General features: G+C 73.2%; 50 protein-coding genes. 34 read left to right on the plus strand and 16 right to left on the minus strand.

The annotated features are described in order from the left end of the window. Window positions 1-319: 319 nt before the first annotated feature. Window positions 320-1,264 carry a lipid kinase gene (locus tag NH339_RS04730; protein WP_253023035.1) on the minus strand — a complete coding sequence of 315 codons (945 nt, stop codon included), beginning with the start codon at window positions 1,262-1,264 and terminating at the stop codon, window positions 320-322. A gap of 40 nt (window positions 1,265-1,304) precedes the next feature. Beyond that, on the minus strand, window positions 1,305-2,486 hold the full coding sequence (locus NH339_RS04735; RefSeq protein ID WP_253023037.1) for a macrolide family glycosyltransferase: 1,182 nt from the start codon (window positions 2,484-2,486) through the stop codon (window positions 1,305-1,307). Window positions 2,487-2,543: 57 nt separating this feature from the next. On the opposite strand from NH339_RS04735, the gene NH339_RS18770 reads away from it, so the two are divergent. The 6 genes from NH339_RS18770 to NH339_RS04765 all read left to right on the plus strand — a co-directional run bounded on the left by NH339_RS18770 (window position 2,544) and on the right by NH339_RS04765 (window position 6,026). After that, complete coding sequence (locus tag NH339_RS18770; RefSeq protein WP_253023039.1) at window positions 2,544-3,131, plus strand: TetR/AcrR family transcriptional regulator; 588 nt, start codon at window positions 2,544-2,546, stop codon at window positions 3,129-3,131. A 61-nt stretch (window positions 3,132-3,192) separates the two neighbouring features. After that, window positions 3,193-3,447 carry a GlsB/YeaQ/YmgE family stress response membrane protein gene (locus NH339_RS04745; RefSeq protein WP_253023041.1) on the plus strand — a complete coding sequence of 85 codons (255 nt, stop codon included), beginning with the start codon at window positions 3,193-3,195 and terminating at the stop codon, window positions 3,445-3,447. A gap of 86 nt (window positions 3,448-3,533) precedes the next feature. Then, entirely contained in the window at window positions 3,534-4,049 is a 516-nt protein-coding gene (locus tag NH339_RS04750) for a DUF1697 domain-containing protein (protein ID WP_253023043.1), read from the plus strand. A gap of 9 nt (window positions 4,050-4,058) precedes the next feature. After that, the gene (locus NH339_RS04755) at window positions 4,059-4,931 is read left to right on the plus strand and encodes a PhzF family phenazine biosynthesis protein (protein ID WP_253023045.1); all 873 of its coding nucleotides are present in this window, start codon (window positions 4,059-4,061) and stop codon (window positions 4,929-4,931) included. Between the two features lie 9 nt (window positions 4,932-4,940). Then, window positions 4,941-5,552, plus strand: coding sequence for a Pr6Pr family membrane protein (locus tag NH339_RS04760; protein WP_253023047.1), 612 nt, complete (start codon window positions 4,941-4,943; stop codon window positions 5,550-5,552). 39 nt (window positions 5,553-5,591) lie between these two features. Then, window positions 5,592-6,026: a GNAT family N-acetyltransferase gene (locus tag NH339_RS04765; RefSeq protein WP_253023050.1), complete on the plus strand. Its 435-nt coding sequence runs from the start codon at window positions 5,592-5,594 to the stop codon at window positions 6,024-6,026. Window positions 6,027-6,044: 18 nt separating this feature from the next. On the opposite strand, the gene NH339_RS04770 is transcribed toward NH339_RS04765, so the two are convergent. After that, window positions 6,045-6,641, minus strand: a complete 597-nt coding sequence (locus tag NH339_RS04770) for a TetR/AcrR family transcriptional regulator (RefSeq protein ID WP_253023052.1) — start codon at window positions 6,639-6,641, stop codon at window positions 6,045-6,047. A gap of 106 nt (window positions 6,642-6,747) precedes the next feature. On the opposite strand from NH339_RS04770, the gene NH339_RS04775 reads away from it, so the two are divergent. Together NH339_RS04775 and NH339_RS04780 are read left to right on the plus strand one after the other, a co-directional pair. Further along, window positions 6,748-7,581: a Sir2 family NAD-dependent protein deacetylase gene (locus NH339_RS04775; RefSeq protein WP_253023054.1), complete on the plus strand. Its 834-nt coding sequence runs from the start codon at window positions 6,748-6,750 to the stop codon at window positions 7,579-7,581. A 20-nt stretch (window positions 7,582-7,601) separates the two neighbouring features. Next, entirely contained in the window at window positions 7,602-8,234 is a 633-nt protein-coding gene (locus NH339_RS04780; protein ID WP_253023056.1) for a DUF4389 domain-containing protein, read from the plus strand. Here the strand turns inward: NH339_RS04780 and NH339_RS04785 are convergent. The 8 genes from NH339_RS04785 to NH339_RS04820 form a co-directional block, all read right to left on the minus strand. Then, the gene (locus tag NH339_RS04785) at window positions 8,221-9,231 is read right to left on the minus strand and encodes a class I mannose-6-phosphate isomerase (RefSeq protein ID WP_253023058.1); all 1,011 of its coding nucleotides are present in this window, start codon (window positions 9,229-9,231) and stop codon (window positions 8,221-8,223) included. The genes NH339_RS04780 and NH339_RS04785 overlap by 14 nt on opposite strands. A gap of 4 nt (window positions 9,232-9,235) precedes the next feature. Further along, window positions 9,236-10,492 (minus strand): phosphoglycerate dehydrogenase, encoded by a 1,257-nt coding sequence (gene serA, locus NH339_RS04790; RefSeq protein WP_253023060.1) that lies wholly within the window; start codon window positions 10,490-10,492, stop codon window positions 9,236-9,238. Between the two features lie 163 nt (window positions 10,493-10,655). Then, the gene (locus NH339_RS04795; RefSeq protein WP_253023062.1) at window positions 10,656-10,991 is read right to left on the minus strand and encodes a hypothetical protein; all 336 of its coding nucleotides are present in this window, start codon (window positions 10,989-10,991) and stop codon (window positions 10,656-10,658) included. Between the two features lie 2 nt (window positions 10,992-10,993). After that, window positions 10,994-11,422 (minus strand): PaaI family thioesterase, encoded by a 429-nt coding sequence (locus tag NH339_RS04800; RefSeq protein ID WP_253023064.1) that lies wholly within the window; start codon window positions 11,420-11,422, stop codon window positions 10,994-10,996. 22 nt (window positions 11,423-11,444) lie between these two features. Further along, window positions 11,445-12,296, minus strand: coding sequence for a tetratricopeptide repeat protein (locus NH339_RS04805; protein ID WP_253023066.1), 852 nt, complete (start codon window positions 12,294-12,296; stop codon window positions 11,445-11,447). A gap of 1 nt (window position 12,297) precedes the next feature. After that, window positions 12,298-13,536, minus strand: a complete 1,239-nt coding sequence (locus tag NH339_RS04810; protein WP_253023068.1) for an AAA family ATPase — start codon at window positions 13,534-13,536, stop codon at window positions 12,298-12,300. Then, on the minus strand, window positions 13,533-14,402 hold the full coding sequence (locus NH339_RS04815) for a tetratricopeptide repeat protein (RefSeq protein WP_253023070.1): 870 nt from the start codon (window positions 14,400-14,402) through the stop codon (window positions 13,533-13,535). The genes NH339_RS04810 and NH339_RS04815 overlap by 4 nt, the downstream gene beginning before the upstream one ends. Further along, entirely contained in the window at window positions 14,399-14,845 is a 447-nt protein-coding gene (locus NH339_RS04820; protein WP_253023072.1) for a hypothetical protein, read from the minus strand. The genes NH339_RS04815 and NH339_RS04820 overlap by 4 nt, the downstream gene beginning before the upstream one ends. Window positions 14,846-14,940: 95 nt before the next feature. Here NH339_RS04820 and NH339_RS04825 point away from each other — a divergent pair, with 95 nt between their 5' ends. The 11 genes from NH339_RS04825 to NH339_RS04875 all read left to right on the plus strand — a co-directional run bounded on the left by NH339_RS04825 (window position 14,941) and on the right by NH339_RS04875 (window position 24,232). Then, entirely contained in the window at window positions 14,941-15,486 is a 546-nt protein-coding gene (locus NH339_RS04825; protein WP_253023074.1) for a DUF305 domain-containing protein, read from the plus strand. Next, on the plus strand, window positions 15,483-15,791 hold the full coding sequence (locus NH339_RS04830) for a metal-sensitive transcriptional regulator (RefSeq protein ID WP_253023076.1): 309 nt from the start codon (window positions 15,483-15,485) through the stop codon (window positions 15,789-15,791). The genes NH339_RS04825 and NH339_RS04830 overlap by 4 nt, the downstream gene beginning before the upstream one ends. A 43-nt stretch (window positions 15,792-15,834) precedes the next feature. Further along, window positions 15,835-16,038 (plus strand): heavy-metal-associated domain-containing protein, encoded by a 204-nt coding sequence (locus NH339_RS04835; RefSeq protein ID WP_253023078.1) that lies wholly within the window; start codon window positions 15,835-15,837, stop codon window positions 16,036-16,038. Between the two features lie 10 nt (window positions 16,039-16,048). Beyond that, window positions 16,049-18,265, plus strand: a complete 2,217-nt coding sequence (locus tag NH339_RS04840) for a heavy metal translocating P-type ATPase (protein ID WP_308207031.1) — start codon at window positions 16,049-16,051, stop codon at window positions 18,263-18,265. 62 nt (window positions 18,266-18,327) lie between these two features. Beyond that, window positions 18,328-18,846, plus strand: coding sequence for a hypothetical protein (locus NH339_RS04845; RefSeq protein WP_253023085.1), 519 nt, complete (start codon window positions 18,328-18,330; stop codon window positions 18,844-18,846). A 34-nt stretch (window positions 18,847-18,880) separates the two neighbouring features. Beyond that, the gene (locus NH339_RS04850; protein WP_253023087.1) at window positions 18,881-19,435 is read left to right on the plus strand and encodes a copper resistance CopC family protein; all 555 of its coding nucleotides are present in this window, start codon (window positions 18,881-18,883) and stop codon (window positions 19,433-19,435) included. Then, window positions 19,432-19,986, plus strand: coding sequence for a copper chaperone PCu(A)C (locus NH339_RS04855; RefSeq protein WP_253023088.1), 555 nt, complete (start codon window positions 19,432-19,434; stop codon window positions 19,984-19,986). The genes NH339_RS04850 and NH339_RS04855 overlap by 4 nt, the downstream gene beginning before the upstream one ends. Continuing rightward, window positions 19,979-21,175 carry a Dyp-type peroxidase gene (locus NH339_RS04860; protein ID WP_253023089.1) on the plus strand — a complete coding sequence of 399 codons (1,197 nt, stop codon included), beginning with the start codon at window positions 19,979-19,981 and terminating at the stop codon, window positions 21,173-21,175. The genes NH339_RS04855 and NH339_RS04860 overlap by 8 nt, the downstream gene beginning before the upstream one ends. 24 nt (window positions 21,176-21,199) lie before the next feature. Further along, window positions 21,200-22,633, plus strand: coding sequence for a PepSY domain-containing protein (locus NH339_RS04865; protein WP_253023090.1), 1,434 nt, complete (start codon window positions 21,200-21,202; stop codon window positions 22,631-22,633). A 154-nt stretch (window positions 22,634-22,787) separates the two neighbouring features. Then, window positions 22,788-23,282 (plus strand): Dps family protein, encoded by a 495-nt coding sequence (locus tag NH339_RS04870; RefSeq protein ID WP_253023091.1) that lies wholly within the window; start codon window positions 22,788-22,790, stop codon window positions 23,280-23,282. 602 nt (window positions 23,283-23,884) lie between these two features. Then, on the plus strand, window positions 23,885-24,232 hold the full coding sequence (locus tag NH339_RS04875) for a hypothetical protein (RefSeq protein ID WP_067861036.1): 348 nt from the start codon (window positions 23,885-23,887) through the stop codon (window positions 24,230-24,232). A gap of 22 nt (window positions 24,233-24,254) precedes the next feature. Here NH339_RS04875 and NH339_RS04880 read toward each other — a convergent pair whose 3' ends face one another. Further along, a complete protein-coding gene (locus NH339_RS04880; protein ID WP_253023092.1) occupies window positions 24,255-24,737 on the minus strand; it encodes a GNAT family N-acetyltransferase in 483 nt (160 codons plus the stop codon). A gap of 80 nt (window positions 24,738-24,817) precedes the next feature. On the opposite strand from NH339_RS04880, the gene NH339_RS04885 reads away from it, so the two are divergent. The 9 genes from NH339_RS04885 to NH339_RS04930 are packed head-to-tail and all read left to right on the plus strand — an operon-like array spanning window position 24,818 to window position 42,626. After that, a complete protein-coding gene (locus NH339_RS04885; protein WP_253023093.1) occupies window positions 24,818-25,501 on the plus strand; it encodes a 4'-phosphopantetheinyl transferase superfamily protein in 684 nt (227 codons plus the stop codon). A 37-nt stretch (window positions 25,502-25,538) separates the two neighbouring features. Beyond that, entirely contained in the window at window positions 25,539-26,348 is an 810-nt protein-coding gene (locus NH339_RS04890; protein WP_253023094.1) for a phytanoyl-CoA dioxygenase family protein, read from the plus strand. Window positions 26,349-26,370: 22 nt separating this feature from the next. Beyond that, window positions 26,371-29,568: an amino acid adenylation domain-containing protein gene (locus NH339_RS18670; protein ID WP_305883268.1), complete on the plus strand. Its 3,198-nt coding sequence runs from the start codon at window positions 26,371-26,373 to the stop codon at window positions 29,566-29,568. A 1-nt stretch (window position 29,569) separates the two neighbouring features. Next, the gene (locus NH339_RS04905; RefSeq protein ID WP_253023096.1) at window positions 29,570-29,758 is read left to right on the plus strand and encodes an MbtH family NRPS accessory protein; all 189 of its coding nucleotides are present in this window, start codon (window positions 29,570-29,572) and stop codon (window positions 29,756-29,758) included. Between the two features lie 19 nt (window positions 29,759-29,777). Then, window positions 29,778-35,426, plus strand: coding sequence for a non-ribosomal peptide synthetase (locus NH339_RS04910; RefSeq protein ID WP_253023098.1), 5,649 nt, complete (start codon window positions 29,778-29,780; stop codon window positions 35,424-35,426). Then, a complete protein-coding gene (locus NH339_RS04915) occupies window positions 35,423-36,277 on the plus strand; it encodes a class I SAM-dependent methyltransferase (RefSeq protein WP_253023100.1) in 855 nt (284 codons plus the stop codon). The genes NH339_RS04910 and NH339_RS04915 overlap by 4 nt, the downstream gene beginning before the upstream one ends. After that, window positions 36,277-36,900: a phosphopantetheine-binding protein gene (locus tag NH339_RS04920; protein WP_253023102.1), complete on the plus strand. Its 624-nt coding sequence runs from the start codon at window positions 36,277-36,279 to the stop codon at window positions 36,898-36,900. The genes NH339_RS04915 and NH339_RS04920 overlap by 1 nt, the downstream gene beginning before the upstream one ends. A gap of 3 nt (window positions 36,901-36,903) precedes the next feature. Beyond that, window positions 36,904-41,430: a non-ribosomal peptide synthetase gene (locus NH339_RS04925; RefSeq protein WP_253023103.1), complete on the plus strand. Its 4,527-nt coding sequence runs from the start codon at window positions 36,904-36,906 to the stop codon at window positions 41,428-41,430. Further along, on the plus strand, window positions 41,427-42,626 hold the full coding sequence (locus NH339_RS04930) for an MFS transporter (protein WP_253023104.1): 1,200 nt from the start codon (window positions 41,427-41,429) through the stop codon (window positions 42,624-42,626). Before NH339_RS04925 ends, NH339_RS04930 begins: the two co-directional genes overlap by 4 nt. 23 nt (window positions 42,627-42,649) lie before the next feature. On the opposite strand, the gene NH339_RS04935 is transcribed toward NH339_RS04930, so the two are convergent. Both NH339_RS04935 and NH339_RS04940 read right to left on the minus strand, forming a co-directional pair. Continuing rightward, on the minus strand, window positions 42,650-42,874 hold the full coding sequence (locus NH339_RS04935; RefSeq protein ID WP_253023105.1) for a phosphopantetheine-binding protein: 225 nt from the start codon (window positions 42,872-42,874) through the stop codon (window positions 42,650-42,652). A gap of 45 nt (window positions 42,875-42,919) precedes the next feature. Then, window positions 42,920-43,918, minus strand: a complete 999-nt coding sequence (locus NH339_RS04940; protein WP_253023110.1) for an LD-carboxypeptidase — start codon at window positions 43,916-43,918, stop codon at window positions 42,920-42,922. Window positions 43,919-44,048: 130 nt separating this feature from the next. Here NH339_RS04940 and NH339_RS04945 point away from each other — a divergent pair, with 130 nt between their 5' ends. Both NH339_RS04945 and NH339_RS04950 read left to right on the plus strand, forming a co-directional pair. Continuing rightward, complete coding sequence (locus NH339_RS04945; RefSeq protein WP_253023121.1) at window positions 44,049-44,993, plus strand: TauD/TfdA family dioxygenase; 945 nt, start codon at window positions 44,049-44,051, stop codon at window positions 44,991-44,993. A gap of 67 nt (window positions 44,994-45,060) precedes the next feature. Further along, window positions 45,061-45,897 carry an SDR family oxidoreductase gene (locus tag NH339_RS04950; RefSeq protein WP_253023123.1) on the plus strand — a complete coding sequence of 279 codons (837 nt, stop codon included), beginning with the start codon at window positions 45,061-45,063 and terminating at the stop codon, window positions 45,895-45,897. 4 nt (window positions 45,898-45,901) lie between these two features. On the opposite strand, the gene NH339_RS04955 is transcribed toward NH339_RS04950, so the two are convergent. Further along, on the minus strand, window positions 45,902-46,879 hold the full coding sequence (locus NH339_RS04955; protein ID WP_253023125.1) for an NAD-dependent epimerase/dehydratase family protein: 978 nt from the start codon (window positions 46,877-46,879) through the stop codon (window positions 45,902-45,904). 73 nt (window positions 46,880-46,952) lie between these two features. On the opposite strand from NH339_RS04955, the gene NH339_RS04960 reads away from it, so the two are divergent. The 3 genes from NH339_RS04960 to NH339_RS04970 are packed head-to-tail and all read left to right on the plus strand — an operon-like array spanning window position 46,953 to window position 50,070. Then, window positions 46,953-47,255 carry a YbaY family lipoprotein gene (locus NH339_RS04960; RefSeq protein ID WP_253023127.1) on the plus strand — a complete coding sequence of 101 codons (303 nt, stop codon included), beginning with the start codon at window positions 46,953-46,955 and terminating at the stop codon, window positions 47,253-47,255. Then, on the plus strand, window positions 47,255-49,216 hold the full coding sequence (locus NH339_RS04965) for an ABC transporter ATP-binding protein (RefSeq protein WP_253023130.1): 1,962 nt from the start codon (window positions 47,255-47,257) through the stop codon (window positions 49,214-49,216). Before NH339_RS04960 ends, NH339_RS04965 begins: the two co-directional genes overlap by 1 nt. A gap of 53 nt (window positions 49,217-49,269) precedes the next feature. Next, the gene (locus NH339_RS04970) at window positions 49,270-50,070 is read left to right on the plus strand and encodes an alpha/beta fold hydrolase (protein WP_253023132.1); all 801 of its coding nucleotides are present in this window, start codon (window positions 49,270-49,272) and stop codon (window positions 50,068-50,070) included. Between the two features lie 15 nt (window positions 50,071-50,085). On the opposite strand, the gene NH339_RS04975 is transcribed toward NH339_RS04970, so the two are convergent. Further along, a complete protein-coding gene (locus NH339_RS04975; RefSeq protein ID WP_253023134.1) occupies window positions 50,086-51,540 on the minus strand; it encodes an NAD-dependent succinate-semialdehyde dehydrogenase in 1,455 nt (484 codons plus the stop codon). 110 nt (window positions 51,541-51,650) lie between these two features. On the opposite strand from NH339_RS04975, the gene NH339_RS04980 reads away from it, so the two are divergent. Beyond that, window positions 51,651-51,891: hypothetical protein (locus NH339_RS04980; RefSeq protein ID WP_253023136.1), on the plus strand; the 241-nt coding region annotated here is incomplete at its 3' end.

The raw sequence follows: 51,891 nt of genomic DNA on the forward strand, positions 1-51,891 counted from the left end.
GTCGCTGCGTATCGAGACCACCCGGCAACGGATCAGCGCGAACCGGCTCCCAGCGACAGCCCAGAGTGGTCTCGATACACCTCCCCTCGCTGGCGCTCGTGGAGGCACTCGACCAGCGGTGGATACTGCTGGTCGAGTAGCAGCGACGGCGAGCGCCAGCGAGCTCGTCGCTGCGTATCGAGACCACCCGGCAACGGATCAGCGCGAACCGGCTCCCAGCGACAGCCCAGAGTGGTCTCGATACACCTCCCCTCGCTGGCGCTCGTGGAGGCACTCGACCAGCGGTGGATACTCCTGGTCGAGTAGCGGCGACGGCGGGTCAGGCGGCGGCGTCGAGGCGGGCGGCGCGGCTGCCGCGGGGGACGGCGACGCGCAGGACGTTGCGCTCGACCGTGACCTCGGCGGGGGTGGTGGCGGCGATCTCGCCGTCGAGGTTCACCGGCAGCGGCACGTCGGTGACTACCCGCACCCTGCGGGTCGTGAGGTGGTGCACCCGCTCGTGCTCGACGAACCGGCCGCTCTTGAGCAGCCGCGCGATCGACACGTGGTCGGCGAGCCGGCCGCGCTCGATGGCGTAGACGTCGAGCAGGTGGTCGTCGAGCGACGCGTTCGGCGCGACGGTGTTGCCGCCGCCGTAGTGCCGACCGTTGCCGACCGCCAGCTGGAGGAGGTCGGTCAGCTCGACCGGGTCGTGGTCGCCGTCGGGGAACTCCAGGCGGGCCGCGAAGCCACGGTGCTGGCGGAACGCGCCGAGCGTGGCCACCGGGTACGCGACGGGTCCCAGACGACGCTTCAGGCCCGGGGTGAGCCGCTCGGTGACGGCGACCGACAGACCGATGGACGCGACGTTGACGAACGCGCGCCCGTCGACGCGCCCGAGGTCGACGTCGACCACCTCGCCGTCGAGCACCGACGCGACCGCGGCGCCGACGTCGGCGGGGATCTCGAGGGTGCGGGCGAAGTCGTTGGCCGTGCCGAGCGGCAGCACCGCGAGCACCGTCGACGTCCCCGCGACGCGAGCCGCGGCCGCCGAGACGGTGCCGTCACCGCCGCCGACCACGAGCAGCTGCGGCGCGTCGGCCGCGACGCGGTCGAGCGTCTCCACCAGCTCGGCGCCGGAGTGGACGGCGTGGGTGCGCACGACGGCGCGGTCACCGACGAGCCGCGTCGCACGCTCCAGCGCCGTCGCCCCCTGCCGGGCCCCCGTGTTCACCACGAGGTCGACGACGGCGTCCGGGCGGGCGAGGAGCGTGCTGAGATCCATGACCTCCACGCTAGGCGCCGTCGATGAGCAGACGATGAGGTCAGGATGTGGATCCTCTCAGGATCTCCTCGACGATCTCCACGGCACGCGCGGCGCCTCCCGCCCGGTCCAGCTGCGCGGCGACCTCGCGCGACCGTGCGCGCACCGCCTCCGACGTGACCGTCGCGTAGGCGTCACGCAGCGCGTCGACGGTGGCGTCGGCGGTGTCCAGCCGGACGGCCACGCCGAGGGACACGAGCGCGTCGGCGTTCTCGAACTGGTCCACGGCCTGCGGCACGGCGATCATCGGCGTCCCCGTCACGAGGCCCTCGCTGGACCCGCCCATGCCGGCGTGGGTGACGAACACGTCGGCGACCTCGAGCATCTCGCGCTGGGCCACCCACGGGTGGACCTCGACGTGAGCGGGAAGGGGCGTCCCACCGGACACCTCCTCGACCGTGACGTCGCGACCCACCTGGAGCACGAGCCGCGTGTCGGGCAGGTCGGCGAACGCGGCGAGGCAGGCGCGGTAGAACGCCGGCTGGCGGGTGAAGGCGCTGCCCAGGGAGACCAGGACCAGCCGACGGTCGTCCGACGGCGACCACAGCGTCGGGTCGGCGCGCCGGACGGCCGGACCGACGAACGTGTACACGTCACGGTCGACCCGATCGGCGTACGGCTGCAGGGCCTCCGGCACGACCACGACGCTGCGCGCCGGGTGCGCCACCCACAGGAGCGGGTCCGCGTCGACGCCGTGGTCGGCCAGCATCCGTGCGGCGTCGGCCAGGTACGCCTGACCCCGCCGGTCGGCGCGGACGCCGTCCAGGAACTCTGCCATGTCGTCCTCGTAGCCCTGCCAGGCGACGTAGGTGGGCGACAGCTGCAGCTCCGGCACGCCACGCTCGACCGCCAGGAGACGTGCGGGGACGCCGGCGATGTCGTGCAGCACGAGGTCGGCCGGGTCGCGGTCGAGCAGGCTCTCGACGGCGGGCAGCATCGCCTCGTACTCGCGCTGGAAGAGGGCCAGGTGGTCGACGGCGTCGGCCTGGTCGTCGAAGGCGTGGTCGGCCAGGACGGAGGGGTAGGGCACGCAGGTCGCGCCGAGCGCCTCGACCTGCGCGGCCCAGGACGCTTCCTGGACGTAGCTCACCCGGTGCCCCCGCTCGACGAGGCGGCGCACCACCTCGGCGTGCGGGTTGACGTGGCCGGGCGCGGGGATGCTCGCCATCACGACGTGGGCCATGGCCGGCTCCTCTCAAACTGAACGATACGTTTCGTTTCATCACGGTAGCATGGTCCCGTGCCTGCCTCGCCCTCGCGCCGGTCCGACCGCGCCCGTACCGCCGTCCTCGACGCGGCACTCGCCCTCGTCGTCGAGGTGCCGTACGCCCGGCTCACCATGGAGGCCATCGCCGGTCGCGCGGGGGTCAGCAAGGCCACGCTCTACCGGTGGTGGACGTCGAAGGGCGAGGTCGTCGTCGAGGCGCTGGCCGAGCAGAACCGGCAGCAGTCGGCCTACGCGCTGCCCGACACCGGCGACCTGCGCACCGACCTCGGCGCGGTCCTGCGCGCCATCGTCGACGAGCTCGCCGACCCGACCTACGACGCGCTGCTGCGGGCCCTCAGCGTCGAGACGCTCCTCGACCCGCGCCTGCGCGACCAGGTGCTCGAGACCATCTTCCGGCCACAGCTGGCGACGTTCGCCGACCGGTTCGCGGTCGCGCGCGAGGCAGGCCAGATCGGTGACGTCGACCCGCTCGAGGCGATGGAGCTGTTCGTCGCGCCCGTCTTCCACCGCTGGCAGCAGGGCACCGCGCCCCTCACGCACGCCTACGCCGACCGCGTGGCGGCCCGCGCTGTCAAGGCGCTCGACATGCGAAGTTCCTGAGAATCCCTAGCGTGGAGGTACCGGGCGCGATCCGTCCGGTACCCAACCGAAAGGAACTGTCATGGGACTCATCTGGCTCCTCATCGTCGGCCTCGTCGCCGGCCTCCTCGCCCGCGCGATCGTCCCCGGCAACGACTCGATGGGCATCCTTGCCACCATCCTGCTCGGTGTCGTCGGCTCGTTCGTCGGCGGATTCATCGGTGCGCTCTTCTCGAGCAGCAACGTGCTGGACTTCAACACCAGCGGCTTCATCCTGTCGATCGTCGGCGCCATCGTGGCGCTGCTGGTCTACCGTCAGGTCCGCGCGCGCGCCTGACCAGTGACCCCGAGACCCCGCACCGGACGCCGGTGCGGGGTCTCGCAGCGTCCCGCCCTGTCGGCGGTCGCTGCCATCCTGAGGACATGAGGGTCCACCTGCTCCGCGCGGTCAACGTCGGCGGTGCCACCCTGCCGATGGCCGACCTGCGCGCACTCGCCACCGACCTGGGCGCGAGCGACGTCCGCACGCACATCGCCTCCGGCAACCTGCTGTGCACGCCACCCACCGAGCCCGCCGTCTTCGACCGCGCCCTCGAGCAGGCGATCGAGGCGCGCTTCGGGTTCTTCCGCGAGGTCGTGTCACGCTCGCCCGACGAGCTGCGCGCCGCCCTGGCCGACCACCCCTTCGAGGTGGACAAGCCCCAGCTCTCGCACGTCTACTTCCTGCTCGACGAGCCGACGCCCGACGCCGTCCGCGCGTTCGAGGCGGAGGACTGGCGCGGCGACGACGTCCGGGTGCTGGGTCGCGACCTGCACGTGCGCTACCGCGACGGGGTGGCCGGCTCCCGGATCACGCCGGCGCGCGTGCAGCGACTCCTCGGGCACCACGGCACCGGACGCAACCTCACCACGGTGCAGAAGCTGATCGACCTCGCCTAGGGTCGGAGCATGCTGCCGTTCCACCAGGTCGACGTCTTCTCCGACACGCTCGGCCTGGGCAACCCGGTCGCCGTCGTCCACGCGGCCGACGACCTCGACGACGCCACGATGGCCGCCTTCGCCCGGTGGACGAACCTCAGCGAGACCACGTTCCTGCTCCGCCCGACCGACCCGGCGGCCGACTACCGCGTCCGCATCTTCACGCCCGGTCGGGAGCTGCCGTTCGCCGGCCACCCGACGCTCGGCACGGCACGCGCCTGGCTCGAGACCGGCGGCGCGCCTCGCTCGGACGACGCGCTGGTGCAGGAGTGCGGGGTGGGGCTCGTGCGCGTCCGACGCGACGGCGATCGGCTGGCGTTCGCCGCCCCCGATCGTGCTCGCTCAGGACCGGTCGACCCCGCCGAGGTGGCCGCCGTCGTCGCCACGCTCGGCCTGGGGCCGTCCGACGTCGTCAGCGCCCACTGGTGCGACAACGGCCCGGGCTGGATGGGCCTCCTGCTGCGCGACGCCGACCTCGTGCTCGGGGTCGACGGTGCGCGCGCCCACCTGCTCGGCGCGTCCGGCGCGCACGACAAGGTCGGGCTGGCCGGGCTGCACGCCGACGGCTCCGACGTCCAGCTCGAGGTGCGCGCGTTCTTCCCCGGCGGCGTCGGCGAGGACCCCGTGACCGGCAGCCTCAACGCCGCGCTCGCCCAGTGGCTCGTGGCCGACGGTGTCCTGCCCGAGCACTACGTCGCCGCCCAGGGCACCGCCCTCGGCCGCCGCGGCCGGGTGCACGTCGACGTCGTCGACGGCACCGTCTGGGTCGGCGGGCACACCGTCGTCGGCGTGACCGGCACGGTCGCGCTGGGGCAGCCCAGCGACCGACCCTCACGCGACTAGCGTGGTCCCGTGACCCGCACCTGGCACGCCCTGACCGCCGTCGTCGGACTCGTCGCGCTCGTCGGGCAGACGATCGTGTCGGCTCGACGAGGCGACGACCTCGTCAACCTGTTCAGCTACTTCACCATCGAGTCGAACATCCTCGTCGTCGTCACGTGCACCCTCCTCGCGCTGCGACCGGACCGGGGTGGGCGGGCCTTCGGGATGCTGCGGCTCGCCAGCCTCACCGGCATCACCGTGACCGGCGTCGTCTACGCCACCGTCCTGGCGGGCAACGTCGACCTCTCCGGTGCCGAGTGGTGGTTCGACAAGGCCTTCCACTACGTCGTGCCGCTGCTGACGGTGATCGGCTTCGTCGCGCTGCGGCCCCGGACCCACCTCGCGTGGTCGGCGCTCGGCGGGCTCGCGTTCCCGGTCGTCTGGCTGGCCTACACGCTCACGCGCGCCGAGGTCGTCCGGCCGACGTTCACCCTGACCCCGACGACCACCGGTCCCGTGCCCTACGGCTTCCTCGACGCCGGCGAGCTGGGCGCCGGGACCGTCGCGGTCACGTGCGTCGTGCTCACCCTCGTGTTCGTCGCCCTCGGCTCGGCCGCCGTCGCGTGGAGCCGACGCGGCTGAGGGTCGATGCCGGGGCCTCGACCGTCGTAGCCTGGGCCCATGTGGTGCAGGCAGGTCGGCGTCGACGACGCACCAGACGTGGCCGTGCTCCTCGGCGAGCTGGGCTACCCCACCACCGTCGGACGCGTCACCGAGCGCCTGCGGAAGCGACCGAGCACGGACGACGCCGCGTGGGTCGCGGTCACCCGACCCGGTGGAGAAGTGATCGGATTCGCTGCCGCCCACACCTTCTGGCCCTACGAGCTCGACCATCCCGTGGCCGAGCTGACGGCGCTGGTCGTCAGCGCCCAGCATCGTCGCGCGGGCGCCGGAGGTGCGTTGGTCGACGTCGTCGAGCAGTGGGCCGACGCACGGGGCTGCGTGCGTCTGACGGTGGCGTCGGCCCTCGACCGTCACGGCGCCCACGCGTTCTACGCGGGGCGCGGCTACGCACAGCTGGCGAAGAAGCTGGAGAAGTCCCTCCCGTCGACCTGATCGGGCGGCCGCGACGCCCTACGCTCGACGCGGCGGGGCGGCGAGCTCGCGCAGCGCGTGCTTCCACGCCTCCACCACCGAGGAGGTGCCGGAGCGCGACCGCAGGATGCCGGCGAGGTGGGCACCGGTCAGCAGGTTGATCGTGAACTGCACCAGGATCGGTCCGCGGGGGTGGGACGGTCCGACCAGCCGGACGACGCTGCGGTGCACCGTCTCGTAGATGCGCTCCTGCATCGGCAGCAGCGCCTCCCGGAGGTCGTCGTCGGTGCGCGCCGCGACCCACAGCTCGAGCAGCACCGCGAAGGCGGGCGAGCGGAGCTCCGTCCACACGAGGTCGACGACGTCGTTCCACCCCGCCGGCGCCGACGCGTCGTCCGCCGCGGCCGACAGCTTGAGCCGCCGGTCGACGACGTCCTCGAGCACCCCTGCCATCAGCAGGTCACGGGTCGGGAAGTGGTGCAGCAACGTGCCCCGGGCGACCCCAGCACGCTGCTGGACGTCGCCCACGGTCGCTGCACCGTAGCCACCCTCGAGCAGGCTCGCGTACGCCGCCTCGAGGAGGCGTTCACGCATCGCCACGGACCGCTGCTGCTGGGGCCTGCGGGCGGTCGGCATGGCGGCGACCCTACCCGTCATCCCCGGACCTGGCAGGAAACTCCGGTTTTCCCTCCGGACGGACGTTCGACCTGAACACCGCGGTGCCCCGACCTACGCTGGACGGGTGAACGGCTCGAGGACGCCCGGCAGCGCCGACGTCGACCGGCTCGCGCACCTCCTCGACGGGCGACGGTCGCTCGTGCTCACGGGCGCCGGCGTCTCGACCGACTCCGGCATCCCCGACTATCGCGGCCCCGACCGGCTCGTCGTGCCGACGCCCATGACGATCCAGCAGCTGCGGTCGAGTCCCGAGGCGGTGCAGCGCTACTGGGCCCGCGCGCACCTCGGCTGGTCGCGCATGGGCCATGCCGAGCCCAACGCCACGCACCACGCGCTCGTGCAGTGGCAGCGCGACGACCGCCTCGTCGGGCTCATCACCCAGAACGTCGACGGCCTGCACGAGCGCGCCGGCCACCGCGACGTCGTCGACCTGCACGGCCGGGTCGACCGGGTGGTCTGCATGGACTGCGGCGACCGCACCCCACGCGAGGCGGTGCAGGCGCGGCACGACCGGCTCAACCCGGGCTGGAGCGCCCAGACCGTCGTGCACGGACCGGACGGCGACGTGCAGCTCGACGACACGAGCGACTTCGTGGTCGCGCCCTGCCTGGTGTGCGGCGGACGGCTGCGCCCCGACGTCGTGTTCTTCGGCGACTCCGTGCCGAAGCCCCTCGTGGAGCACTGCTTCGAGCTGGTGGCGCGCGCCGACGTCCTGGTCGTGCTGGGCTCGAGCCTGCAGGTCATGAGCGGTCTGCGGTTCGTCCGCCGGGCCGCCGCGCTCGGCACCCCGGTGGTGATCGTCAACCGCGGCAGCACGCGGGGCGACCAGCTGGCGGACCTGAAGCTGGATGCTGGATGTGCTGAGACGCTCGGCGCTCTCGCGGTACCTTTCGCCTGACCTCAGGAAAGGCAACGCCCATGACCACCCTGCCCCCTCAGCCTGCAGCCGCGGCCGGGCCCCCGGCCCCCGCCTACCCGGCGACCCTCACCTACGACCTGCCCGACCGCGTGGCGCGCTGGCGTCCACTCGTGCACTGGCTGCTGCTCCTCCCGCACTTCGTGGTCCTCGTCGTGCTCACCGTTCCCCTGTACTTCGTCCTGATCGCCTCGTGGTTCTGCGGTGTGGTCCTGGGCAAGGTGCCGCGGGCGTTGCTCAACTACTCGGCCATGTACCTGCGCTACAACGCGAGCCTGACCGCCTTCTACTACTTCCTGCACGGCACCTACCCGCCGTTCGCCTTCGCGGCGGACACGACGGACCCGGGCCGCGACCCGCACGTGCGCTTCGACGTCGAGCCGCAGGTCGAGGGACGGAGCCGGCTGACGATCTTCTTCCGCGCGATCATGGTGATCCCGCACTTCTTCGTGCTGTACTTCCTCGGCATCGCGGCGGCAGTGCTGACCTTCATCGGCTTCTTCGCCGTCCTCTTCACCGCCCACTGGCCGAGTGGACTGCGCGACTTCGTCGTGGGGTACCTGCGGTGGGGCCAGCGGGTCGGCGCGTACTACCTGCTGCTGACCGACGAGTACCCGCCGTTCAGCCTCGACTGACGCCGGGGCGGGCGACGAGCACGCGCGCGTCGCCCGCCACCGTCCAGTCGCCCGTCGCGGCAGGGACGGCGAGCACGTCGCCGCGCCGCAGCGACGTCGAGCCGTGGTCCACGACCAGCTCCCCGGTGCCGTCGAGCACCACGAGCGCCGCGAAGCCGGCGTCGAGCTCCGCGCCCTCGGTGGCGAGGTCGAGGCGGAAGAACGGGTCCGCCTCGGTGGGCAGCAGCGACGTGAGCGGACGGGTCGGCCCGTCGAGGTCCGTCCAGGTGGCGACGGACGAGAGCCGGTCGGCGGTCATCGCCTCGTGCCCCAGCGCCTGCATGGCGAGGTCGAACCCGAGGCCGAGGTGCGACTCGTCGCGCGTCGACGTCGTGACCGACCACTCCAGCAGGATCGAGAAGTCGGTCGGCTCCTGCGCCTCGGCCACGAAGACCCCCGCACCGATCGCGTGCGGCGTGCCGGCCGGCACCAGGAACGCGTCGCCTCGTCGCACCGGCAGCCGGTGCATGCGCTCGAGCATCCAGGCGCCGTCCTGCTCGTCGCGCGCCCGGACCACGTCGGCCGGGTCGACGTCGCGGTCCCAGCCGAGGTGCACCGCCGCTCCCGGCTCGGCGTCGAGGACCAGCCAGGCCTCCGTCTTGCCGTAGGGGCAATCGAGGTGCCGCGCGGCGAACGCACGGTCGGGGTGCACGTGCACGGGCAGCCGCTGACCCGCGTCGAGCAGCTTGAGCAGCAGACCCGTGTCACCGGGCCAGGCGCCCGCGGTGCCGGTCCAGCCGACCGGGTCGGCCGCCACGAGGTCGCGCAGCACGGTGCCGTCCTCGGTCGAGGACAGCCCGAGCGTGGCGTGGCCGTCGCGCGACACCGTCGCCGCGATCCACTCCTCGGGCTGGCGCGGCGACGTCGTGACCACGCCGCGCAGGTCCGCGATCCGCCGACCACCTCGGTAGAAGTGGTCGATCAGGTTGGGTCGAAGGCGGACCGGCGCGGCGGGCACGAGGTCAGCTCAGCAGCCTCAGCCGGACCGTCTCGGGCAGTTCGGCCAGCTCGGTGAGCACCTCCGACGGCACGGCGTCGGCGACGTCGGTGACCACGTAGCCCAGCGGGCCGCGCGTCGACAGCGACTGCGCCTCGATGTTGACGTCGTGCTCGCCCAGGAGACCGTTGATCCGCGCGAGCACGCCGGGAGCGTTCTCGTGCACGAGCGCCAGGCGGCAGCGCGTGTCGTCGGCCGGGAGGTTCATCTCCGGGAAGTTGACGCTCAGCGACGTGCTGCCGAACGCGGCGTAGGAGCGCAGCTTCGAGGCGACGAAGCGGCCGATGTCCTGCTGGGCCTCCTCCGTCGAGCCGCCGACGTGCGGCGTGAGGATCACGTTGGGGATGCCGCGCAGCTCGGACTCGAACGGGTCGCCCTGACGCTTCGGCTCCACCGGGAACACGTCGAGCGCGGCGCCGGCGATGTGCCCCGACTCCAGGTGAGCGCGCAGGGCGCTCGTGTCGACCGCGATGCCGCGGCTGAGGTTGAGGAACAGGGCGCGCGGCTTCATGAGGCGCATCTGCTCGTCGCCGAACAGGCCGGCGTTGCCCGGTCGGCCGTCGACGTGCAGCGTCACGACGTCGGCCTCGGCGAGCAGCTCCTCCAGCGTCGAGCAGCGCTTCGCGTTGCCGAGGGCGAGCTTGTCGTCGATGTCGAAGAAGATCACCTTGAAGCCGAGCGCCTCGGCCACGACCGACAGCTGGCTGCCGATGTTGCCGTAGCCGACGATGCCGAGCGTGCGACCGCGCACCTCGTGGCTGCCGGCCGCCGACTTGTTCCAGACGCCGCGGTGCATGTCGGTCGACTTCTCGTGCAGACGCCGGGCCAGGGAGATGATCTCGGCGATCGCGAGCTCCACGACCGAACGCGTGTTGGAGTAGGGCGCGTTGAAGACGGCGATGCCCCGCTGCGTCGTGGCCTCGAGGTCGATCTGGTTCGTGCCGATGCAGAACGCGCCGATGGCGATCAGGTCAGGGGCGGCGTCGAGCACCCGCGGCGTGATGTAGGTGGTGGAGCGGATGCCCAGCAGGTGCACGCCCTGGATGGCCTCGATCAGCTCGTCCTCGCCGAGCGCGCCGGCGTTGGTCTGCACGTCGTAGCCCTTGCCGCGCAGGAAGTCGCGGCCGTCGGCGTGGATGTTCTCGAGCAGCAGCACCTTCACGTCGGCGTCGTCGAGCGTCGTGGGCGTCTGGGTGGCGAGTGCGTTCACGGTCATCATCATGGGGGATTCCTCCGGTCAGCGTGGTGGGGGCTGACGCGGGGCCCAGGCGAACGGTCCCTTGTCGGGTGGTGCAGTCGATGCGGTGCCGGGCTCCCTGGTGGATGTCCACCTCAACGCCAGTCGCGCCGACGACCCCAGACTACCGGGTCGTGGACGGCCCCGTTCAGACGACGACCACGGCGAGACGGTCGTCGACCGCGAACTCCTCGTTCACGATCCAGCTGATCTCGAGCGTCACACGGTCGAGGTCCTGGAGGTCGCGCTGCCACCAGCGGCGCCGCCTCCAGGGCAGGCCCAGGGCCGTGCGGTCGCTGAGCCGCAGGGCCCAGGGCGGCTCCAGCGCGTGTCCCAGGTACGACGTGATCAGGATGCTGCGGGTGCTCTCGTCCCACCGTCCCTCGGGCGGCGCCTGCATGCTCCACCGTGCTGGGTCGAGGAACCGCTCGGTCAGCGCGCGCCCGACGGCGTCGGCCTCGGCCGGGGACGGCGCGCGGCGCACGGTCAGCCGGTCGTCGTCCCCGTGAAGGCGGCGAGCGCCTCCGGCGGGACGGGCTGGTCGAGGTTGGCCAGGCGCACCTGGCCCTGCGCGACGAGCCGGCCGTCGGCGCCGACGGAGTCGAGGTGCCACAGCTGCTGGGTGCGGCCGCGGTGGATCGGGGTCGCGGTCACGGTGATCGTGTCGCCCAGCTTCGCCTGCCGGATGAAGTCGGTCGAGTTGTTGGTGCCGACCACGACACCCTTCTCGCCGAGCCAGATCTGCGCGGCCACGCTGGCAGTCGACTCGTGGACGGCGCAGTAGATTCCGCCGTGCGGGATGCCGAAGGGCTGCAGGTGCTTCTCGGTGATCGTGAAGCGCACGACCACCTTGTCTGCCGTCAGCTCGACGTGCTCCACGCCGAGCACGCCGTCGAGTCCGGGGAGGTCGCTCATGGGGCGAGCCTAGACCTCGGCATCAGTCGAGGACCCAGACGGCGACCGCGTGGGCCACGGCCAGCCACCCGACCAGCAGCAGGGTCACCGCCAGCATCGCCCCGCCGACCACCGCGTCGCCGACGACGAAGACCCGCGCCGACACCCACAGCAGGACGAAGCAGCCCGCTGCGGCCCAGCCCGGGTGCACGCGCAACGCCGGGAGCAGCAGACGCCCGGGGTAGCGGTCCAGCACGCCCGCCTGGCGGGCCCGGGCGACGGTGGACCGGTCACCGAAGTCGTCGAGCGCGGCACGACGCAGGTGGCCGACTCCGGCCACGTCGCCGGACCGTGCCGTCAGCTCGCCGAGCATTGCTCGGGCCTGCGGGTCGGCAGGGTCGACCTCGAGTGCCTCCAGGACGTGACGCCGGGCGTCCTCGCGACGTCCGAACTCCAGGTGCCAGTGCGCACGCAGCCGGGCGACGCGCGCCGACCCCGGCTCGAGCGCGGCGAGCGCCTCGACCGCCCGCTGCGACTCCTCGCGGAGCCGGCGGGCGACGAGGTTGGCCGCGAGCTGCGCGCGCACGTCGACGTCCTCCGGGGCGTCGGCCACCGTCGAGGCGAGCACCTCGGCCGCCTCCTTCAGACGCCCGGAGCCGGTGAGCGCGTGCGCGAGCACGCGGCGCAGCTCGACCGAGCCGGGATCGTCCGCGAGACCCGACCGCGCGGCAGCCTCGGCGTCGGCCCAGCGCTCGAGCCCGGAGAGCGCCCACGCCCGCAGCAGTCGCACCTGCGGGTCGGTCGGGTCGGCACCGTCGAGGACCTCCAGGCAGCGGTCGGGACGGTCGGTCTGCAACCAGTGCCAGGCGAGGGCCAGGGTGCGCTCGTCGTCCACGTCAACGACCCGTGAGCCGCCGCCGCACGGCACGCTGGCCGAGGTAGGACTCGACGTCCGCCCACTGACCACTCGCGTTGGAGAACTCGACGTAGTCACGCGCCCGCGCCAGCCAGTCCAGCGCCGACGGGGTGACCTGCGCCAACGCCGACGTCAGGTGCTGCTGGCCGACGGGGATCTCCTCGCCGGTGTCGAGCACCGTCTCGATCACCTCGTCCAGGGCACGCTCGACGGTGGCGCGCAGATCGGCACCGGTGAACAGCTCGCTGGCTCGCGCGAGCGCGCGCAGGTCCACGCCCGAGGTCTCGACACCCCGCAGCCTGACGTCGAGGATCGCCTCGCGCGCCGCCTCGTCGGGCGGCGGCACGAAGACGCGACGGTCGAAGCGGCCGGGCCGCAGCAGCGCGCTGTCCACGTCCCAGGGGGCGTTGCTCGCCGCCAGCACGAGCAGACCCTCGGTCGAGCGTCCGACGCCGTCGAGCTCCTGCAGGAGGGCGTTGGTGAGCCGGCGGCCCATCTCACCCTGCGCCCGCTGACGCGCGTAGCCGATGGCGTCGATCTCGTCGATGAACACGACCGCCGGCCGCAGGTCGCGCGCCTGGGAGAAGATCTCGGAGACGTTCAGCTCGGCCTGGCCCTGGAAGGGCGAGACGACGTCGTCGATGCCGACCGAGAAGAACGGCAGGCCGCACTCCCCGGCGATCGCCCGGGCGAGCAGAGTCTTCCCGCACCCCGGAGGCCCGTAGAGGAGCACACCGCCGCCGGCGCTGCGGTTGTACTTCGCGTACAGCTCGGGCCGGACGAACGGCAGGATGATCATCCGGTGCAGCAGCTTCTTCACGTCGTCCATGCCACCGACCTCGGCGAAGGTCAGGTTGACGTCCTCGGCCAGGCTCGGCGCCGTGTCGGGACCGGCGTCCAGCGCGACGCCCCGCCGCGCGATCGCCTGCTGCAACGAGGCCTCCAGCTCGGCCAGGCCCTCGACCAGTCCACCCCCGCGTGCCACCTCCAGCGCGCCACGGGCCACGTCGAGCCGGTCGACGTCGAGGGCGCGCCGGGTGAGCACGAGGGCGTCCTCGGGTCCGAGGTCGCCGGCGGCCATGAGGCCGGCCTGCAGCGTGACCGCCTCGTCGATCCGACCGGCGTCGACGAGCAGGTCGGCGAGGAGCCCCACCAGCGCGACGTTGGTCGGGTCGGCGGCGACGGCGGCCTGCAGCGCGTCGATCCTCGGATCGGTCATCGGTTCCTCCTGCTGGCGGCACGACTGACGAGCACGGCGACCCAGAACCATGCGACGAAGACCAGGAAGGCCGCGAGGAGCACCGCGCCGGCCGCCTGGGTGGGACGGTAGCCGAGGAGGAGAGCCGCGGCGAGGACGACACCGAGCTGGGCCGGCACGACCGCCGCGTCGGGGAGACGTCGGACGAGCCGCAGCGGCCAGGCGAACCAGCGCGCCTCGCGGCCGACCTCCCGCGCTCCGCTCGCGAGCTCGCGGTCGTCCAGGTTGCTGAGCGCGGCACTGCGCAGACGGGGTGCCGCCTGCCTGCTGAGACCCCGCTCGTGCTCCAGCGCGCCCAGCAGCCACAAGGCATCCGCACGTGTGGGGTCCTGGGCGAGCACCTGGCGGACCACCTCGACGGCGTCCGCGTCGCGCCGCCGGGCCATCAGCAGGCGGGCCCTGGCCATCTCGACGTCGGGCGAGCCCGGTGCCTCCGCGGCGGCTCGCGTGAGCACCCGCTCGGCCTCGTCGGGATGTCCGTGGCGCAGCAGCAGCGACGCGTAGCCGGTCAGCAGGACGACGTGGCGAGGCTGCGCCTCGAGGCACGAGAGGAGGAGCCGTTCTGCCTGCGCGACGTCGCCCAGCTGCTCGACGGCGACGGCGCGCTGGAAGCGCAGCTCGAGGTCGTCGGGGGCGAGGGCCAGACCACGCGCCGTGACGTCGACGCACTCCTGCCACCGCTCGAGCTGACGTAGCGCCATCGCCTGCAGGGCGAACCCGTGCGGGTCGGGCTCCGCACCCGCCCGCGCGAGCTCCTCGAGGCACCGCTCGGGGCGCCCGACCTCGAGCCAGTGCTCGGCGCGCGCCAGCGCGGACTCGCTCGTCACAGCGTGTCCCGGATGCCCGGGACGGAGAGACCGATCACCACCGTCGCCAGGAGGCCGGCGATCGTCGCCGCGACGCCGACTCCCCAGAACGACGCCACGTCGTCGCCGCGCGCCTGCCAGGCGCGGAAGGGTCGCAGCAGGAGCGGCAGCTGGCCGGCGAAGGCGGCCAGCCCGCCCGCGCGGAACGACACGGCGTTGCTGAGCGTCGTCCCGAGCGCGAGCGCGACACCGATCGCCACCCCGACGACCCCGATCCCGACGATGGCGGCCTGGACGGCAGGCGACACCCGCAGCCGGCGCGCGATCGCCAGCATGCCGAGCGTCGTGCCGACGCTGCCGCCGATGATGGCGGGGAACACCCCGGAGAACACGTTGTAGGACGGTTCGACCGGCTGGTGGTCCTGCAGGACTGGGCGGAACGGACCGTCGACGGCGTCGGGCATGCGCACATTCCACCACGCCGGTCGCTCGGGTCCGGGACGTTTCCCTCAAACGGCTACGACTTGAAACCCGTACCCCCTAGGGGTATACAGAAGACATGAACCGACGCCTCCTCGCCATCGTCTTGGCCGTCTCGGCCCTTCTGCTGGCCGGCTGCGGCTCGCCCAACACCAGCGACGAGGGCCACGACGGCGCCGACGTCACCTTCGCGCAGCAGATGATCCCGCACCACGAGCAGGCCGTGGAGATGAGCGACCTCGCGCTCGACCCCGCCCGCGGAGCCTCCGCCGACGTCACCGACCTCGCCACCCGTATCCGCGCCGCCCAGAAGCCGGAGATCGAGGAGCTGACCGGCTTCCTCGAGGGCTGGGGCGAGGACGTGCCCAGCGGGCACGGCGAGCACGCAGGCCACTCGATGACCGGGATGATGAGCGAGGACCAGATGGATCGGCTCGCCGACTCCGACGGCGCGACCTTCGACCGGCTCTGGCTCGAGATGATGGTCGAGCACCACGAGGGCGCCGTCGAGATGGCCCGGACCGAGATCGCCGACGGCCAGGACTCCCGCGCGAAGGCGCTCGCGCGCGCCATCATCGACGCGCAGACCGCCGAGATCACCCAGATGAAGGGGCTCCTCGGATGAGCGCCACGCCCGAGCACCCCGAGGCGCCGGGCTACTCCGACGACAAGAAGGCGGTCCTCGCGCGACTGCGCCGCATCGAGGGCCAGGTCCGCGGCCTCACCCGGATGGTCGAGGACGACACCTACTGCATCGACGTGCTCACCCAGGTGAGCGCGACCACCAAGGCGCTCGAGGCGGTGGCGCTCAAGCTGCTCGACGAGCACCTCGCCCACTGCGTCGTCAACGCGGCGCGCGCGGGCGGGCCGGAGGCCGACGCGAAGGTCAAGGAGGCCTCCGACGCCATCGCCCGACTCGTCCGCTCCTGAATTGACCCGAACCCACCCGACCCCGTCCCGAGAGGGGACCAGCATGACCACCACCTACGACGTCACCGGCATGACCTGCGCCCACTGCGTCGCCGCCGTCACCGAGGAGCTCACGGCCCTCGACGGCGTCACCGACGTCAGCGTCGACCTCGTCGCCGGCGGCACCTCCCACGTCACCGTCACCGGCGACCCCTCGTCCGACGCGGTCCGCGAGGCCGTCGCCGAGGCGGGGTACGCCCTGGCCTGAGGAGGCCACCGTGAGCACCCACGACACCGACCACGACACCGACCAGGTCATCGGCCAGGAGACCGTCCGGCTCGACGTGCACGGCATGAGCTGCACCGCCTGCGCAGCACGCATCGAGAAGCGGCTCAACCGGCTCGACGGCGTGGAGGCGAGCGTCAACTACGCCACCGAGAAGGCGACCGTGCGCGTGCCCGAGGGCACCGACCACCAGGTGCTGCTCGACACCGTCGCCGCCACCGGCTACTCCGCGACGCTGCCGCACCAGCACCACGGCGGTGGTCACGACCACACGGGCGGTCCTCACGGTGACGGTCTCCACGGGGCGGCGTCCATGCGTCGACGCGCGCTCGTCTCCGGCGTGCTCAGCCTCCCGGTCCTCGTCCTGTCGATGGTGCCGGCGACCCAGCTCCCCGGCTGGCAGTGGCTGGCCCTCGCCCTGGCAACCCCCGTCGTCACCTGGGGCGCCTGGCCGTTCCACCGCGCCGCCGCCACGAACCTGCGCCACCGCGCCGCCACGATGGACACCCTCGTCTCGGTCGGCGTCGGCGCGGCGTACCTCTGGTCGCTGTGGGCCCTCCTCCTGGGCGGCGCCGGCGAGATCGGCATGCGCATGCAGTGGTCGTTCACCGGCGGTGGGGCACACGAGATCTACCTCGAGGTCGCGACCGTCGTGACCACGTTCGTGCTGCTCGGCCACTACCTCGAGGCCAACGCGAAGCGTCAGTCGAGCGCCGCGCTCCGAGCGCTGCTCGACCTCGGCGCCAAGGACGTCGCCGTGCTGCGCGACGGGCGGGAGACGCGCGTGCCGGTCGACGACGTGCGCGTCGGCGACCACTTCGTCGTCCGGCCGGGCGAGACGATCGCCACCGACGGCGAGGTCGTCGAGGGGGCCTCGGCCGTCGACGAGTCGATGCTGACGGGCGAGTCCGTGCCCGTGGAGGTCGACGAGGGTCGCGCGGTCACCGGCGCGACCGTGAACGTGGGCGGACGGCTCGTCGTCCGCGCGACGGCCGTGGGCGCCGACACCCGGCTCGCGCAGATGGCGCGGCTGGTCGAGGAGGCCCAGGAGGGCAAGGCGGAGGTGCAGCGGCTCGCCGACCGCGTCGCCGCCTGGTTCGTGCCCGCCGTGATCGCCCTGGCCGTGGTCACGTTCCTCGGCTGGGCCCTGCTCGGGGGCACCGTGACGCAGGCGTTCGTCGCGTCCGTGGCCGTGCTCATCATCGCCTGCCCCTGCGCACTCGGGCTCGCGACGCCGACCGCCCTCATGGTCGGCACCGGCCGCGGTGCGCAGCTCGGCGTCCTCATCAAGGGTCCCCAGGTGCTGGAGTCGACCCGCCGCGTCGACACCGTCGTCCTCGACAAGACCGGCACCGTCACCACGGGCGAGATGCGCGTCGTCGACGTGCGTCCCGCGCCCGGCGTCGAGGTCGGACGCCTGCGTGCCCTCGCGGCCGGCGTCGAGCACGCGTCGGAGCACCCGGTGGCCCGCGCCGTCGCCGCCCTCGTCGACCAGCCGCTCCCCGTGCACGACTTCGTCAACCACCCCGGCCGGGGTGTGAGCGGCGTCGTCGACGGCAGCCGCGTGCGCGCCGGCCGCGCGTCGTGGCTCGGGCACGACGTCGAGCCCACCGACGTCGTCGGCACGACGATCGTGGTGGAGGCCGACGGCAGGCTCGTCGGCACCGTGACGGTGGCAGACACGGTCCGGCCGTCGTCGCGGCAGGCGGTCGCGGACCTGCGCGACCTCGGGCTCGAGCCGGTGCTGCTGACCGGCGACGCGCGCCGCGTCGCCGACGCCGTGGCCGCCGAGGTCGGGATCGAGCACGTCGAGGCCGAGGTGACGCCCGACGACAAGCTGCGCGCGGTCCAGCGGCTGCAGGCCGAGGGTCGCGTGGTGGCCATGGTCGGCGACGGCGTGAACGACGCCGCGGCCCTCGCCGCCGCCGACCTGGGCATCGCCATGGGCACCGGCACCGACGTCGCGATCGCCGCGTCGGACCTGACGCTCGTCTCCGGCGACCTCTCGGCGGCCGTCGTCGCGGTGCGGCTGTCGCGGGCCACGCTGCGCACCATCCGGACCAACCTCGTGTGGGCCTTCGGCTACAACGTGGCCGCCCTGCCCCTCGCCGTCGCCGGCCTCCTGAACCCCATGATCGCCGGCGTCGCGATGGCGGCCAGCAGCGTGCTCGTGGTGACCAACAGCCTGCGCCTGCGCCGCTTCGACTGACGTCGAGGTTAGCCGGGCCACGACCCTCGCTCGTCTACGACGACGCGTAGTACCGTGTGCCGGTGAGCGCAGACCGCCGCCTGACCTCGGGCCACGCCCGTACGGTCCGTGCTGCGTTCGTCGGCGCGCTCACCACGGGCCTCGGCGTCGGGGCGCACGAGGCCGCCGGGGGCGCCGCGCCCTCGCTGGGTGCGCTGGGTGCGATCACGGTGGGCGTCGGTGCGCTCGCGTGGATGCTGAGCGGCCAGCGCTGGACCCCTCGCACGCTCCTCGCGGCCTTCCTGCTCACGCAGGGCGCCGTCCACGGCGTGTCGATGGCGCAGCACCCCGCCATGGGCGGCGGCGGCACGCTCATGCTGCTCACCCACGGCCTGGCCGCCGCGCTCCTCGTGGCCGTGGTCCCCCGCGCCGAGCGCGCCCTCCTGTCGATCCTCGACCACCTCGCCCTGCGGGCGCTGCGCATCCGGCGCGTCCTCACGCCTGCGCCGCGCACCGTCCTCCTCGTCTCGACGACGTCGTCGCTGCACGCCGTCGCGCGCATCGCGCTGCCTCCCGGAAGGGCACCCCCGGCATCGGTCTGACCACCGATCCACCCCCTTCCCGGAAGAGACACCCATGCACCCGACCCTCCGGGGTCGGTCCGTGCTGCTGTGCCTGCTCACCGGCCTGCTCGTGCTGCTGCCCGGGCTCGCCGCGTCGGCGCACAGCGCACTGATCGGCTCCAACCCCCAGACCGGCTCGACCGTCCAGGCCCTGCCGGAGCAGCTCGAGCTGCGCTTCAACGAGCCCGTCAGCGACATCAGCCCTGCCATGGTGCTGCGCCGTGACGGCGACACCGTGGCCACGCTGACGCCTCGTGCCGACGGCACCCGGCTCCTGGCCGACGCACCCGACACCACGCTGCCCGACGGCCGCTACACGCTCGTCTGGCGCGTCGTGTCGGCCGACGGACACCCGGTCGACGGCGTCGTCGCGTTCTCCCTCGGCGACGGTCGGACCCCGGCCACCGCCGCACCCACCCAGCGCACGGCGACCGACGTCTCCTCGACGTCGCGCTACGGCGCGTACGCGCTGGGCGGCCTCGCTGCCCTCGTGCTGCTCGCCGCCGTCGTCGTCCTCGTGCGCCGCTCCCGCACCACCCCGACCTCCGACAAGGACCACACCCGATGAAGCGACTCACCACCCTCCTGCTCGTCACCGTCACCGCCGTCGGCCTGACCGCCTGCGGCTCCTCCACCGACGCCTCGACCGCCACCCAGGCGTCGACCGTCTCGGTGCAGGACCCCTGGGTCAAGGCCGCCGACTCCGGCATGACCGCCGCGTTCGGCACCTTCCGCAACGCCGCCGACCGCGACGTCACGATCGTCTCCGCCACGACCGACGGCGTCGCGGGCCGCGTCGAGCTGCACGAGATGGCCACCGACGAGGACGGACAGATGGTCATGCGTCAGAAGAAGGGCGGCATCGTCGTCCCCGCCGGGAAGACCCACACGCTCGAGCCCGGCGGCGACCACATCATGCTCATGGACCTCACCCGACCGGTCGAGCCCGGGCAGGACGTGCGCGTGACGATCCGGTTCTCCGACGACTCGACGATGTCGTTCACGGCTCCGGCCCGCTCCTTCTCCGGTGCCGAGGAGGACTACCAGGGCGGCACCGACCACGGGGACATGGACCACGGGGACACCGGCGAGCACGCGGACCACGGCGACCATGGGTGAGCCGCGTCGCGGACTCTCGCGGCGGGCGCTCCTGACGTCCGGCTCGGTCGGTGCGGCCGGTGTCGTCGTGGGCGCGGCCGGGGCGTCGGCCGTGGCCCACGAACCGCCCGCCGCCGACCCCGGCACGCGGACCGTCGCGTTCCGTGGGGCGCACCAGGCCGGCGTCGTCACCCCGCCGCAGGACCACGGCCTGCTCGTCGCCTACGACCTCCGCGACGGTGTCGACGCCGACGCCCTCCGCCGGCTGTTCGCCATCTGGACCGACGACGTGGAGCGTCTGACGGCGGGACGCGCGGGCCTCGCCGACACCGAGCCCGAGCTGGCCCTGCGCCCGAGCGGACTCACCGTCACGCTCGCCGTGGGGCCCGGCGCGGTCGAGGCCGCCGGCGTCGCCGTGCCGTCGTGGCTCGGTCCCTTGCCGGACTTCACCGTCGACCGGCTCGAGGACCGGTGGAGCGGGGGCGACCTGCTGCTGCAGATCTGCTCCGACGACGAGCTCGTCGTCTCGCACGCCCTCCGTCTGCTCACGAAGGAGGCACGCACGTTCACGACCGTCCGGTGGGTGCAGCGTGGCTTCCGCGGCCCACTCGGGCGTGACCGCACGCCACGCAACCTCATGGGCCAGGTCGACGGGACGGCCAACCCCCGGCCCGCCGACCACGACGCACTCGTGTGGCGCAGCGCCACGACCACGCCCGACGGTCCGGCCTGGCTCGACGGCGGCACGACCATGGTGGTGCGGCGCATCCGCATGGAGCTCGACACGTGGGACGAGGTCGACCGGACTGCGCGCGAGCGCACGATCGGGCGCCGGCTCGACGACGGGCGGCCGCTCACCGGCGGACGCCTCGAGGACGACCCCGACCTCGACGCGCTCGACGCCAACGGGCTGGAGGTCATCGACCCCTTCGCCCACGTCCGCCGGGCCAGGACGAAGGACCGTCGTCAGCGCATCCTGCGCCGGCCGTACAACTACGACGACCCGCCGCCAGCCGGCGAGCTGACCGACGCCGGCCTCGTCTTCGTGTCCTTCCAGGCCGACCTCGAGGCGCAGTTCGTACCCCTCCAGCGTCGGCTCGCCGAGCTCGACCTGCTCAACCAGTGGACCACCCCGATCGGCTCCGCCGTGTTCGCGGTGCTGCCCGGCGCCCGCCGCGGCGAGCAGCTCGGCCAGTCCCTCCTCACCTGACCTCCTCTCCTGCGAAGGACCACCATGACCTCCACCACCGACGCCCGACCGGGCGTCTGGGCGCAGCTCAAGCCCCTCGTGCTGCGCCTGCACTTCTACGCCGGCGTCCTCGTCGCGCCGTTCATCCTCGTCGCCGCCGTGACCGGGCTGGTCTACACCGCGGCACCGCAGATCGAGCGCGCCGTCTACGCCGACGAGCTCACCGTCGAGCCTCGCGGTGCGCAGCTGCCGCTCTCGGAGCAGTTCGCCGTCGCCCGCGAGGCGCACCCCGACGGGACCCTCGTCGAGATCCGGCCGCCCGCGACCCCCGACAGCAGCACCCGGGTCGTGTTCACCGACGCCGACGTGCCCGAGAACTCCTACCGCGCCGTCATGGTCGATCCCTACACCGGCGAGGTGCTCGGCCAGGAGCGTCAGTACGGCCAGTGGCTGGGCGTGCGCGCCTGGCTGAACGAGCTGCACAGCAACCTGCACCTCGGCACCGTCGGGCGCTACTACAGCGAGCTCGCCGCCAGCTGGCTCTGGGTCGTCGTGCTGGGCGGCCTCGCCCTCTGGTTCACCAAGCGGCGCACCGACCGACGCGCACGCCGCCTGCTGCTGCCGGAGCAGTCGGCGACGGGACGCCGCCGCACCCTGTCGTGGCACGCGACCCTCGGCGTCTGGCTGGCCCTCGGTGCCCTCTTCCTGTCGGCCACCGGACTCACCTGGTCACGCTTCGCCGGCGAGCACGTGGCCGAGGTGCGCACGGCGCTCTCCTGGACCGGCACGACCCTGACGACGTCGCTCGACGGCGAGGACAGCGGGTCGTCGGGCCACGGTGCGCACGGGGGTCACGGGGGACCCGGGTCGGGCGTCTCCGACGACGTCGTGAGCCGCGGCGTCGGCGTCGACGGGGTGCTCGCGGCGGCGCGCGCGGCGGGGCTGCAGGACCCGCTCCTCCTCACCGCGCCCGTCGACGACGCGTCGGCGTGGACCGTCGCCGAGAAGAAGCGCAGCGCGCCCACGCGCCTGGACTCCGTGGCCGTCGACCCGCGTGACGGGTCCGTGGTCGACGAGATCCGCTTCGCCGACGAGCCGCTGGCGGCGAAGCTCACCCGCTGGACCATCGACGCCCACGTCGGCGTGCTGTTCGGGCTGCTCAACCAGCTGGTGCTGGCCGCGGTCGCGCTCGGGCTGATCGCCGTGACGCTGCTCGGCTACCGGTCGTGGTGGCAGCGTCGTCCCACGCGCGGCACGGCCCGGGTCGGGCGCGCGCCGGCACCCGGCACGTGGCGACGCCTCTCGCCGGGGGTGCTCGTCGGTGTCGTCCTGGTGACGCTGGCGGTCGGGTGGTTCGTGCCGCTGCTGGGCGTCTCCCTGGCGGTGTTCCTGCTCCTCGACCTCGTGCTGGCCGCCCGCGCTCGTCGGTCCGCGGCCGACGAGCGCGACCGCCCGCGGGAGGACCTGCCGGTCGGCTGAGCGCTCCGTACGGCTCGTCTCGCCCGTCGTTCCAGGCGGGCGAGGCAAGCCTGGGCTCCGTGAGGCGAGCCTGATCTACGTTGCACACGATGGAATTCTTGGGAACGATGTGCGTTGTAGAGATCAGAGACCCTGACTGAGAAGGACGTGCACCATGACCTCGACCACCCACACCGACGCCCCCTCGGCCCTCGCGACCACGTCGGAGATCGCGGCCGGCGTCGCCCAGTTCCTCACCCCCGTCGTCCACGACCTCGAGGCCCTCGTCGTCGACGGCAAGCAGGCCCACTGGCACGTGCGCGGCAGCGCCTTCGCCGGCGTACACGAGACGCTCGACCAGCTCGTCGCCCACGCGCAGGACTACGCCGACACCGCCGCCGAGCGCATCGTCGCCCTCGGCCTGCCGCTCGACTCGCGTCTGGCCACCGTCGCCGCGAAGTCGACGCTGCCCGCGCTGTCCGACGGCTTCCAGCCCTGGCAGACCACGGTCGCGCAGGCCGTCGCCCAGATCGACGCCGCCCTCGTCACGATCCGCACCGCGATCACCGGCCTGGACGACATCGACCTGTCGAGCCAGGACGTCGCCATCGAGATCGAGCGCGGCCTGACGAAGGACCGCTGGCTGCTCCAGGCGCACATCGCCGCCTGATCGCCCGGTCGTCGAGCCCGGTCCGCCACGCGCGGGCCGGGCTCGCTGCGTCCTCGGCCGCGGTCTGCCCTCGGCGCCGTCGACAGCTTCGGGTCGGGACTGCGTTGGTGCGGCCGGTGCCGGGGGCGGTCTCCGAAAGGCCGCGACGGAGCAGGCGCGCCCCGCGTGGTCGGCCGTCCCGGCCTTCGCCCCCATCGGTGGATCTGCAACCTCAGAGAGGCCGCTGCGGTTGCTGAGCCACCCATGCCGGGGCCATGGTGCGTCCTCCACCGAATCCCCGCCCCGGGTGGCGACTCCTCCACCGTCCCAGCGCTCAGAGGGTGGAAACCACACCGCGCACCCCGGCCGACCGGTCCATTCGGTGGAGAAGTCACCGCCCGACGAGGGAACAGCGCAGCGGCAGCCCCCAGGCCCGGTCGAGGCGCTGGGGTCATCCGGTCGAGGCCCCTGCGGAGGCCCCCGCCCCGTACCGGCCGCACCAACGCAGCCCCGCGCCCACGACGGTCGGAAGCGACGCAATCCGCGCCACAAGCAAACCGAACCGCTCGTGTGAGATAGGCAACCCTTGCCTCAGACGGCGCAGGTAAGCCTATACTCACCTCATGAGGTCCCACCGTCGCCGCGTCCCGCTGCAGCACGTGCTGCTCGCCGGCTGCGCCGACGACCTCGTGGTGCTGCAGTCGGCGCTGGCCCTGCTGCCCGCCGACGTGTACGGCCAGGTGGTCGTCGAGATCGATCCCGACGTCGACCTCCCCGTCCTCGAGACGCCCGCCCGTGTCACCGTCCACCGCGTCTGGCCTGGCACCGCCGACCGCGCCGTCGCCGCGTGGATCGCGGAGTGGATCCCCAGCGAGCCCGACGCCGCCCGCACCGTCGGGCTGTGGATCAGCGCCGGGTCGAGCGCCCGTAGCGTGCCGGTCGAGCTCGACGTCGTCGCCCAGACGATCTGAGCGGCGCCTTGAGCGGTGCCTGTCAGCGCAGGTGCAGCGCCATCCACGTGTCGTCCACGGGTGAGCCGTCGATGAGGAACTCGCCAACGAGCACCCCCTCGACGCCGAAGCCGCAGCGCTCGTAGAGCCGCTGCGCCGCCGGGTTCGTGCCCAGCACCCGCAGCGTCACCTTCGCGGCGCCCACGGCGCGCGCCCGCTCGACGGCCGCGCGCACCAGCAGCTCGCCGATCCCCCGGCCCTGGGCCGACGGGTCCACCGCCAGGCCGTCGATCGTGCGCACGTGCGCGTGCGTGGCCAGGCCGCCCGCCGGGTGGAGCGCCACGTAGCCGACGACCGCACCGTCCCGCTCGGCCACGAGGAAGCCGCCCGGACCGCCGTTGCGCTCGCCGAAGAACGTGTCGCGGGCCGGCGGCTCGCCCGGCGACCACCGCGGGCTCCACGTCGCGAGGTCGAGACCGAGCAGCGCGGCATCGTCGGCGAGCACCGCAGGACGGACGTGGGTCATGGGCCCGATCCTCGCACTGGCGCCGACTAGCCTGTCGGCGTGGACCGTCCCCGCCGACCTGCCGTCCGCAGGGTCGAGCCGTGACCCCGCTCGTCGCGTCGCTGCTGCCGGACGAGGTGGTGGTCCACGAGACGCGACGGTCCGGCACGACCGGTCAGGCGTGGGACCTCCTGGCCGAGGAGGAACGCCGTCAGGTGCCCGGCGCGGGGGAGCGGCGCCGGGACGACTGGGCCACCGGACGACTCCTCGCGCACGCAGCCCTGTCCGAGCTCGGCCGGGACGTGCCCGTCCTCCCGCGAGGCGACCAGGGCGAGCCGCTGTGGCCGACCCCCGTGGTCGGCAGCATCACGCACTGCGACGACTACGCGGCCTGCGCCGTGACGCAGGCCGGGGAGGTCCGGGGGCTCGGGATCGACGTCGAGCCGAGCCTGCCGCTGCCACCCGGCGTGCTCGAGGTGGTCGCCTCGCCGGCGGAACGTCGCCACCTGGCCGAACGAGCCGACCAGGACGGCTCCGTCCCCTGGGACCGACTGCTGTTCTGCGCCAAGGAGGCCTGCTACAAGGTCTGGTTCCCCCTGGAACGGCGGTGGTTGGGCTTCGAGGACGCGACCGTGCACCTCGACCTCGACGGCACCTTCGAGGTCACCCTCGACGCCGACCTCCGAACGTCGCTCCCGGCCCGTCTGCCGGGGTGCTGGGGCGCACGCGACGGTGTCGTGGCGGCGGCGATGCACTGGCGTCCTGCCGTCCACGGGCGGTGTTAGGGTCGTCACGACCGATGCATCCCGGGGGGGGACTTCGATGACCGGTTTCGACCAGGCCGCGTACGACCGCGACGGATTCGTGGTGCTCCAGGACCACCTCGCACCCGCCGAGGTGGACGTGCTCGTCACGGAGTTCGAGCACCTCGTCGCGACGCCGTCACCCGCGCTCATCCTCGAGTCGGACGGCACGACGGTGCGGGGTCACCACGGCGGCCACCTCGTCAGCGACGTCTTCGCCGACCTCGTCAGGCTCCCGCGGTTCCTGAGCCTGTCCGAGGACGTGCTCGGCGGCCCGGTCTACGTGCACCAGTTCAAGATCAACGCCAAGCGCGCGCTCGTCGGGGACCACTGGGAGTGGCACCAGGACTTCACCTTCTGGCACCTCGAGGACGGGATGCCCCGGCCCCGTGCCGTCAACTTCGCCCTCTTCCTGGACGACGTCACGGAGTTCAACGGACCACTGACGTTCGTGCCCGGGTCGCACCGCGGCGGGCAGGTCTCGACCGAGACGCGGGCCGGGACCTCGTGGACGGACACCCTGTCCTCGACGCTGCGCCACCAGATCACGCCGGCGACGCTCGAGGCCGCTCTCGCCGGCCGGGAGATGGTGGCACCGAAGGGGCCGCGCGGCACCGTGGTGATGTTCGACAGCCTCCTGCTGCACGCGTCGTCGTCGAACCTGTCGCCCTTCGACCGCCGGATGGTGGTGCTCACCTACAACAGCGTCGAGAACGCGCTGGCGACCGTCGAGGACCCCCGTCCGGAGTTCGTGGCCGCCCGCGACGTCGACCCGCTCGAGGCCGTCCCCGACCACGCGCTGGAGCGGCGCGTCGGATCGAGCCGATGAGCTGGTCCTCCGGAGGACCTCGATGACGACGATCCCCCTCACCCCTGGCCAGGAGGGGATCTGGATCCAGGACTCGCTGGGCCGGGGCGCGGCCTACCACGTGCCCTTCGCCTACGCGATCGGGCACGGCCTCGACCCCGACCGTCTGGTCCGTTCCGTGGAGACCGTCCTCGACGCCCACGTCGCGTTCCGGATGCGGGTGCGCAGCGAGGGGGGTCGTCCGTTCGGGTGGGCCTCGGAGCCCGGCACCGGGGCCCGGGTCGAGCGGCGCCGCGTCCACGCGCACGAGGTCGATCGTGTCCTCGACGAGCTGGCGGACCGGCCCTTCGACCTCGCCCACGACCTCCCCGTCCGAGCGCTGCTGCTCGAGGCGGAGGACCGCCACGTGCTCGCCGTCGTCGTGCACCATCTCGTCTTCGACGACTGGTCCATGGACCTCGTGCTCGAGGAGGTGGCCCGGTGCTACCGCGACGGGGCCTCCGCGGCGCCGCCCTCGGACGACGAGATCCTGCCCACCCACCTGCGCGCCTGGCAGGAGGAGCTCCAGGCACGTGGTCCGGGACGGGACGACCGGATCGCCCGACGCGCACGGGCCTTCGCGGACCCGCCGGCACGGCTCGACCTCCCGCGTCGCGACACGAGCGGGAGCGGTCCCGACGTCGGTGGCGCACACGCCACCTCCACGGTCGACCTCGCGACCAGCGCCGCGGTCCGCGACCTGGCCGCCGCCCACGCCTGCACGGAGTACGTCGTGCACCTCGCTGCCTGGGCGACGCTGGTCGCCTTCCACGGCCAGCACGACGACGTCGCCGTCGGCACCCCCCTCGCGCAGCGGTCCCGTCCCGGCGCGGGCGACCTCGTGGGCTACTTCCTCGACACCCTGGTGGTCCGCCCACACCTCCCGGGGCACCGGACGTTCGACGACGTCGTGGAGTCCACGCGGGACGCGTTCTTCGCCGCGCTCGAGGCCTCGACCGAGATGGCGTACGAGGAGGTGGCGCGCGCGGTCACGGGCCGCGAGCCGGACGGGCCGCTCTTCACGGTCTGGTTCGCCTGGCAGCCCCCCGGTGACGGTCTCGTGCTCGAGGACGTCGCGGACGTACGACGGATCGACCTGCCCACGCGGACGGCGAAGTTCGACCTCGCCCTCTTCGTCGAGCCGACGGACGAGGGCCTGCGCCTGCACCTCGAGCACCGCGCCGACGCCGTCGACACCGCCACGGCGGAGTCGCTGCTGCGACGCTACGGTCGCCTCCTGCGGGAGGTCACCGGGTCGCCCGGCACTCCCCTTGCCCAGATCGACCTCCTCGACGACGCCGAGGAGCGCCGCCTGCTCGACCTCGGCCGAGGTCCGGACGCCGGACGGGGCCCGGTCGCCCACCAGCTCGACGAGCCGATCCTGCGCTGGGCGCGCGCCCGGCCGGACGACCCGGCCGTCCTGCACGAGGGGCGGACGACCAGCTACGCCGAGCTCCTCGACCAGGCGTCCCGGTGGACCGCCGCCCTCGTCTCGCGCGGGGTCGCCGTCGGTGACGTCGTGGGGGTGTCCGTGCCCCGTTCGCCCGACATGGTCGCGGCGGTCCTCGGCGTCCTCGGCGCGGGCGCAGGCTACGTCGCACTCACGCTCGACCATCCCGCAGCGCGTCTGCGTCACGTCGTGACGGACTGCGCCGTCCGGGTGGCGCTCACCGGCGAGGACGTCGGAGTCCTTCCTGCGCTCGGCGTCGAGACCATCGACCGCCCAGCCCTCGACGAGGCGCCGCTCCCGGTACCCGAGGTCGCGAGGAGGCCCGCGGGAGAGGCCCTCGCCTACGTCACCTACACGTCCGGCTCGACCGGGCGACCGAAGGGCATCCGCATGACCCACCAGGCGGTGGGGAACCTGCTCGACTGGCAGGAGCGGACCTACCCCGGGATCGGGGCCGGCGACCGGACGCTGCAGTTCGCGTCGCTCGGCTTCGACGTGTCCGCGCAGGAGATCTTCGGGACGCTGCAGACCGGCGGCACGCTCGTGCTCATCAGCGAGGAGCAGCGCGACGCGGTCCACCAGACGATGCGTCTGGTGCAGGAGCACGAGGTCTCGAGGCTGTTCATGCCCGCTCCCGCACTCCTGGAGGCGACCGCTGGGGCCGTGGCGCAGGGTGTCGCACCCGCGAGCCTGCGGGTCGTCGTGTCCGGCTCCGAGCAGCTCGTGGTGACCGACGCCCTCCGCGCGTTCTTCCGGTCCGTGCCGGCGGCTCGCCTCCACAACGAGTACGGACCCAGCGAGACGCACGTCGCGACGATGTACGCCGCTGCGCAGGACCCGGACACGTGGCCGGCGTGGCTCCCGATCGGCGCTCCTGTCGGCGCCACGTGCGTGCACCTGCTGGACGACCACGGTCGACTGGTGCCCCCCGGTGCCGTCGGGGAGGTGTACCTGAGCGGCCCCGGCCTCGCGCAGGGATACGCGGGCATGCCGGTCGCCACGGCGCGCGCGTTCGTGCCCCACGCCCGCGGGACTGGACCGGGCGAGCGGGCCTACCAGACGGGTGACCTCGCGCGCTACACCGAGGACGGTGCACTGGAGTACCTCGGCCGCCGCGACTCCCAGGTCAAGATCCGCGGTTTCCGGATCGAGCTGGAGGAGGTCCGCACCGTGCTCGACGCCGCCGACGGAGTCGCCCAGGCGTACGTCACGACGCGTGGCGCGGGAGGTCACGCGGAGCTGCTCGGCTACTGGCGGCGGTCCGGCGAAGGTGCGACCACCGAGGAGGACCTGCGCCGCCACCTCGCGGACCACCTCCCCCCGGCGATGCTCCCCGCCAGGCTGTACGAGGTCGAGAGCTTCCCGCTCACCCCGAACGGCAAGATCGACGCGCGTGCCCTCGAGGACCGCTGGGCCCGCACCGACGTCGAGCGCGAGCCCGTCGCACCGGCCGACGATCCACTCGTGGCCGCCGTCGCCAGCAGTATCGCGAGCGTCCTGGAGAGGCCCGCCGTCGGCCCGACGAGCGACTTCTTCGACCTCGGCGGCAACTCGCTCCTGGCCAACCGCCTCGTGTGGACGCTCGCCGCCGACGGTGTCGCTGCGGTGACGCTTCGCGACGTGATGGACGGACGGACGGCCACCGCGATCGCCCACCGCGCCCGACCGGTCGAGGTCGAGACGACGCGAGCCGACACCGCGCAGGCGCACGAGCGACTCGACACCCTGATGAGAGACCTGGAGGACGTCTGACATGAGCACCGACGTGACACCGGAGGAGCACGCCGTCGTGGTCAACCACGAGGAGCAGTACTCCACGTGGCCCACGAGCCGACCTCTCCCTGTCGGCTGGCAGGCCGAGGGGTTCGTCGGCTCGAAGGAGGCGTGCCTCGACCATGTCGAGTCCGTCTGGACCGACATCCGGCCCGCGTCGGCCCGCTGATCGAGAGACGAGACCCCTCATGGTGGACCAGACCTCCGTCGTCGAGCACTTCGCCGCGGCCCTGCAGCGCGACCCCGACGCGGTCGCCGTCGACGGCGTCGACGGCCGGTTGAGCTTCGCCGACGTCGACCGTCGCGCCGAGCGGGTCCGGCACGAGCTGGAGGCGCTCGGCGTCACGCCCGGCGACCCGGTCTTCCACGTCGGCACGAGAGGTCCGCACTTCGCCGCGGCCCTGCTCGCCACCTGGCGGCTCGGGGCGGTCTGGCGGCCGCTCGAGCCCGACGCGGCCCCGGCGCGACACGCACGTGTGGTGGGCCGTGACCGCGGTGCCGTGGCCCTCGTGATGGGCGGGCCCGACGAGGACCGCGCCCGTGACCTCGGGCTCCGCCCCTTGCGGGTCGACCTCGCGGACCCTGCGGCGCAGGGGACCGCCGGCACCCGCTCCCCAGGAGCGACCGATGCGGCCTACGTGACCCTGACCTCGGGGACCACCGGCGAGCCGAAGGGAGTGGTCAGCTCGCACCAGGGTCTGGCGCGCCTGGCGACGCGACTGGCCACCCACCTGCGGCTCGTCCCGGACGACGGGGTGCTCCAGCTCCACCCGTCGTCCGTCGACATCTCGCTCGAGGAGGTCGTCACCACCTGGCGCGCCGGGTGCCGCAGCGTTCCCGTGCCCGACGACGTCCGCACCGACCTCGTCGGGCTCGACCGGCACCTGCGCGACCACCGGGTGACGGTCGTCGACCTGCCCACGTCCCTGTGGATCGTCTGGCTCGAGGCCATCGAACGGGGGGAGGTCCCCCGCCCGCCGACCCACCTGCGGGTGGTCGGCGTCGGGAGCGAGCCGGTGCCGCGCGACGCGATCGCGCGGTGGCTGCAGACCTGCGGGCCCGGCCCCGCCCTCTACAGCCTCTACGGCTCCACCGAGACCGGCATCACGACCCACGCGGCGGGCCCCCTCACGCTCCAGGACGACACCGAGGAAGGCACGCCGCTCGGTCACCCGCTTCCCGGGGTGGTGGGCTACGTGCTGGACGAGTCCCTGACGCCGGTGGCGGCAGGCGGGCGCGGCCAGCTGTACGTGCGAGCCGACGTCGCCGCGCTCGGCTACCGCCAGGCTCCTGCGGCGACGGCTGCGGCCTTCGTGCCCGACCCGTTCGCCGTCGAGCCCGGCGGGCGCATGTACGCCACGGGAGACTGCGTGAGCGAGACCGCCACCGGTGCCCTCGTCCACCACGGCCGGATCGACGCCACGCTCTCGGTCAACGGCTTCTCCGTCCGTCCCGAGGGCGTCGCCCGTGTGCTCGGCCAGGTCCACGGCATCGAGTCCGCCCGGGTGCACACGGTGCGCGAGGGCGGCGTCACGACGCTGGTCGCCGACCTCCAGCCCAGCCCGCCCGGTGACGACGACTGGAGGCCCGTCTACGAGGCGCTCTACGCCGACGACCGGACGTCCTACCCTCTCGGTCTCGACGCGACGTCGTGGCTCAGCGCCGTGGACGGCTCGCCCGTGCCGCTCGCGACGATGGAGGCGTGGCGCGACGCCGCCGTCGCGCGGGTGCTCGACCTGGAGCCCCGCCGGGTCCTGGAGCTGGGCTGCGGCACCGGGATGGTCCTGCACGGCATCGTGGACCACGTCGAGCGCTACGTCGGCATCGACTTCGTCCCGGACGTGGTGGAGACCCTCGAGACGCAGGTCCGGGAGCGTGGCGTCCGCGCCTCGGTCGAGCTCCACGTCGGCGACATCCGGTCGAGCCTGCCGATCAGGGACGAGACCTTCGACGTCGTCGTGCTCAACTCGGTCGTGCAGTACCTGCGCGGCGGGCGCGAGCTGCGCGCCGTGCTGGATCGCGCGGCCGCTGCCCTGGCGCCGGGGGGACACGTCGTGGTCGGCGACGTCCGCAACCTCGACCTCGACCCCGCCTACCGCGACTGGCTCGCCGCCCAACCAGGCTTCTCCCCGCAGGGCGCACGGTCGGGCGCGGAGATCGAGCTGCAGCTGGCACCGCGCTGGTTCCACGACCTCGCCGTGCTGGACGACAGGCCCGTACGGGTGGCGACGCGGAGCAAGGACGTCGACACCGTCGACGAGATGTCGCTGTTCCGCTACGACGCGGTGCTCGAGCTCGACGCCGACCCTCGTGCCACCCGCCCCGTCCGCGAGCTCGCCGCAGCGGACCTCACCGTGCATGATCTCCAGCAGCACGTGCAGCCCGGCGCCCCCATCGTGGCGCGTGCCCTGCCGCGGGGCGCGGGCGTCGCCACGCTACGGTCGCAGGCGCAGGCGCTCGGACTCTCGTGCGAGGCCGCGCCGCACCCGCTGTCGCCCGACCACCTCGACGTGGTGCTGTTCACGGAGCAGGACCGGGCGGAGGCCGAGGAGGCGCTGGCGACCGTGGCGCGCTCCTACGCGGCGCCCCGCACCGTCAACCAGCCGCAGGTCGACGACGACTCCACGCTCGTGCACCGCGCCGCGGAGCAGGCACGTGATGCCCTGGCGCCCCACGAGCGCCCCTCGGTCTACCGGGTCGTCCGGGACGGCACGCCGGTCGTCGTGCCTGTCTCGCTGCGCACCGAGTCGGCGACCGCCGAGACGGGTGCGGGCAGCACGCCGCTCGAGCGCGAGGTCGCGGCGGTGTGGTCCGAGGTGCTCGGTCAGCTGCCGGGCCCGGACGACAACTTCTTCGACCTGGGTGGCAACAGCCTGAACCTCGCCCGCGTCCTCGTGCGGCTGCGGTCGCAGTACTCCACCGACCTCGCGGCCGAGCAGTTCTTCGCCGCCCCGACCGTACGCGGCACCGCCGCCCTGCTCGGCGACGTGCGTCCATCGACCGGCGGGCCCGAGGACGCGCCGTCGGTCACCACCGGGGGCCGGGACGCGCCCGTCGCCCAGGGCCTCTCCGTCGGCCCCGCGTCCTTCGCGCAGGAGCGGCTGTGGCTGCTCGACCAGCTCGCCCCGGGCTCCCGGGCCTACCACTCACCCTTCGTGTTCGACGTCGACGGCGAGGTCGACGTCGACGTGCTGGAGCAGGCGGTCCGCGCCGTCGAGCAGACGCATCCCGCGCTCCGAACGGCACTGCGCATGGTCGACGGCACGCTGCAGCAGCAGGTGGTCGAGAGCGCAGCAGCCGAGAACCCCACGACGGTGACCCGGGTCGACGCGACCGTCGCGGACGACCGGTCCGGCCTGTCCGTCGGGGAGCAGGCGTTCGTCGACGTCCCGTTCGACCTCTCCTCCGGAGCGCTCCTGCGGGTGGGCGTCCTTCCCCGAGCCAGCGGCGGGACCCGGATCCTCTTCGTCCTGCACCACGTGGCCGTCGACGAGCTGTCCCTCGGCCGGCTGTTCGACGACGTCGCCTCGGCCTACACCGCCATCGCCCGCGGCACGACGCCCCGACTGCCCACGCCAACGGTCAGCTACCTCGACGCAGCGATCCACGAGCGGTCGTCCGGCCCGGCGCGGACGGCGGGGCGGACGTTCTGGCACGACCTCCTCGCGGGAGCGCCGACCGCGCTCGACCTCCCCGTCGACCGCACGACCGCAGTCCAGCGCAGCGGGCGCGGCGCACGCCGACCCGTCCCACTCGGGTCCGACGCTCTCCGCCGCGCGGAGGCGTCCGCGCGACGCGAGGGCCTGACGACCTACCAGTGGTGGTTCGCGTTGTTCTCGCTGTTCCTCGCACGTGAGTGCGGCGCAGACGACCTCGTCGTGGGAGCACCGAGCGCCAACCGGCCGCCCGGCACGGAGGACGTCGTCGGCTTCTTCGTCAACACGTTGCCCGTGCGCTGCCACCGACCGACGAACCCGACCGTCTCCGACCACCTGCGCAGCACCGCCCGCGAGCTGCTCGCCGCGCAGCAGCACGAGGACGTCCCGCTGCAGGAGGTGCTCAGGGACCTCGGCGTCGGTCGCAGCGCCGACACGAACCCCCTGTTCCAGACGATGGTCGTGCTGGAGCCGGCCGAGCCGCTGACCATGCGCCTCGACACCCTCGAGGCCGTGGCCTTCGACCTGCCGGAGTCGACGTCGACGATGGACCTCACCCTCGTCGTCCGGCCCACGCCGGGCGACCCACGCATCCACCTCGTGCACGACCTCGACGTGGTGTCCGAGGAGGAGGCGGAGCGCATGGCCACCACGTTCGCGCTCCTGGTGGACGCGGTGCTCAGCGATCCGGAACGACGTTGCCTCGACCCCGTCGACCTGCCCGACGACCTCGCCTCGGTGCTCGGGGGCGGCGATGGCGACGTCCCCTCCCGCACCGTGGCCGAGGCCTTCCTCGACGGTGCACGGGACCATCCTGAGGCGACGGCCGTGGTCTCGGGTGGCCGTTCCGTCACGTACGGCGCGCTGCGCGACCTCGTGGCCGACGTCGTCGGCCGGCTCCGCGAGGCCGGTGCCGTACCGCCACTGGTGCCTGTGGTCCTCCCGTCGTCGCCCGAGCTCGTCGCGGCGATGCTGGCGGTCAACACGGCGGGCTCGGCGTTCGTCCCGCTGGCGCCCGACTGGCCCGCCGCGCGACTCGAGCGGGCCCTGGAGAACATCGGCAGCCCGGTCGTCGTCGGGGACGAGGAGGTCCTGTCGGCTCTCGACGGCTCGCGGACCGTCGTCACCGTGCCTCGACACGCCCGCCCGACCCCGCCGTCCGGACTCGCGGCCTCGTTCGTCGGCGCGCTCGACGAGCCCATGTACGCGATGTTCACGTCCGGCACGACGGGCGAGCCGAAGGCGGTGAAGATCGCTCACCGGGGCGTCCTCAACCGGCTCGCGTGGATGAGTCAGGAGCTGGGTACCCGAGCAGCCCGACGCGTGCTGTGGACCACCGCCCCGCAGTACGACAGCATGGTCTGGGAGTCCCTGTGGCCGCTGACGCTCGGCGGCGCGACCGTCGTCGGCGACCCGACGCTGCAGGCGAGACCGGAGGCGTTCTGCCGCTCCGTGGCCGAGCACCAGGTCTCCACCATCGACCTCGTGCCCGGGGTCCTGCGCGGTCTGCTCGAGCACGCCGCGCACGACCCAGCGGCCGCGTCGATGCTGCGGGCGCTCGAGGTCGTGGTCGTGGGCGGCGAGGAGCTGACCCCAGGGGTCGCAGCCCTCCTCCCGCGGCTCGACCTCGGGGCGCGGTTCCTCAACCTCTACGGCCCCACGGAGGCCACCATCGGCTCCGTCGCCCATGAGCTCCACCCCTCCGAGCACGGCGACGTGCCGATCGGGCGACCGATCACGAACACCTCCGCGGCCGTCCTGGACGAGCACCTCCAGCCGGTCCCGCGGGGCGTGCGGGGCGAGCTCGTGCTGGGCGGCGCCTGCGTCGGGCTCGGGTACCACCGCGACGCCGCCCGCACACGAGCGCGCTACCTGGACCACCCGTCCCTGGGCCGTGTCTACCGCACGGGCGACCTCGCCCGCGTGCGCCGCGACGGGTCGCTCGCGTTCCTCGGACGCGATGACGACCAGCTGTCCATCAACGGTGTCCGCGTCGAGACCGCCGAGATCGTCCGCGCCCTGGAGGACCTCGACGGCGTGGCCGACGCGGGCGTCACGTCCGTGTCCCTGAAGAACGACGTCCTGCGCCGCCTGGGCACGCACCTCGCCGCCCGGTCCACCGACCCCGAGCTGCACGACCTGCTCGACTCGATCCTCGACCAGCTGGAGACCGACACGTGAACGACGACAGCACCGACAGGTCCCTGCGCGCGCGTCAGGTGCGCCGACGGCTGCGAGACGTCGAGATCACCCTCGAGTTCCTGCGGTCCTCCTACATCGGCGCGCCGCGCGGGGAACAGCGTCACTGGGTGACGAACCGCGCCGTCGACGAGCTCGTGGAGCAGCTGCACCACCTCGACCTCGTCGCCCCCGACTTCGTCGGCAGCGACACCCGACGCGCCATCAGCCCGGGTGCGTGGGAGAAGAGCGACGCCACCTACGTGGACGGCCAGCTGCTGATCGAGGACCAGCAGGTGATGCAGGACTGGGAGATCCCGCTCATGCGCCGGATGGCGGAGGTCGTGACCGCCTCGCACGGTGACGTGCTGGAGATCGGCTTCGGCCTGGGGCTCTCGGCGGGCTTCATCGAGGACTGCGGCGTGCGGTCCCACACCATCGTCGAGCTCAACGACCGCGTGGCCGAGGTGGCCCGCGACTGGGCGGCCACGCGCCCCCACGCGGACATCGAGGTGGTGTCGGGCCACTGGCAGGAGCAGGTGCCTCGGCTCGGCCTCTACGACGGGGTCTTCTGGGACGCCTTCCCGACGAGCGAGCAGGAGTTCGACGAGTTCGTCCTGCGCGACTCCACCGTGGCGGAGGCGTTCTTCCCGGCCGCAGCCAGTCGGTTGCGTCCGGGTGGCGTCTTCACCTACTACACCAACGAGCGCGACTCACTCAGCCGGCGACACCAGCGCAGCCTCCTGCGCTACTTCTCCTCCTTCGCCGTCGAGGTCGTGGACGGACTGGCTCCGCCACCGGACTGCGAGTACTGGTGGACCGACTCCATGTGCGTCGTCACGGCGGTGAAGTGATGGGGGTCTCGATCGAGCAGTTCGTCGAGCGCCTCGGCGAGCTCGAGCCCGGACGGACCTTCCGCGCGTGGGAGCTGCTGACCGGGGAGCGTGTGCCGACCGTGCCCGTGGCCTACGTGGTCCCCGCACCTTCGGCAGATCTCGACGCCCTCGAGGTCCGACGACAGCTGCTCTCCACGCTGCCGCGCTCGAGCGTACCGGCGCACGTCGCGATCCTGCCCGAGGTGCCCCGCGACGCGCAGGGCAAACGTGACCGGGCCGCGCTGGCCCGCCTCGTCGATGCACAGGTGAGCGCGCCCCCGCCGCCCCCGCCGGCGACGACCTCCGTCGACCCTCTCGACCAGCTCGTCCGAGCGGTGTGGTCGGCGCACCTGCCGGGCACCGCGGCCACCGACGACGTCGACTTCTTCCGCTCCGGCGGCGACTCGCTCACCGCGATCCGCGTGGTGAGCGCGTTGAACGAGGCGCTCGGCAGCTCCATCGCGCTGGTCACGCTGTTCCGCTTCCCGCGCACGGACCTCTTCACGACGCACCTGAGGACGGAGCCGACGGCCACCGGCCTCGCGCCGGAGGTCCTCCTGGCACGCGCCGCCGACACCGCCCCGCCGACGAGCGAGGTCTAGTCGATGGCGCTGCACGAGCAGTTCGAGTCGCTCCCGGCGGCCCGTCGCGCGACGTTCGTGGAGCGGGCGCTCGACGACCCCGTCACACGCGCCGCGATCACGCCGTCCGCGGTGCAGGAGCGGATGATCGTGATGTCGTCCTGGAGCGGTGGTGCGGCGGCCTACAACCTGTCGACCGCCACCCGGTTCGACGGTCCGCTCGACGTGGTGGCCCTGCACGAGGCGTACCGACGGCTGCAGCTCCGGCACGAGCAGCTCACCCGGCGCTTCGTGCACCACGAGGGCATGCTGCTCGCCCTGCCGGGCGAGCCCCGGGAGGCCCGGCCGGTCCTCGACGTGGCGATCCCCGCCGAGGACCGGCCCGACGATGCACGCCGTCGGGCCCGCGCCGCCGCCGCGACCCCCTTCGAGGTGCTCGGCGCACCGCTGACCAGGCTCCAGGTGGTGCGCTACGACGCCACCGACCACCTCGTCCTCCTCGACGTCCACCACGCCGTGGCGGACGGTCGGTCGCTCGAGATCATCGACCGCGACCTGGCCCGCTGCTACGACGACGCGCGCCGCCGGCTCGACAGCGTCTGGCCGGCACCGGCAGGACGCTACGCCGACTACGTCCTCGGGGAGCAGCAGGCCGAGCGGGACCAAGGCACCGAGCAAGCCTTGCGCCGCGTCCTCGACCGGCTCGCGGGCGCACCGGCGCTCCTGGACCTCCCCACCGACCGGCCCCGTCCGTCGACGCAGGACTTCGCGGGGGCCACCGTCGTGCGCGAGCTCGACCCTCGGACCAGCGCGGCACTCCTGCGACTGGCCCAGGCGGCGAGGACGACGCTCTTCTCCGTCGGGCTCGCGCTGTTCGCCGACGCGATCCGCCACACGAGCGGTCAGGACGACCTCGTCGTCGGCGTCCCGGTGCTCGGACGCCCCTCGCTGGGGCTCGACGACGTGGTCGGCATGTTCGTCAACACCGTCCCGGTCCGCCTCGACCTCACCGGGACGACCGTCCCCCGTGCCGTCGCCCGGCGCGTCCACGACGCCTGGGTCGACGCGGTGGAGGACCAGCTGGTGCCACTCGACGCCGTCGTCGACGCGGTCGGGGCCGATCGTGACGCGAGCCGACCCCCCGTCTTCCAGGTGACCTTCGCCCTCGCCGAGGACACCGGGGAGCGGGCTGCGTGGCCGGACCTCGTGGCCGAGCCGGTCGAGGTCGACGGCGGGAGCGCGAAGTTCGACCTCGCGCTCACCCTGCACCGGCGGGGCGACCGCCTGCGTCTGGAGCTCGAGCACGCCACCTCCGTCGTCGACCGCGCCTCGGCCGATCGTGTGCTCGACCTGGTCCAGCTGCTCGCCGACGCCGCCACGCAGGACCCCGACGACGACGTCCGCGGCCGCTTCCGCCACCTCCCGGGAGCACTGCCCCAGACCCCCGCCTGGGACACCGAGCGAGTCGACGTCGAGCTGCCGGCCGCGGACCACGTGTGGGACCTGGTGCGCGCCGCGGCACGCCGCACCCCGGAGACCGTGGCCGTGCGCACGGCCACGACCTCGCTCACCTACGCCGGGCTCGTCGGACGCGCTGGGGTGCTGGCCCGCCGCCTGCACGCCGAGGGCGTGGCCCCCGGTTCGCGCGTCGGCGTGATGCTGGCGCGCTCCGAGGAGCTCGTCCCGGCGCTGCTCGCGGTCTGGGCCCACGGCTCCTCCTACGTGCCCCTCGACCCGACCTACCCGACCGAGCGGCTCGCCTTCATGCTGCGCGACGCGGGATGCCGGGCCCTGCTCGTCGACGACGCCGTCCCCGAGCCCCTCGGCGAGGTGTGCGACCCGATCGACGTGCGCAACGCAGTCGGACCGACGACGGACGACCTCCCCGTCACCCAGGTCACGGCCGAGCACGAGGCCTACCTGCTCTACACCTCCGGGTCGACCGGCACGCCGAAGGGCGTGTCGATCCCGCATCGCGCCGTGCTGGCGATGGTCCGAGGGTCGCTGCAGGTCTTCGGCACCGCGCCGCTGCGTCGCTCCCTCGCCGCGACCTCGATCTCCTTCGACGTCTCCACCGTCGAGCTGTACCCGACCCTGTCGACAGGTGGCACGGTGCACCTCGTCGACTCCCTGCTCGACGGCCCCCGCGAGGTCCCGGCGTCGACGTTCACCGCCGGTGTCCCCACGCTCCTGTCGGCCGCGCTCGACATCGGGTCGCTCGACGTCTCCGGCATGGTCGTGGCGGCAGGTGGCGAACCCCTGCCACGCAGCCTGGTCGAGCGCCTGACGGCCGCCGGCGCGCAGCGGGTGGTCAACATCTACGGGCCCTCCGAGGACTGCACCTACTCGACCGCAGCCGTCGTGGCCGCCGGCGAGGCGCCACCGATCGGATGGGCCGTTCCCGGCGGGCGGGCGTACGTCCTCGACCGCGACGGCTACGTGGTGCCTCCCGGCGCGGTCGGCGAGGTCCACCTGGCCGGCGCCGGGCTCGCCGACGGGTACGCGAGCCGCCCACGGCTGACCGCCGAGCGGTTCGTGCCCGACCCCGTCGGGGACGAGCCGGGCGGACGCTGCTACCGCACCGGCGACCTGGCGCGGCTACGGCCGGACGGTGCACTCGTCTACCTGGGACGCTCCGACCGCCAGGTCAAGGTCAACGGGCTGAGGATCGAGCTCGGCGAGGTGGAGGCTGCGCTGCTCGCCTCACCGGGCGTCACCTCCGCCGTCGCGCTGGTGCAACGGGACGCTCGGTCGGCGCGCCTCGCCGCTGCCGTCACGGGGGACGTCGGACTCGACCCGCGGGCGTTGCGTCGCGACCTGGCCCGACGGCTCCCCCGAGCGCTCGTCCCCGCCGTCGTCGTGCCCGTCGACTCGCTCCCGCGTCTGGCGAACGGCAAGACGGACGTCACGGCCGTGCGCGACCTCCTGCCGGCGTTCGGGACCTCGGTCCGGACGACCTCCGAGCCGCCGCCGACGGCGGTCGGCACGCAGCGTGAGGACGACGACGCGGAGCGACTCGTGCGCGAGTGCTGGATCGAGCTGCTCGGGTCCAGTCACGGAGGGGACTTCTTCGCCGAGGGCGGGACGTCGCTCACGGCCCTGCGCCTGGCACTGCGACTGACCGACCGCTCCGGCACGCGCGTGACCCTCGCAGACGTCTTCACCGGGCGCACGGTCGAGGCGCTCGCCGTCCACGTCCGGGCCCGACCGAGGCCGGCCTCGGGGCCGGCGATCCGCACGGTGCCTTCCCAGGACCCCGTCGTCCTGTCACCCGCCCAGCAGTCCCTCTGGTGGGTCGAGGCGGCCCAGGACGTCGGCGCCGCCTACGTCATACCCCTGGCCTGGCAGCTCGAGGGGCCGCTCGACGAGCACGCGCTCGCGGCGGCCGTCGAGGCCCTGCAGTGGCGCCATCCGCTGCTGCGGCACCGGATCGACCCCGCCGCCATGCCGCCGGCCACCCGACCCGGGCCACCGACCCCGCTGCGGCGGGGCGAGCCGCTCGGCCCGAGCGACCTGCAGGAGCGGTTCCGGTCCTTCGCCGACGCACCGCTCGACGTGCACGGCGGACAGCCGCTGTTCGTCGCGGAGCTGTGGCCACGCGACACCAGGAACAACGCTCTCGCGCTGAAGGTCCACCACCTCGTCGCCGACGGCTGGTCCCTCGGCGTGGTGGCCGAGGACCTCGCCGAGCTCTACGCCCGGTGCCGCAGGGACGCCGTCGCGGTGCTCGCGGACGTCCGCCGGCACGAAGGACACTCCGTGACCACCAGGTCCTGGGACCCGACCGAGCTCGCCGACCTCGTGCGACGTCGTGCCGACGCCCTCGATGGCGCGCCGACCGTGCTGCACGTCGGATCGCTCGATCGCCCCGCCCGCCGTGCCTTCGTGGGCCGTGCCAGCGAGCACGACCTCGGCGTCGACGCGGCGCGGGCCCTGACGACGCTGGCCCGTCGTGCCGACAGCACCGTCTTCGTCGTCGGCTCCCTGGTCCAGGCCCTCACGCTCATGTCCCTCACGGGTGAACGCGACCTCCTCCTCGGCACGCCGGCCAACGGGCGCGACGACCCCAGCCTGGAGCGCGTCGTCGGCATGTTCGTCGAGACCGCCGTCCTGCGCGTCCACGCAGCGGACGACCCGGCGATCATCGACCTCGCCCTGGCACACGCCCGCCAGGTGCTCGACGTGACGAGCGCGCCGGTGCCGCTGGCCTCGCTCGTCGACGCCGCGGCGCCGGAACGTCGACCGGGCACCAACCCGCTCGTGCAGGTGCTGTTCGCGCACGACCACGGCGCGGGTACCCCGCTGACGCTCGACGGTCTCCGGGTCACCCCCGTCACGGCACCTCAGGACACGTCCAAGTTCGACCTCTTCGTCACGCTGGACACCAGTGACGACGGCGCACGCCTCGTCGTCGAGCGTGCCGCGGACGCCCTCACGGACGAGGACGTCGCGCAGCTCGTCGACACCTACCGTCGGGTCCTCCTCGCAGCCGCGCTCGACCCCCACGCGACCGTCTCGACGACGCTCGCCACAGCAGGACAGGACGCATGAGCGACTACCGCAAGATCTGGACCGGCAACGCCTCGTCGAACCTCGCCGACGGCGTCACGTTCGTGGCCCTGCCGCTGCTCGCCGTGACCCTCACCCAGGATCCCCTCGAGATCTCGGCGCTGTCGGTCGCCTACACCGTCCCCCGGCTGCTCTCGGTGCTGGGGATCGGTGTCCTCGTGGACCGCGTCGACCGGCGTCGCCTGCTCCAGGCAGCGAGCTTCTCGCGAGGCGTGCTCTTCGCGGCCCTCACGATGCTCGTCGTGAGCGGCCACGTCTCGATGGTCGCGCTCTACGTCGTCTACGCGCTGATGGGTGTCGTCGAGACGCTCGCCGACAGCGCCGCCGTCGCCATCCTTCCGCAGGCCGTTCCGGCAGCGGGTCTGGACCGCGCCAACTCCCAGATCACCGGGACCCAGGTCGTCATCGACGAGTTCGTCGGGCCGCCGCTCGGCGGATTCCTCTTCGGGCTCGCCGCCTTCGCGCCGTCGCTGCTGAACACCGTCGCGTTCACCCTGGCAGGCCTGGCCTACCTGAGCCTGCGCGGGCACTACACCCTCCCGCCCCCGCAGGAGCACCGCAGGTTCACGCAGCAGATCTCCGACGGCACCCGGTGGGCGTGGCGCCACGAGCTGGTGAGGACCCTCGTCATCGTCGGCGGCCTCGCCTGCGTCGGGTACATGATCCCGTTCTCCTACCTCGTGCTGTACGCGAAGGAGGTGCTCGGGCTCGGTCCGGAGGGCTACGGGCTCCTGCTGTCGGTCTCGGCCGTCGGCGGACTCCTCGGCAGCCTGGTGGCGGCGCCGTTGAGACGTCGCCTGGGCTACTGCACCACGACCGTCGGGGCGTTGCTCGTCGGCGCCGCGTCCTTCGCCGTCATCGCTGTCGTCGACCAGGTCTGGGTCGTCGGCCTCGCGCTCGCCACCTACATCGCGCACTCCGTCGTCTGGAACGTCATGGCGGTGACGGTGCGCCAGAAGATCACACCGACCGACATGATGGGCCGGGTCGGGGCAGTGGGACGCTTCGTCGGCATCGCCGGTCTCGCTGCGGGTGCCGCCCTGGGCGGGCTCCTCGCCCGCTACCTCGGGTACACCGCGCCGTTCGCGGTGGCGGCCGGGTTCTTCGTCCTCGGCGCCGTCCTGGTGGCCGGCGCTCGGAGGAGCTTCGCCGTGGTCGAGGACCCGCAGGAGTCCTGACCGGCCCGCGCCGGGGCATCGGCTCAGGCCGTCGGCCGCGCGGCCTCCGCGACGTCGAGCAGCCGCGTGCTCTCCACGAACACCCGCGCCGGGACGGCGACCCCGAGCTCACGCAGGCGACCGATCGCCTCCACGACGAGCAGCGACGATCCTCCCGCCTCGAAGAAGTCGTCGTCGAGGCCGACGTCGGCTCGTCCGAGCACGTCACGCACGACCGTCAGGACCGTCTCCTGCACCTCGGTGTCCACCGCTGCCCCCGATCTCTCCAGCGTCGCGCACCGCGACCTGGTGCGTCATCGGTCGATCGTGATGCCGCGAGCGGCGTCCACGACGACGACCTCACCGTACGGCAGCAGCCACGCGGGCTGGTAGTGCCCCAGGTCGCCACCGACCATGACCGGTCCGTCCACCCGCGGCCCACCCTCCCGAAGCCGCGCGCCGATCTGCGTGGTCCAGTCCTCGAACGGGAGCGAGGGGTTGTCCGCCACCAGCAGCGCCGCCACCGGCACGCCCTCCAGCAGCGGCCACAACCGGTCCAGCACCTCCTCGGCGTACTCGGGCCCGTCGTCGACCACGTCGAGCCAGAGCACCGAGCCGGTCACGTCGAGCAGACCCGCCTCGAGCAGGTCGGCGAGGATGCCCGCCTCCGCGCCGAGCAGGCGACCGGCACTCCTGCCGTGCTGCAGCCAGACGTCCGTGCCGGCGCGTCCCCCCGACCACCGGTGGACCTCACCCGCGTAGCTGGCCGGCACGGAGTTCTGCGTGCGCACGGGTGAGCTCTCCAGCCGCAGCGGCCCCGACCCCAGCAGCACGTCCTCGACGGATCGCGACGTCTCCGGCGGGACGTCGGACTCCCCGAACTGCGTCACGAAGGAGGCGCCGGTGAACGACGTCAGCCCGGCCCGTGAGTAGAGGAAGGCGTTGAGGAAGGTGTTGTCGCTGCGTCCGACGAACGCCGTCGGGTGGCTGCGCAGCAGGTCGGCGTCGAGGTGGGGCAGCAGCTCGTGGCTGGCCAGGCCGCCGACGGCACTCATCACGACGCTGACGTCCGGGTCGAGGAACGCGCCGTGCAGGTCCTCCGCGCGCTGGGCAGCCGTCCCCGCCGACCGGCCGTCGTCGGAGATCTCGAACGCGTTCGGCGCGAAGTCGCACCGCAGACCCATGGCGGCCAGACGCGCCACGGGCACGTCCACGACACCGCGGGAGTAGGCCAGCGACGGCAACGACGGGCTCACCACGCGGACCAGGTCGCCGCGACGAGGTCGTGGCGGTCGGACGATCTCATCGACCACGGAGCGACCCTTCTGCCAGGACGCGCCCACCTGACGCCCCCGAGTGTGGAGTGGACTCGACTACCTTAGATCGCGGAGGCGTCTCCTCCTCGCCGCGTGCGCACCGGGACGCCACGACGATCGGGGGATCATGAACGACCACGTCCGCGAGCACACCACGATGGAGCGCGCGAGCATCGAGCGGATCGAGCTGTCGGAGCAGGAGCGACACCAGGTCGCGATGCTCGCGACCGAGCTGGCTCCCGCCTTCGTCGGGGGGCAGTCGCCCCTGCCGACGCGCCTGCTCGGCGAGGCTGCAGGCCGGCTGCCGGCCCGGCTGGTCGCCGAGGTCGCGCAGGTGCGCGAGCGTCGCCTCCCCCACGCCTGCGTCGTCTCCGGTGCGCCGCTGCTCGCGGAGCGTCTCGAGCCCACGCCGCAGCACTGGCGCGAGGCCCAGACGGCGGGCTCCGTCGTCCACGCGTGCGTGCTGCTGCTCGTCGCCGACCTCCTCGGCGAGTCGTTCGGCTGGGCCTCGCAGCAGGACGGTCGCGTCGTCACCGACGTGGTGCCCTCACCGGGGCAGGAGGACTCGCTCGTGAGCTCGTCGAGCCGCGCCGAGCTGGCCTGGCACACCGAGGACGCCTACTTCGAGCAGCGCGCGGACTTCGTCGGCCTCTTCTGCCTGCGCGCGGCGACCGGCGGCGCCACCACGGTGTCCTTCCTCGACCCCGCGCAGCTGTCGGCGGACGTCGTCGAGGTGCTCCAGCAGCCACGTTTCCTGCTGCGGCCCGACGACGCCCACGACGTCCACCCGGACGACCTGGCGCGCACCTGGCTGGTCGACCCGTCCGACGCACGCAGGATCCGCGTCGACCGCGACTTCACCGACGCCGTCGCCGACGACCCGGAGGCGGCCCGCGCGCTCGACGACCTCGTCGAGGTCCTCGACGCCAACCTCCAGGACCTCCCCCTCGCCCCCGGCGACATCGCCTTCGTCGACAACGCGGTCGCGGTGCACGGTCGGCGCTCGTTCACGCCGCGCTTCGACGGGACGGACCGCTGGCTCAAGCGCGTCAACGTGAGGACGAGAGCGTGACGTGCCGTCGCCCTGCGTCCGTCCCCGGCGCGGAACATCGGGCCGGGCTCGTGTCGTTGCACCGGGCATGACCACCATCGCCGTCACCGGCGCCACCGGGACCGTCGGCGGGCTCGTCGCCCGCCACCTCGCCAAGGCCGGGGCCGAGGCCCGCCTGCTCGTCCGCGACCCGAGCCGCGCACCCGACCTGGGGCTGCCGGTGTGGCAGTGCGCGTACGACGAGGGGCCGGCGCTCGGGGAGGCGCTGGCCGGCGTCGACGCCCTCTTCTTCGTCTCCGGGCACGAGAGTGCCGACCGGATGGCCGACCACCGCTCCGTCGTCGAGGCTGCCGTCGAGGCCGGGGTCGGTCACGTCGTCTACACGTCGTTCGTGGGCGCGTCGGCCGACAGCACGTTCACGCTGGGCCGCGACCACGGCGCCACCGAGGACCTGCTGCTCGACGCCGGACTCGCGTGGACGTTCCTGCGCGACAGCTTCTACGCGGAGGTGTTCCCGCACTTCGCCGACGAGGACGGCGTGATCCGCGGCCCCGCCGGCGAGGGACGGGTCGCGGCGGTCTCGCAGCGCGACGTCGCCTCCGTGGCCGCGGAGGTGCTGCTCCACCCCGACGACCACGCGGACCGCGCCTACGACCTCACCGGGCCCGAGGCGTTGACGCTCGCGGAGATCGCCACCGTCCTGACCCAGGTCACCGGCCGACCGCACCGCTTCCACGACGAGACGCTCGAGGAGGCCCGCGCCAGTCGCGCGCACTACGGCGCCCCCGACTGGCAGGTGGACGCGTGGGTGAGCACCTACACCGCGATCCGCGACGGCGAGCTCGCCGCCGTCAGCGACGACGTCCCGCGCCTGCTGGGGCGGCCGGCCCTCTCGCTCGCCGAGGCCCTCACCGCGTCTCGCTGACGCGTCACGCCGTCGCGGCGGCCAGGACCGCCAGCTCCTCCTCGCGCGTCAGGCCCGCCAGGCGGGGTCGGTCCAGACCTCGTGCGCGCTCGTCGGCGAGCACGTCGGCAGCCGTCTCCTCGAGCGGCCGTCGGACCAGCCCGGCAGCCTCCGCCCGGGCGGTGTCGATCCGCACCATGCCGCCGTAGTCGTCAGGCAGCCAGAGCGGCAGCGACCGCCCGCCCGACCACGGCCGCACGTCGAGCGCCTCCAGCCGATCCGGGCCGACGGGCACGAGCCGTCCGGGGAACCCGACGCTCTGCGCGACCCGGAGCAGCGCCTCCCCCAGCGCGACGCCCTCTCCGGCGACGTTCAGGACACCCGTGACGCCACCTTCGGCCGCATTCACCACGAACGTCGCGACGTCGCGCACGTCGGCCACCTGGCACCGCGCTCCCGGCGGGTCGGGCACCAGCACGTCGCCCGTGTCGGCCCGGGCGAACCGGGCCGGCCAGTAGCCGAACCGGTCGGACGGGTCGCCCGGGCCGGCCAGCAGGCCCGACCGCAGCACCAGCGGAGCAGCGTGCTCGAGGACCGCCTGCTCGCACGCGACCTTGCCCTCCCCGTACAGCTCGGCGTCCACCTCGTCCGTCGTCACCGGCTCGCGCAGCGGATCGTCCTCCTGCAGCGGTCCCGACAGGTCCGTGTAGACGTTGGCGGTGGAGACGAACGTCCAGTGGGCGCTCGTCGCAGCCAGCGCCGACAGGGCGGTCCGCACGTGTCCCGGCTGGCGGGCGACGTCGACGACGGCGTCCCACGGGCCGGCCACCTGGTCGTAGGCGTCGGCAGCGTCGCGGTCGGCGCGCACCCAGTGCGAGCCGTCGACGACCTCGCCGCTCTCGCCGCGCGCCAGGCACGTGACGTCCTGCCCCCGCTCCAGCGCGCTCCGCGCGACCTCGCGGCCGAGCCATGCCGTCCCACCGAGCACCAGCCACCGTCCCATGCCTCCACCTGAGCAGCCCCGGCGCCGACTCGCCAGAGGTGTTCACCGAGGGCTGACGGCCTAGGCTCAGGGCATGGCCTCCATCAGCACCCTCTCCGTCACCGGGACCGCCTCGACCCGCGAGAAGGTCGCGCTGCCCGACGGCGGCGTGCTCACGGTCAAGCTCGTCTCGCCCGACGGCGAGGTGCTGGCCGCCTCCGCCAGCGTCGCCGGCGACGGCCCCACGCCGTTCGAGCTGTCCGTCGACGCGGCGCTCGTCCCCGACGCCGACACGCTGCGTCTCTGGGCGATGCTGCGCACCGACGTCGGCGTGTGGGGCACCCCCGAGCTGGTCACGGTGCGCGAGGAGCTGCAGCTGTCGCGAGTCGACGCCTGATGCCGCGGGGTGCCCAGGTCACGCACCTGTCGCGGGAGGAGGTCGCCGCCGCGGACAGCCCCGTGCTCGGACGCATCGCCTCCCTGCTGCGCCCCTACCGCCGGCAGCTGGTGCTCGTCTGCGTCGCCGTCGTCGCCGGCGCGGCGCTGACGTCGGTCATCCCGTTCCTCACCCGCGCCGTGTTCGACCAGGCGCTCTTCCCCACCGACGGAAGCCCCGCCGACCTCGGCCTGCTCGGGCGGCTCGTCGGTCTCATGTGCCTCATCCCGGTCGTGACCGCCCTGATCTCCGTCGGGCAGAACTGGCTCACCGCCACGATCGGGAACTCCGCGATGGCCGACTTGCGCAGCCAGCTGTTCGCGCACCTGCAGACGATGGAGCTGGCGTTCTTCACGGCCACGAAGACCGGTGCCATCCAGTCGCGGCTCGCCAACGACGTCGCCGGGGTCCGGACGGTGCTCACCGACACCGCGACGACGATCCTGCAGAACACGGTCACCGTCGTCGCGGCCGTGGTCTCGATGGTGCTGCTGTCGTGGCAGCTGACGGTCCTGACCCTCGTGCTCATGCCCGCGTTCATCGCCATCCAGCTGCGGGTCGGCCGACGTCGTCAGAAGCTCGCGCGCCGCACGCAGGAGTCGCTGTCGGAGATGACGGCGATCACCGAGGAGTCGCTGAGCGTCTCGGGCATCCTGCTTTCGAAGGTGTTCGGCCGCGCCGAGTCCGAGACGGAGCGCTACCGCGAGGCCAACCGGGAGCAGGCGCGTCTGCAGGTGGCGCAGGCGATGACCGGCCGCACGTTCTTCGCGACGGTCCAGACGTTCTTCGCGATCACGCCGGCCCTCATCTACCTGCTGGCCGGGCTGATGATCACCGGCAGCCTGCCCGGTGGGGCCGACACGCTCACGGCCGGGACGCTCGTCGCGTTCACGACCCTCCAGGCCCGCCTCCAGATGCCGCTGCTGCAGCTGATGCGCGTGACGCTCGACGTGCAGACGTCGCTCGCCCTGTTCCGCCGCATCTTCGAGTACCTCGACCTCCAGCCCGCCGTGGTCGAGAAGCCGGGCGCGGTCACCCTGCCTGCGGTGCGCGGCGAGGTCGAGATGCGCGGCGTCTGGTTCCGCTACCCCGAGCCGCGCTCGCTCAGCGGGGGCCGCACCGGTGACCGGTTCGGCGACTCGACCGTGCGCATCGACCGGCCCGACGGCGTCGCCGCTCCCGTGTCCGACGACGCCTGGGCGCTGCGCGACGTGTCGCTGCGCGTCGAGCCGGGCCAGCTGGCGGCCATCGTCGGGCCGTCGGGGTCGGGCAAGACGACCGCCACCTACCTCGTGCCGCGCTTCTACGACGTCACGCGCGGTGCCGTGCTGATCGACGGGCACGACGTGCGCGACCTGACCCTCGACACTGTCACCGGCGCCGTCGGCATGGTCACGCAGGAGCCGTACCTGTTCCACGGCACCATCCGCGACAACCTCGCCTACGCCCGACCCGACGCGAGTGCCGAGGAGATCGAGCAGGCCGCCCGCGACGCCAACATCCACGACCGGATCCTCAGCTTCGCCGACGGGTACGAGACCGTCACCGGCGAGCGCGGGTACCGGCTGTCCGGCGGCGAGAAGCAGCGGCTCGCGATCGCCCGCGTGCTGCTCGCCGACCCCCGCATCCTCATCCTCGACGAGGCCACGTCGGCGCTCGACACGGAGACCGAGCGGCTCGTGCAGCAGGCGCTCGAACGCGCCCGCGCCAACCGCACGACCATCGCCATCGCCCACCGCCTGTCGACCATCCACGACGCCGACGTGATCTTCGGCGTCGAGGACGGGCGGGTCGTCGAGCAGGGCACGCACGACGAGCTGCTGGCCGCCGGCGGCCTCTACGCCCGGCTCTACGTCGAGCAGTTCCAGTCGGGCCGGGGCCCGCGGCGCGTCGACGAGCGTCGGGCCGACGTCAGCGTGTGACCCGCCGTCCCTGGCGGGCGGCTTCCGTCGGAGGGCAGCGCTACCGTCGTCGCGTGATTGCTCGAGTCGAAGGGACGGGTCGCCCCCTCGTCGTGCTGCACGGCTTCGGGGTGGACCACCGGATCATGCTCCCGCTCGAGTCCATGGTGAGCGACGTGTCCTGGCGCCGCGTGTACGTCGACCTGCCATGGGCGGAGGCCGTGCACGACGCGGCCGCCTCGAGCGCGCAGGACGTGGCCGAGGGCGTCCTGGCCGAGGTCGAGGAGCATCTCGGCACCGAGCCGTTCGCCGTGATCGGGAACTCCTTCGGGGGGATGATCGCGCGGTGGCTCGCGCACGAGCGTCGAGACCGGGTCCTCGGTCTGGCCACCGTCGCCGGGCTGGTCCAACCGGACCACGCTGCACGCGACGTCCCGCCACGCACGGTCCTGCACCGCGACGACGCGGTCCTCGAGCGCGCCGGCGACGCACGCGACGACTTTGCGGCGGTGAGCGTCGTGCAGGACGCTCGTTCGCTGGAGTCGTTCGAGGAGTACGTCCTCCCCGGCCTGCGCGGCGCGGACCCGGGCGCCATGGAGCGCATCGCGTCGGCGTACGCCCTCCCCATGGTCCCCGAGGTGGCGCACCCGGAGCCCTTCGCCGCACCCACCCTGCACGTCCTTGGACGCCAGGACGACGTGGTCGGCTACGAGGACGCGCTCACCCTGCGCGACCACTACCCACGCGGCACCTACGCGGTCCTCGACACGGCGGGCCACAACGTCCACCTCGAGCAGCCCGGTGTCACGGGCGCCCTCGTCCGGGACTGGCTCGCGCGCGTCGACCGTCACGCAGCGCACCACGACGCGGCGTGAGCGGTCAAGCTGCGGTCAGAGGCCGCCGAGGCCCACGTACTTCGTCTCGAGGTACTCCTCGATGCCCTCGGCGCCGCCCTCGCGACCGAAGCCGGAGGCCTTGACGCCGCCGAAGGGGGCGGCCGGGTTCGAGACGATGCCCTGGTTCATCCCGACCATCCCGGTCTCGAGACCCTCGTAGACCTTCACCGCACGGGCGTAGTCGGTGGTGAAGGCGTACGCGACGAGGCCGTACTCGGTGTCGTTCGCCATGCGGATCGCGTCGTCGTCGTCGGTGAACGTGAAGACCGGCGCGACCGGGCCGAAGATCTCCTCGGTGGACACCTTCGCCGACAGCGGCACGTCGGTGAGGACGGTCGGCGGGTAGAACCAGCCGGGACCCTCAGGCACCTCGCCTCCGGTGACCACGGTGGCGCCCTTCTCGACGGCGTCGTCGACGAGCTCGGCCACCTTGTCGCGCTGCTTCTCCTCCACCAGCGGGCCGACCTTCACGCCGTCCTCCAGGCCGGGGCCGATCTTCAGGGCGCCCATCTTCTCGGCGAGCTTGGAGGAGAACTCCTCGGCGACGTCGGCGTGGACGATGAACCGGTTGGCGGCCGTGCACGCCTCACCGATGTTGCGCATCTTCGCGAGCATCGCGCCCTCGACCGCCGCGTCGACGCCGGCGTCGGCGAAGACGAGGAAGGGCGCGTTGCCACCCAGCTCCATCGACACCCGCAGCAGGCCTTCAGCGCTCTGCTCGACGAGGGAGCGCCCGACCTCGGTGGAGCCGGTGAAGGTGAGCTTGCGCAGCCGCGGGTCGCGGATGATCGGCTCCATCACCTCGCCCGTGCTCTTCGTCGTGACGACGTTGAGCACGCCCTCGGGTACGCCCGACTCCTCCAGCACCTTCGCCAGCCACAGCATGGTGAGCGGGGTGAGTCCGGCGGGCTTCACGACCATCGTGCAGCCGGCGGCGATGGCGGGCGCGATCTTGCGGGTGCCCATCGCGAGCGGGAAGTTCCAGGGCGTGATCATGAGGCACGGTCCGACGGGCTGCTTCAGGGTGAGCAGACGTGTGGCGCCGTTCGGGGCGACGGAGTAGCGGCCCGACACGCGAACGGCCTCCTCGGAGAACCAGCGCAGGAACTCGGCGCCGTAGGTGATCTCGGCCTGGCTCTCGCTGAGCGGCTTGCCCATCTCGAGCGTCATGATCGTGGCGAGCTCGTCGGCACGGTCGACGACCGTCTCGAACGCCGAGCGCAGGATCTCGCCGCGGTCGCGCGGCGGCACCTTGGCCCAGTCGGGCTGCGCGGCGACGGCTGCGTCGATGGCCGCCTTGCCGTCCGCGACGGTCCCGTTCGCGACCTCCACCAGCGTCGAGCCGTCCGCGGGGTTCTCGACCGCGAAGGTCGCACCGCCGCTCGCGTCGCGCCAGGAGCCGCCGATGAAGAGCTGGGTGGGGACGTCGGGCAGTGCGGAGGCGGTCATGTCCCGAGGCTACGACGGACGCGACGAGTCGGCACCTGGTGACCTTCGACTCCCTGCAATGATGGCTTTGGTTGGTGTTGTTTCGCTGTGGTGTTCGATATCTTTGTTCCATGTCCAGCACGCAGCTCGCCGACCGGCTCGAGGCCGTCGCTGCCGAGCTGCGCGCGTTCCCGACGAGCACGGATGCGCTGCGGCTGCTGCAGGGACTCTCGAACGCGATCGATGCGGAGAAGGTGGCGCTGGTCGCGGAGGTGGACGAGCATCGCGACTTCGAGACCGAGGGCTGCTCGAGCCTGAAGAACTGGCTACGTGACCAGCTGCACCTCGACGGCAGACAGGCGTCCCAGCTGG

The sequence above is a fragment of the Aeromicrobium sp. CnD17-E genome, from assembly GCF_024124745.1.
Taxonomy (GTDB): Bacteria; Actinomycetota; Actinomycetes; order Propionibacteriales; family Nocardioidaceae; genus Aeromicrobium.

What these genes read in the sequence shown, in the direction of transcription:
- NH339_RS04730 (WP_253023035.1), bottom strand. Translation starts at nt 1,264, where the DNA reads ATGGATCTCAGCACGCTCCTCGCCCGCCCGGACGCCGTCGTCGACCTC.
- NH339_RS04735 (WP_253023037.1), bottom strand. Translation starts at nt 2,486, where the DNA reads ATGGCCCACGTCGTGATGGCGAGCATCCCCGCGCCCGGCCACGTCAAC.
- NH339_RS04745 (WP_253023041.1), top strand. Translation starts at nt 3,193, where the DNA reads ATGGGACTCATCTGGCTCCTCATCGTCGGCCTCGTCGCCGGCCTCCTC.
- NH339_RS04750 (WP_253023043.1), top strand. Translation starts at nt 3,534, where the DNA reads ATGAGGGTCCACCTGCTCCGCGCGGTCAACGTCGGCGGTGCCACCCTG.
- NH339_RS04755 (WP_253023045.1), top strand. Translation starts at nt 4,059, where the DNA reads ATGCTGCCGTTCCACCAGGTCGACGTCTTCTCCGACACGCTCGGCCTG.
- NH339_RS04765 (WP_253023050.1), top strand. Translation starts at nt 5,592, where the DNA reads ATGTGGTGCAGGCAGGTCGGCGTCGACGACGCACCAGACGTGGCCGTG.
- NH339_RS04770 (WP_253023052.1), bottom strand. Translation starts at nt 6,641, where the DNA reads ATGCCGACCGCCCGCAGGCCCCAGCAGCAGCGGTCCGTGGCGATGCGT.
- NH339_RS04780 (WP_253023056.1), top strand. Translation starts at nt 7,602, where the DNA reads ATGACCACCCTGCCCCCTCAGCCTGCAGCCGCGGCCGGGCCCCCGGCC.
- serA (WP_253023060.1), bottom strand. Translation starts at nt 10,492, where the DNA reads ATGATGATGACCGTGAACGCACTCGCCACCCAGACGCCCACGACGCTC.
- NH339_RS04800 (WP_253023064.1), bottom strand. Translation starts at nt 11,422, where the DNA reads ATGAGCGACCTCCCCGGACTCGACGGCGTGCTCGGCGTGGAGCACGTC.
- NH339_RS04810 (WP_253023068.1), bottom strand. Translation starts at nt 13,536, where the DNA reads ATGACCGATCCGAGGATCGACGCGCTGCAGGCCGCCGTCGCCGCCGAC.
- NH339_RS04820 (WP_253023072.1), bottom strand. Translation starts at nt 14,845, where the DNA reads ATGCCCGACGCCGTCGACGGTCCGTTCCGCCCAGTCCTGCAGGACCAC.
- NH339_RS04825 (WP_253023074.1), top strand. Translation starts at nt 14,941, where the DNA reads ATGAACCGACGCCTCCTCGCCATCGTCTTGGCCGTCTCGGCCCTTCTG.
- NH339_RS04830 (WP_253023076.1), top strand. Translation starts at nt 15,483, where the DNA reads ATGAGCGCCACGCCCGAGCACCCCGAGGCGCCGGGCTACTCCGACGAC.
- NH339_RS04835 (WP_253023078.1), top strand. Translation starts at nt 15,835, where the DNA reads ATGACCACCACCTACGACGTCACCGGCATGACCTGCGCCCACTGCGTC.
- NH339_RS04850 (WP_253023087.1), top strand. Translation starts at nt 18,881, where the DNA reads ATGCACCCGACCCTCCGGGGTCGGTCCGTGCTGCTGTGCCTGCTCACC.
- NH339_RS04855 (WP_253023088.1), top strand. Translation starts at nt 19,432, where the DNA reads ATGAAGCGACTCACCACCCTCCTGCTCGTCACCGTCACCGCCGTCGGC.
- NH339_RS04860 (WP_253023089.1), top strand. Translation starts at nt 19,979, where the DNA reads ATGGGTGAGCCGCGTCGCGGACTCTCGCGGCGGGCGCTCCTGACGTCC.
- NH339_RS04865 (WP_253023090.1), top strand. Translation starts at nt 21,200, where the DNA reads ATGACCTCCACCACCGACGCCCGACCGGGCGTCTGGGCGCAGCTCAAG.
- NH339_RS04870 (WP_253023091.1), top strand. Translation starts at nt 22,788, where the DNA reads ATGACCTCGACCACCCACACCGACGCCCCCTCGGCCCTCGCGACCACG.
- NH339_RS04875 (WP_067861036.1), top strand. Translation starts at nt 23,885, where the DNA reads ATGAGGTCCCACCGTCGCCGCGTCCCGCTGCAGCACGTGCTGCTCGCC.
- NH339_RS04880 (WP_253023092.1), bottom strand. Translation starts at nt 24,737, where the DNA reads ATGACCCACGTCCGTCCTGCGGTGCTCGCCGACGATGCCGCGCTGCTC.
- NH339_RS04890 (WP_253023094.1), top strand. Translation starts at nt 25,539, where the DNA reads ATGACCGGTTTCGACCAGGCCGCGTACGACCGCGACGGATTCGTGGTG.
- NH339_RS18670 (WP_305883268.1), top strand. Translation starts at nt 26,371, where the DNA reads ATGACGACGATCCCCCTCACCCCTGGCCAGGAGGGGATCTGGATCCAG.
- NH339_RS04905 (WP_253023096.1), top strand. Translation starts at nt 29,570, where the DNA reads ATGAGCACCGACGTGACACCGGAGGAGCACGCCGTCGTGGTCAACCAC.
- NH339_RS04910 (WP_253023098.1), top strand. Translation starts at nt 29,778, where the DNA reads ATGGTGGACCAGACCTCCGTCGTCGAGCACTTCGCCGCGGCCCTGCAG.
- NH339_RS04920 (WP_253023102.1), top strand. Translation starts at nt 36,277, where the DNA reads ATGGGGGTCTCGATCGAGCAGTTCGTCGAGCGCCTCGGCGAGCTCGAG.
- NH339_RS04925 (WP_253023103.1), top strand. Translation starts at nt 36,904, where the DNA reads ATGGCGCTGCACGAGCAGTTCGAGTCGCTCCCGGCGGCCCGTCGCGCG.
- NH339_RS04930 (WP_253023104.1), top strand. Translation starts at nt 41,427, where the DNA reads ATGAGCGACTACCGCAAGATCTGGACCGGCAACGCCTCGTCGAACCTC.
- NH339_RS04945 (WP_253023121.1), top strand. Translation starts at nt 44,049, where the DNA reads ATGAACGACCACGTCCGCGAGCACACCACGATGGAGCGCGCGAGCATC.
- NH339_RS04950 (WP_253023123.1), top strand. Translation starts at nt 45,061, where the DNA reads ATGACCACCATCGCCGTCACCGGCGCCACCGGGACCGTCGGCGGGCTC.
- NH339_RS04955 (WP_253023125.1), bottom strand. Translation starts at nt 46,879, where the DNA reads ATGGGACGGTGGCTGGTGCTCGGTGGGACGGCATGGCTCGGCCGCGAG.
- NH339_RS04960 (WP_253023127.1), top strand. Translation starts at nt 46,953, where the DNA reads ATGGCCTCCATCAGCACCCTCTCCGTCACCGGGACCGCCTCGACCCGC.
- NH339_RS04965 (WP_253023130.1), top strand. Translation starts at nt 47,255, where the DNA reads ATGCCGCGGGGTGCCCAGGTCACGCACCTGTCGCGGGAGGAGGTCGCC.
- NH339_RS04975 (WP_253023134.1), bottom strand. Translation starts at nt 51,540, where the DNA reads ATGACCGCCTCCGCACTGCCCGACGTCCCCACCCAGCTCTTCATCGGC.